Below are 56,281 nucleotides of genomic sequence, written 5' to 3'. Positions count from 1 at the left end.
TTGCTGAGCGGCTGGCGATCGCCGGCTTTGGGCGCGGCCAGCACGGAGACGGACGGAAGCTCGAACTTGTCGGAGGATTTCTTGGCAGCAGCCTTCGGGGCAGCCTTCTTGCGCGGGGCGCGCGCGGCGGGCTCCTCCTCTTCCTCCTCGTCTTCTTCCTCTTCCTCGTGCTGATCCTCGTAGTCCTCGTCCTCGGACTGCGGCGAGATCGAGGGCGCGGCGCGGCCGCCGCCGAGATTCGGCTCCTGGCGGCTGAACGCCACGGCCTTGGTCTTCGGGCCGCTCGACACCAGCGAGCGGTAAGCGGCACCGCACAGCCAGATCAGCCGCGCCTTCGTGCTCATCAGCGCATGGAACAGCCAGCCCAGCGACACCGAGCCCCGATCGTTCTCCTCGTCCTCGTCGAGCGGCTTGTCGTCGTCCTCGATCTCCGCCAGGTCGTCATCGTGCTCGCGGGCGCCAAGGCCGCAGGCGATCAGGAAGGTCGCGGCCATCGCGGCGAACAGGATCGTGCCCAGCACCACGCGATAGATCGTGCCGGCCGGGCCGAAAATCACTGCGGGCGCGCGCACCAGCGCATCGCCGACCACGCCGCCGAGGCCGGTCGGCAGCGGCCATGCGCCGCCATGCGGCCAGCAGCTGACGAAGCCTGCCGCGATCACGGTGCAGAGAATCCAGGAGCCGAGTCGCAGCGCCTCGCGGTCGAACGGGCGGTGGGTCATCATGCGCCAGCCCCAGACCGCGACGGTCAGGACCAGCATGATGGCGCCGAGCCCGAGGATCTGCATCGCAAGGTCGGCGCCGATCGCGCCGGCATAACCGAGAATGTTGCGGATTGGCCTCGAGGTCGCATGGCTCAGGCTGGGGTCCTGCACCGACCAGGTCATCAGCGCTGCCGAGGCAACGCCCGACAACGCGATCAGGCCGAAGCCGGTGAGCTCGCGCACGCGCCGCGCCAGTCCCTCGCGGATCGAGGGCGGCAGATGGCCGACCAGTGGAATGACACGTTCGATTGCCGACATGCTCATGGGCCCCGCCTAACCCAGAGTCTCGACCAGCCGGTGCAACGCCTGCGCCGTGGTCTCGCCATCCTGCACCAGCGCCAGGCGAATATAGCCTGCACCGGGATTGAAGCCGTCGGGCTGTTGCCGCGCCAAAAAGCTGCCGGGCACGACGCGCACGCCTGCTTCCTTGAAGAGTCTCAGCGTCACCGACACGTCGTCGCCGATCTCGGACGTGTTGAGCCAGACGCAGAAGCCGGCGTCGGGCCGGCGATAGCCGTAACGATTGCCGATGATCTGGTCGGCGAGATCGAACTTGATCCGGTAGAGCCGGCGGTTCTCCTCGACATGCGCCTCGTCGCCATAGGCAAAGGTCGCGACATGCTGGAGCGGCACCGGCACCTGCGGCGCCGCGATGTTGCGCAGCTCCAGGAACATGCCGATGAATTTCTTGTCGCCGGCGGCGAAGCCGACGCGCAGGCCCGGCAGGTTCGAGCGCTTCGACAATGACTGGAACGCAGCCACGCGGGTGAAATCGGGGCCGGCGCATTCGAGCGCACTGCCCGGTGCGTCGCGGGTATAGATCTCCGAATAGCATTCGTCGCTGAGGATCATGAAGCCGTAGCGATCGGCGAGGCTCTTCAGGCGGGTGAAATAGTCGCGCGAGGCGACCGAGCCCTGCGGATTGGCCGGCGAGGCCAGATAGAACGCCACGGTGCGCGCCAGCGTCGCCTCGTCGATGGCATCGAGGTCAGGCAGGAAGCCGTTCTCGACCGTGGTCGGCAGGTAGACCGGCTCGCAAGCTGCGGCACCCGCGCCGGCGCCGTAGACCGGATAGAACGGATTCGGCATCAGGATCGCCGGTTTGCCGGGGCGTGGCCCGACATAGCGAACCGCCGCGATCGCGGCGAGGAACAGCCCCTCTCGGCTGCCATTGAGGACGAGCATCTCGCTCTTGGGGTCGAGCGGTCGCGGCAGCTTGAAGCGCGACGACAGCCAGGCGCTGGCGGCCTGGCGGAACGGGTCGGTGCCCTGATTCATCGGGTAGCGGCCGAAATCGGCGATGTGCTTGGCCAGCACCGGGCCGACGAAATCAGGCACCGGATGCTGGGGCTCGCCGACTGCGAGCGAAATCAAGGGCTTGCCGGGTTGATGCGGCGCCAGCAACTCGTTCAGCCGGACGAAGGGCGAGCGTCCGGCATCGGAGTTTCCACTGGCCTGTGGCGCACGGGATGAAGCGGTCATGACCATTCTGGGCGCCAGCACTCTCGGAACAGCCGGTCGCGCGAAGGCCCCGGCGGGAAGCGGTTCAGTTCACCATAGATAGGGCGAGGTTAAGACGCGATTAACCATCGGCCGCCGCCTCCGTCCAGAGCAGGAATAATGAGGCCGGATAACAACGGGATGCATGGCGGGTGAGGGCTCGCTCCTCTCGGGGAACCCCGCTGTGGAGACACCCTTTCCCGAGCCCTCCCCCGCATGCTCGGGAGGGAGCGCACCGTCATCGTGGCCTCAGCGCCCCGGCAGCTTCTCGAATGTCTTCATCCCCGCGGGGATCGCATGAAACTCCTGCATGTCGCAGGTGTAGATCGCCATCTGCGGCTGGAATTGCTTTGGCTCGTCCAGCGTGCCGACCTTCACGACCACCGCCGGCAGTCCCGGAACCTTGGTCACTAGATGGGTGCCGCATTCGGCGCAGAATTCGCGTGTGACGGCACGTTCGAGATCCTTGCGCGTGAACTGCTTGGGCTGCCCCGAGGTGTAGCTGAAGCCGGCCACCGGCATCGCGATGAAGGTGTTGGGCGCGCCGCCCGAGATGTATTGGCACTCGCGGCAGTGACACTGGGCCTGCATCATCGGATCACCTTCGGCTTTGTAACGCACTTCGCCGCAATAGCATCCGCCTTCCAAACGCATGACGACCTCCCGATTATTGTTTCTTGTGGTCGATATTTCTGCGCCGCCGGTGCGGAATGGCAATTCTTTTCTTCGCGGTGAGATCAAAAAGAACCCTGCCAAAAAGAAAGGGGCTCCAACTTGCGCTGGAGCCCCTCAACGGTCAGGGCATTGCCGGGTATGTGCCCGAACCGTAGTTCTGGGCGTGGTCTCCAAGGAGACCACGCCCGGGAGGAGACTTACATGTTGTAGGCGCGCTCGGTGTGCTCGGTGATGTCGAGGCCTTCACGCTCGCTCTCGACATTGGTCCGCAGGCCAACGATCACGTCGACGACCTTGTAGAGGATCGCCGAACCGATGCCCGACCACACCAGCGTGGTGCCGACGCCCCAGATCTGGGACATCATCTGCGCCGCGAAGTCGTAGTCGCCGACCTTCGGCGGGATCGCGGTGTAGTCCATGACGCCAGCGCCACCGAGGGCGGGGTTGACGAGGATGCCGGTGCCGATGGCGCCGACGATGCCGCCGACGCAGTGCACGCCGAACACGTCGAGGCTGTCATCGTAGCCGAGCGCGTTCTTCACGACGGTGCAGAAGAACAGGCAGACGACGCCGACGATGAGGCCGAGGACGATCGCGCCCATGACGCCGGAGTAGCCGGCTGCAGGGGTGACCGCCACGAGGCCCGCGACAGCGCCGGAGATGACGCCGAGCACCGACGGATGACCCTTGATGATCCACTCCGCGAACATCCACGACAGCGCGGCGGCTGCGGTGGCGACGAAGGAGTTGGTCATGGCCAGCGCAGCGCCGCCGTTGGCTTCCAGGTTGGAGCCGGCGTTGAAGCCGAACCAGCCGACCCAGAGCAGCGAGGCGCCGATCATCGACATGGTCAGCGAGTGCGGGGCCATCAGCTCCTTGCCGTAGCCGACGCGCTTGCCGATCAGGAGAGCGCCGACGAGGCCTGCGATGCCGGCGTTGATGTGCACCACGGTGCCGCCCGCGAAGTCGATCGCGCCCTTCTTGAAGATCCAGCCGGCGTCGGCATTAATCTCGTCGAGCTTGGCCTGCGCCGCGGTCTTCGCGGCCGCATCAGTGGCAGCAGCGAGCGCCTTGGCCGCATCCTGGATCAGGTCCGGACCCTGCCAGTACCAGACCATGTGCGCGATCGGGAAGTAGATCAGCGTGACCCAGAGCGGGATGAACAGGGCGATCGCCGAGAACTTCATGCGCTCGGCGAAGGCGCCGACGATGAGGGCGGGCGTGATCGCCGCGAAGGTCATCTGGAAGCACACATAGATGAGCTCCGAGATGTTGGCGTCGACCGAGAAGGTCGCGGCCTTCGTATCGGTGGTGACGCCCATCATGAAGGCCTTGGAGAAGCCGCCGATGAAGTCGGAACCGCCGGTGAAGGTGAGGCTGTAGCCGTACACGGCCCAGATCACGGTGACGACGCAGACGGTGTAGAACACCTGCATCAGGACGGAGAGCATGTTCTTGGAGCGGACGAGACCGCCGTAGAACAGCGCGAGGCCGGGGATCGTCATCAACAGCACCAGCACTGTCGATGTCAGCATCCAGGCGTTGTCTCCCTTGTTGACCGTTGGCTCGGCGTAGGCTGCGGTCGCAGCGAACAGGCCGACTGCGAGAGCCGCCAATCCCGCGCCATAGGGACGCTTGAACGTCATATTATTCACTCCTGATTGGATAAAGGTTGAGCGCGAAATCAAAGGGCCGCGGCATCGGCCTCGCCGGTGCGGATGCGCACCGCGTGGTCGAGGTTGATGACGAAGATCTTGCCGTCGCCGATCTGTCCGGTTTTCGCGGCGGACGTGATGGCGTCGATGGTCTTGTCGACCTGGTCGGAGGCGACAGCGACCTCGATCTTGATCTTGGGCAGGAAGCTCACGGCATATTCGGCGCCGCGATAGATTTCCGTATGGCCCTTCTGGCGGCCATATCCCTTGACTTCCGTCACCGTGAGACCGTGAACGCCGATGGCGGTCAGGGCGTCACGGACTTCTTCCAGCTTGAATGGCTTGATAATCGCCATAACAATTTTCATGGGTCCTATCCCCGCTTGGGCCCGGTCCGGACGTGGCCGGGCGTTCTCGACTGGTTCGCCACGAGGGAGAAAGTTCACTACGCGGGCACAGCCTGGACCCGTAGAATCAAATGCCGTGCCAGATCGGGCATGTCCCCTAACGGACTATGAAAACGGGGGTTTTCGCAGTGGACCTGTACTGCGGTGCAGTGCGCTATTCCGTCGCGCCCAAAACATGGTCATGCCTGCTCAAAATGAGAGCATGACAGGCTGCCGACACAATATTGCTCATGCGTCGGGCAGCTTAGAGGTAATTACGTAGCGTCGTCGCTTATTGCAGGGCCTCGCCGTGCTGCGAAATATCCAGCCCCTCAAGCTCGTGCTCACGGGATACGCGCAAGGGCACGAACAGGCCGACCAGCTTGAGCAGGATGAAGCTCACGCCGGCCGACCAGACGAACGTGACGGCGACGCCATAAAACTGGATCAGGAGCTGCTGCGGGTGGCCCTCCAGCAGGCCGGCGGTGCCGCCGATGGCGCTGGTCGCGAACACGCCGGCGAGCAGGGTCCCGGTGAGGCCGCCGATGCCGTGGACGCCGAACACGTCGAGCGAATCGTCATAGTTGAAGCGGTGCTTCAGCCAGGTGCAGGCCCAGTAGCAAACCGCACCCGCAATGATGCCGATGACGATGCCGTGCCAGGGTGCGACGAATCCGGAGGCCGGCGTGATGGTGCCGAGGCCGGCCACCGCGCCGGAGATCATGCCGAGCACCGAAGGCTTGCGCCGCGTCGACCATTCGATCGCGCCCCAGGTCAGCGCGCCGGAGCAGGCCGCAAGATGGGTCGCGATGATCGCCATCACCGCGCGTGAATTGGCCGCGCCCGCCGAGCCGCCGTTGAAGCCGAACCAGCCGACCCACAACAAACCGGTGCCCATCACTGCAAGCGAAAGATCGAACGGCGAGAGATTTTCGCTGCCGTAGCCGTGACGGCGCCCCATCACCTTGGCGGCGACGAGGCCGGCGGTGCCGGCCGACAGATGCACGACAAGGCCGCCGGCGAAATCCAGCACGCCCATGCTGTTGAGGAAGCCGCCGCCCCACACCCAATGCGCCAGCGGAATGTAGACGAAGATGAACCAGGCGACGGAGAACAACAGATAGGCCGAGAACCGCATCCGGTCGGCGACCGAGCCGGCGACCAGTGCCACCGTGATGATGGCAAACGTCATCTGGTACAGCATGAACAGCGATTCCGGGATCGTCTTCGCGGCCGGGTTGACGCTGTCCATGGTCATGCCGGCGAGAAACCAGCGGTCGAGCGTGCCGATCCACGGGCCATCGCCGACGAAGCACAGCGAATAGCCGAACGCGACCCAGAGAATGGAGATCAAAGTCACCGCGGCGAGGCTCTGCGCCATGGTGGCGAGCACGTTCTTCTTGCGCACCATGCCGGAATAGAACAGCGCGAGCCCCGGGATCGTCATCATCAGCACCAGCGCGGTGGCGACGATCATCCAGGCGGTATCGGCGGTGTTGATCTCGGAGGCCGCGGCGCGTGCCGGCGAAGCCATGATCGACACAAGTCCGATCGGCGCAGCCATGGCAGCTGCGCGGCGCAAATATCCCGCCATGTCGTTCCCCCCGGCATCAATTGGCGTCGCACATTGTGGCGTCGTTGCCCGGTGCGATCGAAGAAGATCAAAGCGTTTTCGAGCGAAGCGGATACCCGGCTCGCGTGCAGAAAACGCGTCGAAACAAAAATCTAGAGCGCGTCGCTGTCGGTTTCGCCGGTGCGGATGCGCAGCGCGTGGTCGATCGGTGTGACGAAGATCTTGCCGTCGCCGATCTGTCCGGTGCGCGCGGTCGAGGTGATCACGGCGACCGCCTTGTCGGCGACGTCGGAGGCGACCGCGATCTCGATGCGCAGCTTCGGCAGGAAGTTCACGACATATTCGGCGCCGCGATAGATCTCGGTGTGGCCCTTCTGCCGGCCATAACCCTTCACCTCGGTCACGGTCATGCCGTGGACGCCGATCGCTGTCAGGGCCTGGCGGACCTCATCGAGCTTGAAGGGTTTGATGATCGCGACGACGAGTTTCATGGTCAGGCCTATTCTTCGGGATGCGCCGCGCCGTATGTCCCCGGCGCAGCGTCAATCTGGCATCTTTCCGGGCAAATGGCATAAAAAAGTTGCAGACTGAAGCGGAAAAACGTTTGAGCTTATGAACGGCCGCCTCTGTACAGGGCATCCGTTCATCCTTCACAATGCATTTTTGGCATGGATGCGGTGAACCCGCGCCTGCCAAGCGGTACATAAGTATTTTGAGGGGACGCTTCATGGCGAGTTGGTTCTACGCATCCGAGGGCAAGCAGCAGGGGCCCTTTCCGGAAGGGCAATTCCGCGATCTCGTCGCCCAGGGCGTCGTGCGCCCGGATACGCTGGTGTGGACCGAGGGCATGGCCAGCTGGCAAAAGGCCGCCGAAATCCCCGGCCTGGTCGGGGGCGGCGGCGCGCCGCCGATGGTCCCGGCAGGCGGCCCGCCGATGATGGGCTCCGGTGGCTATGCCGGCGGCGGAGGCGGAAGCGGAGGTGCCGGATCGCTGGCGGTCGATTTCGGCGTCCTCGAGTTCACCTGGCGCACGCTCCTGCTCGCGATCGGCTCGTGCTTCATCATCCCGGTGCCGTGGCTGTTCGTCTGGTACACGAAATGGATCGTGCCCTGCATCAAGGTCCCCGGGCGCCCCAATCTCAGCTTTACCGGCAGCGCGATGACGCTGGTGCCCTGGTTTTTCGGCTTCATCGTTCTGGCGATCGTGCTCGGCTTCGTCGGCAGCCAGTTGCTGAGCAATCTGCTCTTCATCGTCCAGATCGTGCTCTACTGGCTCCTGATCAAATGGCTGATCGCGAACCTTGCCTCCAACGAGCAGCCTTTGGGCTTGAGCTTCACCGGTTCGGTCTGGGCCTATATCGGCTGGAATCTGCTGTTTGCGATTTCCATCATCACCATCATCGGCTGGGCCTGGGTCGCTGCAGCCCAGATGCGCTGGTTCTGCCGCAGCATCGAGGGCACGCGGCGCGAGATCGTGTTCAAGGGCTCTGGTCTCGATATCCTCTGGCGTGGCATCGTCGCTGCGATCCTGTGCAGCCTGATCATCCCGATCCCGTGGGTCTATCGTTGGATCATGAACTGGTTCGCGTCGCAGACCGTGCTCGCACCGCGCGGATCGCAGGCGGCATGATCTGGAAAGCTATGAGCGCGATATCTCGCGCTCATAGCTAGGACTTCCGTTCGCGCACGGAGCCTTCCTGCGCGACGGAGGCGACCAGCGTTCCGTCCGGCTTGAAGATCGAGCCGCGGGTCAGGCCGCGGCCGCCGCGCGCGCTCGGCGAATCCTGTGCGTAGAGCAGCCATTCGTCGGCGCGGAACGGGCGGTGAAACCACATCGCATGGTCGAGGCTGGCCGGCATCATGCGCTTGTCGAACAGCGTGCGGCCATAGCGTGCCATGATCGCGTCCAACAGCGAGAAGTCCGAGGCGTAGGCGAGTGCGCACATGTGCAGCGCTGGATCGTCGGGCAGCTTCGCGGCGGTCTTGATCCAGACGTGAATGCGGCCGTCGTCGATCTTCTGGCCGAAATAACGGCCGAGCTCGACCGGACGCAGCTCGATCGGACGGTCGGATTCATAGTAGCGGCGGATGAACTCCGGCATCTCCTTGAACATCGGCTGCTTCGCCACCTCCTCCGCCGTGAGCTTCTCCGGCGGTGGCACGTCGGGCATCTTGTCCTGATGGTCGAACGCACTCTCCTCTTCGGCGTGGAACGACACCATGATCGAGAAGATCGCGTTGCCGTGCTGGATCGCGGTGACGCGGCGGGTCGAATAGCTCTTGCCGTCGCGCAGGCGTTCGACCTGGTAGATGATCGGGATCTGCGGATCGCCCGGGAGGACGAAATAGCAGTGCAGCGAATGCGGCAGCCGGCCCTCGACCGTGCGGCAGGCCGCGACCATCGCCTGCCCGATCACCTGGCCGCCGAACACCCGCTGCCAGCTGGTCTTCGGGCTGTTGCCGCGGAACAGATTCACCTCGAGCTGCTCGAGGTCGAGGATCGAAATGAGGTCGATCAGGCTTTTGGACATGGAGTGAGCTTTCTCGCCGTCGTTCCGGGGCGGATGGTCCGGAATGACACAATGGGGCCGTTCCGCCCTTGTTTCACCGCACTGTTTCGCCCACCTCAAGTCTGCTAGCAAGACCAGGATTTGACCGGGAATTTGGGTATGTCGGTACAGGGTAGCATTGTCATTGGTGGCGGCGCGTTTGCAGGGCTTGCGCTGGCCCTGGCGCTGCGACAGGGGCTCGGGCCCGAGATTCCCGTCATCGTCGCCGATCCCGCGCTCGCCACGCGGCCGAGCCGCGACCCGCGCGCCACCGCGATCGTCGCCGCCTGCCGCCGCCTGTTCGAGGCGATCGGCGCCTGGGACGACGTCAGGAGCGAGGCGCAGCCGATCCTCGACATGGTCGTCACCGACTCGAAACTGGAAGACGCCACCCGTCCGGTCTTCCTCAATTTTGCCGGCGATGTCGCGCCGGGCGAGCCCTTCGCGCATATGGTCGAGAACCGCCGCCTGATCGATGCGCTGGTGGTGCGTGCCGAGGCCGAGGGCATCGATCTGCGCGCCACCACGGTCGCATCCTACGATGCGCGCGCCGAGGGCATCGACGTGGCGCTCGGGGACGGCAGCGTCATCGCAGCCAGCCTGCTGGTTGCCGCCGATGGTGCAAGGTCAAAGCTGCGCGAGCGCGCCGGCATCGCCACCCATGGCTGGGAGTACGACCAATCCGGCATCGTCGTCACCGTCGGCCATGAGCGCGATCACGAGGGCCGCGCCGAAGAGCATTTTCTGCCGGCGGGCCCGTTCGCGATCCTGCCGCTCTCGGGAAAACGCTCGTCGCTGGTATGGACCGAGCGCCGAGCTGAGGCCGCGCGCATCATTGCTCTCAGCGACGAAGAGTTTCACGCCGAGCTCGAGCAGCGTTTTGGCCTGCATCTCGGCGAGGTGAAGGCGCTCGACAAGCCGCGCGCGTTTCCGCTGTCCTATTTCGTCGCGCGCTCGTTCATCGCCACCCGCCTCGCGCTGGTCGGCGATGCCGCCCATGTCATCCACCCCATCGCGGGCCAGGGCCTCAACATGGGCCTGAAGGATGTCGCCGCGCTGGCCGAAGTCGTGGTCGATGCCGCGCGGCTCGGCATGGATCTCGGCGCCGCCGACGTGCTCGAGCGCTACCAGCGCTGGCGCCGTTTCGACACCATGGCGATGGGCGTTGCCACCAACTCGCTGAACTTCCTGTTCTCCAACCAGTCGACGCTGCTGCGCACCGTCCGCGACATCGGCCTCGGCCTCGTCGACCGTGCTCCGCCGCTGAAGAACCTCTTCATCCGCCAAGCCGCGGGATTGACGGGCGAGGTGCCGCGGCTGCTGAAGGGCGAGGCGTTGTAAGGGCGAAGGGTGAGCTGCGAATGGCGAGTGGATCCATTCGCTACTCGCCATTCCCTATTCGCCGCCTCAATCGATCTTGCGCGCCTCTTCCGGCAGCATGATCGGGATGCCGTCACGGATCGGATAAGCCAGCTTGGCGCTGCGCGAGATCAGCTCCTGCTTTGCAGAATCGAACTCCAGCGGGCCCTTGGTCAGCGGGCAGACGAGAATCTCCAGCAATTTGGGATCGACACTGGCTTCGGGACGTTCGGTGGACGCGTTCATTGGAGTCTCCGGCAATCGGTTGCCTCTAGCACAGAAATCCGCGCCCGCCCATCGCGGCTGCCAAAGCGTTTTCCAGCGCAGTAGGTTACCGGTTCGCGCAAAGAAAACGCGTCAAAATAAGAAATCTACGCGGAGACCATCGTCAAGACCTCGTCGAGCAGGGCCCGCAGCCGTGCTGCCGGCACCGGCGCGCCTGACAGGGCGAAGCCGAGGAATGTCCAATACAGGATCTGCGCCCGGGCCTGCGCGGTTGCCGGGGTGAGCCCGCGTTTTTCCAGCAACCCCTCGATATAGTCGAGCCGGCGGCGGTCGATTGCGCGCACGGCCCCTTGCGCGGCCGCATCGAAGGCCGCCCAATTGCGCACCGCGCGTTCGAGCTCGAGCCGCGCGCCGAACGACCTCCGCAGCAGCGCCTTGAGCGGTTCGTCGCTGGCGGCCTCGACATCGGCGATGATCCGCTCGGCCGCGATCTCGCGCCAGCGCTTCAGCACCGCGGCCTGGAACGCGCGGAGATCGGCGAAATGCCAATAGAAACTGCCGCGCGACACGCCCATGGATTTTGCCAACGGATCGGCCTTGAGCGCGGTGAAGCCGCTTTTGGCGAGCGCCTTGAGACCTTCCTTGATCCAGTCGTCGGCGGAGAGCTGTTCGGTCATGTCAGTTTCCGGGATCAGACCATACACTAGTGTATTGACAGGCCGCGGACCAGCGCTTATTTCACCATACACAGATGTATGGACGACTCTTCGGGAGCCATGACGATGCGTGATCTCTTGCTCCAGTGCGCCGGCGTCCTGACCATTGCCGTGGCCCTCATCCACGGTTACCTCGGCGAGGCCAAGGTGTTCGTCCGGGCCCGCATCGAGCCGGAACGGCTGCGCACCCTGATCCGCCTGGTCTGGCAAGCCTCGACCGTCGCCTGGATTGGCGCTGGCGTCCTCCTGATCGCGGCGCCCTGGATGGGCTCGGAGCCGGCGCGGCACTGGATCGTTGCCACCATGGCCTGCGTGTTCGGCTTCTCCGCTCTCGCCAACGCATGGGCTACGCGCGGCCGGCACTTCGGCTGGATGATGCTCAGCGCGGTCGTCGTACTGGCGGTTGCGGGCTACTAGCTGCGCGTGAGGCGTAAGGCCGCAGAGGCGCGCCAAATCTGCACTGCGCACGGAGAGCACTCAACTTTTTTCGGATGTTAGAACTTATCTAAAGCGATCCATGCGCGAACCCGATTGACTTCACCTCCTCCTTTGCTTCCTTCGGTCCCGCTCGCGGCTCGCGTAGCGCGCACGACAGAGGAGGAGACGTTCGTGAAGGTCATTCGTGTTGTTGCCATTGCACTGACGGTTGGAATGGGCATGGGGTCGGCGGCCATGGCCGACGGATTCAAGGATTGCACCAAGCTCGACAAGGCGTCATGGAAGCCGGCCAGCGAGGCCGAAGCCAAGGCCAAGGCGCTCGGCTACGAAGTGCGTCGCTCCAAGATCGAAGGCTCCTGCTATGAGGTCTACGGCGTCAAGGAAGGCAAGCTTTACGAGCTGTTCTACAGCCCCGAAGATCTCAGCCTGAAGCACACGATCGCCAAGTAAGGGTCATCCTGACTTGATCGAAGAAGCGGTGCCAGAAGCGCGCGGGGTGTCCGACGGGACCCCCGCGGATCGAGCCGCGCCGCGGACGATTGCAGTCTGGGATCTCCCGCTGCGCCTCTGGCACTGGGCGTTTGCAGCGAGCATTCTCGCCGCGTGGTTCACGCCCACCGTCTATGATCGGCTTCATCGCATCGTCGGCTACACGGTGCTTGGGCTACTCGCTTTCCGCCTCGTCTGGGGCTTTTGGGGAAGCCGCTATTCGCGCTTCCGCATGATCAGAGTGAGGCTTCGGGCGGCGCCAAGCTATCTCTGGAACCTGCGCCGCGGCATCACCGGCCGCTACATCGGGCTCAATCCCGCCGGCACGTTGATGCTGGTGGCGCTGCTGGCTTCGCTCGCCGTCTCGACGATCACGGGCGCGATGTCGGTCACCACCACCTTCTTCGGCATCTGGTGGGTCGAAGACACCCACCATTATTCATCGGATGCGGTCATCGTCCTGGTCGTGCTCCACGTCGTGGGCGTGGTGCTGATGGGACTTCTCCAGCGCGAGAACCTGATCCGCGCGATGATCACCGGGCGCAAGCGCATCCGCGGCCATCATTAGTCAGGGCCGGTTCAGTTCCAACGGATGCAATCACGGGCTCGCTCAACCGCGTAGTTTCACGGGACTAGAACCGTCCGAACCCGCATAATTACGCGAACTGGCGCCATTTGTCGCGAAGCATTTACCTCCCGATAGGCATACAACTGGGCATTGTAGAAAATTAACGCGGACAAAGCCCGATCGGATCAATTCTCGGTAGTATTGACGAGGGAGCGATATTGAATGTTCCGCGTTTTTACCTGCCTCACGGCGGAGCACGACTGGCGGCTTGTCATGCTCGCTGGCCTCGTGTGCTTCGTTGCGAGCATTGTGGCCGTCAGCATTTTTCATCGGGCGATCGCCTCGCGAGCCTGGGCGCGGCTGATCTGGATTGCGATTGCCGGCGCGGCCATCGGCTACGGAATCTGGGCAACGCATTTTGTCGCAATGCTCGCCTACGAGCCCGGCGTCCCGACCGGTTACGGCCTCGTGCTGACAGCGCTGTCGCTCGCTGCGGCGATGATCCTGACCTCAGGCGGGTTTGGCGTTGCCGTCAACAATTCCGGCCGTTGGCGCGCAGCTGCCGGTGGCGGCATCATCGGCGCCGGCATTGCAAGCATGCACTACATCGGCATGTGGGCCCTCGAGGTGCCGGGTCGTGTCACCTGGTCGCCGGGGCTGGTGTTCATCTCGATCGTCCTCGGCATGGTCCTGGGCTACGTCGCGCTCGCGGTTGCCTTGGGCCACAAGAGCAAGTCGGGGACCTTCGCCGCGGCGCTGCTGCTGACGCTCGCCATCGTGTCGCATCATTTCACGGCCATGGGGGCCGTGCAGATCGTCCCAGACCCGACGCTGGCAAACGACACATTGTCGCTTTCGCCGAGCTTCCTTGCCGTGGCAATCGCGGGTGTGGCCCTATCGGTGCTCGGGATGAGCTTCGTCGGCGTGCTGGCGGATCGCCGCCTTGCGACCAGAACCAGCAGATTTGAGGAAATCATCAGTGAACTTTCGCGCGCCAGGCAGCAGGTGGAAGATTCGCAACAGGAGATCCAGGACCAGAAGCTCAGGCTGGATACGGCCATCAACAACATGGTCGAGGCTCTCTGCATGTTCGATGCGGAGAGGCGACTTGTGGTCTGCAACGAGCGCTATGCCCTGCTCTATCAGCTGCCGCCGGAACTGCTGAGAACGGGGACCCCGCACGCCGACATCATCAGGCATCGCGTCGTGACCGGCATTCTCAAGAGCGACACCAGCGAGGGCGCAGCCGAGCAGTTCCTGTCGAAATTGGCCGCGTTGCCGTTCGATGCGGTCTCTAGCAGAATCGACGAGTTCGCGGATGGTCGGTTGATCTGCGTGACGCGACAGCCTATGGCCGGCGGCGGGTGGGTGGCCACGCATCTTGATGTCACCGAGCAACGCCGGTCCGAGGCCAGGATCGCGCATATGGCGCAACACGATGCGTTGACCGATCTGCCAAATCGCGTGCTGCTCAGAGAGCGGATGGAGCACGCCATTGCGGTTACGCGCAGCGGCGGCGTCGATCTGGCCGTGCTCATGCTCGACCTCGATCGCTTCAAGGAAGTCAACGACACGCTCGGACACCCGGCAGGCGATTCCCTGCTGCGCGCCGTTTCTGCGCGTCTGCGCGAGTGCACCACGGAAACCGCGCTGATCGCTCGACTGGGCGGCGACGAGTTCGCCGTGATCGACTACGTGACCAACCCGGCCGTCGAGGCCGCCACCCTCGCCGAGAACATCAGGAAGGCGCTTTGCGAACCCTTTGATCTCGGCGATCACCGGGTCACGGTGGGCACCAGCATCGGCATTGCCATCGCGCCGCGCGATGGCAATGATTCCGACGTGCTGATGAAGAGCGCGGATCTCGCCCTCTACTCGGCCAAGAGTGGTGGACGTGGCGCATTCCGCTTCTTCGAGCCTGAACTCGACCAGCTCATGCATGCGCGACGCAACCTGGAGCGCGACATGCGGGAGGCGCTTGCTGGCCGCGAATTCGAGCTGCACTACCAGCCATTCGTCAATACCGCGACCGGCGAGATCCGCGGCTTCGAAGCCTTGCTGCGCTGGCATCACCCGCGGCGTGGCCTGGTCTTGCCCGGCGAATTCATACCGCTCGCGGAGGAGGCCGGCTTGATCGTGCCGCTGGGAGAATGGATCTTGAGGACGGCCTGTGCGGAAGCCGCCAAATGGCCTGCCCACCTCAAGATCGCGATCAACCTGTCTCCCGCTCAATTCAGGAGCAAGGAGCTTGTCCCGGTCATTGTCGATGCACTGGCGAGTTCGGGAGTTTTGCCACACCGGCTCGAGCTCGAGGTCACCGAGACGGTGATCATGCATGACAGCGAAGCTGTATTCGCAGCACTTGGTCAATTGCGCGAGCTCGGCGTGCGAATCGCCCTGGACGACTTCGGCACCGGCTATTCATCGCTGAGCTTTCTGCAAAGATTCCCGTTCGACAAGATCAAGGTCGACCGCAGCTTCGTCAACGAACTGTCCAGCGCAAGGGCAGACGCGCACCATCTCGCGCGAGCAGTCGTTCGCTTCGCAGTCAGCCTCGGCAAGACGACGACCGCCGAAGGCGTCGAAACGAAGGAGCAACTGGACGTCCTCCGTGAAGAGGGGTGCGTCGAAACGCAAGGCTACTATTTCGGTCGGCCGATGCCCGCATCCGCCATTGCGAAAATGCTGAGGCGAGGTGACAAGCGAGGTGACAAGACAGCCGTCTGCGCTGCGTGAGCGCCCGCATCCTCACTGCAGCGGAGGATCCCCGCTGGTGCGCTTCTTGGCGAGGTCCATCTCCGTCACCGCGATCAGAATCTCGGCGCGAGTCTTCAAGTCGGGCGCTTCCAGCATGGCCTGCTTCTCTGCGGGGCCATAGGGCGACATCATCGCCAGCGCGTTGACGAGCGCTTCGTTGGGCGCGCTTTCGACGCCTTCCCAGTCGACCTTGAGATTGTTGGCCTTGAGGAAGTCCGCCAGCACCGTCAGCAGCGCCTCGCGGTCGACCTCGTCCTCGCCCATGCGCGCGGTGAAGTCGTCGACGAAGGCGAAGAAATCCACCTTGCACTGCCGGTAGGCGGTGAGCACCTCGAGCTCCTCGACCACCTTGAAGCGCGAGACGCCGGTGAGCTCGAGGATGTAGCGGCCGTCGCCAGATTCGGCGAGCTGGGTGATGCGGCCGACGCAGCCGACGCGGAACAGGGTCGGCTTGTCGGAATTCTTCGGCGAGTGCGCGACATCAGGCTGGATCATGCCGATCAGGCGATGGCCGTCGCGGAAGGAATCGTCGACCATCGACAGGTAGCGCGGCTCGAAGATGTTGAGCGGCATCTGGCCGCGGGGCAGCAGCAGCGCGCCCGGCAGCGGAAACACCGGAATGATCTCCGGGAGGTCGGCGGGTCCGCGATATTCGATGTTGATCGGCATCTGGTCCCGGTCCCCGCTGACTTGGTCAACCGCCCCTACGAAAACAGGATCGTCGACAAGCGCTTGCGTCCCTCGACGGTTGCATCATCCGTGCCGCCCCAGGCTTCGAAGAACTGCACCAGCTGCTTGCGGGCGCCGTCGTCGTTCCATTTGCGGTCGCGCTTGACGATCGCGAGCAGCTGCTCGGTAGCGGCCGCACGGTTGCCTTGCGCGTTGAGCGCGGTCGCGAGGTCGAATCGGGCCTGATGATCGAGCGGGTTTGCGGCGACTTTCTGTTCCAGCTCGGCCACCGGTCCGAGCGATTGCGCCTGCTCGGTGAGATCGATCGCGGTCTGCACGGCCTTCACCGCGGGGTCGTTGCGCTTGGATTCCGGCACCATGGCGAGCGTCTGCTTGGCCTGCTCCATCGCGCCGGAGACGGCATAGCATTTTGCGAGGCCCGCGAGCGCCGCGATGTTGGTGGCATCATGCTGGAGCACCTCGGCGTAGATCTGCGCTGCCGCAGCCGCATCGCCCTCGGCGAGCACGGCTTCAGCCTCCTGCAGGATCTCGGCGATATTGGGCTCGCCCGGCGCGGTCACGCCCTTGGTCAGCTTTTCGATGAAGGCGTTGAGCTGGCTCTCGGGTACCGCGCCCATGAAGCCGTCGGCGGGCTGGCCGTTGACGAAGGCGATCACGGCCGGGATCGACTGGATGCCCATCTGGCCCGGGATCGCCGGGTGCTGGTCGATGTTCATCTTGACCAGCTTGACCTTGCCCTTGGCCGCCTTGACGGCCTTTTCGAGCAGAGGGGTGAGTTGCTTGCAGGGGCCGCACCACTCCGCCCAGAAATCGATCAGCACCGGCTGGCGCTTCGATTCCTCAATGACGTCCTTCACGAAGGTCTGGGTGGTGGTGTCCTTGATCAGATCGGCCGCAGCCGGGCCCGCCGCTCCGTTACCCTGGTCGATGATCGTCACGGGGATCCCCTCGTCTATGTCCGGAATGGCGGGTCTTTAGCACGCCGCCACACCTTATGCTCGCTGTCGGCTCCTAAATTGGGCCGCGACGGCCGAATTTCAATCCACCGAGGCCGATTCGCCAGTTCCGGGACACTTTCGGGCCATTTCGTCGCATTCAGGCTCCATATGGGGCCCCAAGAACCGAATCTAGATCGCCGGTAGCTGTTGCATTCCCCTCCCGGTTTTGGCATACGACAGCCGTTGCCGGCGCGTCACGCGACCGACACAGGATGCGGGTGTAGCTCAGTGGTAGAGCACGACCTTGCCAAGGTCGGGGTCGAGGGTTCGAGCCCCTTCGCCCGCTCCAGTTTTTCCCAAAGCATCCAGCGGATCCGGACGGAAACGTGGTTCGCCACGCCGCTCGCGGCTGTCCTGGGTTCGCAATGACAATTCTGGTCACCGGCAGCGCAGGCCACCTAGGGGAAGCCATCCTCCGGACTCTCCGGGCGCGCGGTTCCCCAGCGCGCGGGCTCGATCTGAAGCCATCGCCCTTCACCGACGCGGTCGGCTCGATCGTCGATCCCGGCTTCGTCCGGGCGCAGATGGACGGCGTCTCCACCGTCATCCACACCGCGACGCTGCACAAGCCGCATGTGGCGACCCACGGCAAGCAGGACTTCGTCGACACCAACGTCACCGGCACGCTCAACCTGCTCGAGGCGGCGGCGAGCGCCGGCGTGCGCAGTTTCGTCTTCACCAGCACCACCAGCGCGTTCGGCTCGCAGCTCCGCTCCGGGGCGGGACAGGCGGCGGTCTGGGTCACCGAGGATCTGCCGTCGGTGCCGAAGAACATCTACGGCACCACAAAGCTGATGGCCGAGACCCTGTGCGAGCTGTTCTATCGCGAGCGCGCCCTGCCGGTCGTCGTCTTGCGGACCTCGCGCTTCTTTCCGGAGGACGATGACGATCCGGTGACGCGCTCGGCTTACGCGCTGGAGAACGCGCAGGCCAACGAGCTGCTCTATCGCCGGCTGGACATCGCGGACGCCGTGAGCGCGCATCTGCTCGCCGCCGAACGTGCCCCGAAGATCGGTTTCGCCCGCTACATCGTCTCAGCCACCAGCCCGTTCGAGCTGCGCCATCTCACTGCGCTCGCGCGCGATGCAGCCGGTGTCGTGCGCGAGCTCTATCCGGATTGCGCGCAGCTGTATGCGGCGCGAGGCTGGAGCCTCCTCCCAGAGATCGACCGCGTCTATGTCAACGAACGCGCGCGGCGCGAGCTGGGCTGGCGGCCGGAATTCGACTTCGCGCATGTGTTGGACAGCCTGCGCACTGAGCGCGATTTCCGTAGCCCGCTGGCGCGTGAGATCGGCTCGAAGGGTTATCATGACACGGCGTTCGACGACGGGCCTTACCCGGTCGCATAGTAGGCGCCGGATTTGCTATTTTGCTCGACGCGTCAGATGTCTGTCCGATCTCGCCGGGAGCGAGCCGCTTGAGGGTTGTTTTCGCGTTTTTGTATAACCACCCCCCTCCTGCCGCCTGCTAAACGATCCGCGCGCCAATTGATTCCGCGCTGCAGCGAGAGCGGCGTTCGTTCGTTGACATTCCGTCTCAATTTTTCCGGAGCGTAACGGCGGCGCACGCGGCCGGCTTCTCACCGTTCGCAGATGTGCTAACCTTTTTGCGTCTGTCGTCCCGACGGACCCAAACTTCGCCTCTCGACTAGCAAAATAAAATAATGCGCAGCCCTGACGGCTGCCTTAGGGGAGTGACGCGATGAAGTTCCATCGATCCGTCTTTCAATCCGTTCTGGCGCTTGCAGCGGTTGCCTTTCTCGCGGGGACCGGCGCTGGCAATGCGCAGCAGCAGGACAAGAACCGGGCGCTGAAGAAATACGAATCCGGCACCAAGGAGTTCTGGACCCATCCGCCCGATGACTGGTTCCTCGGCGACGAGACCGAGGCGCAGAAGGGCCTCGCGCCGCCCTCGGGTCCGCCGACCGGCGCGTCCGATGCCGAGCTCGCCAACATCGTCAAGAAGATCAAGCTGCCGGCGGGATTCAAGATCGAGGTCTACGCCTCGGGCGTGCTGGCCGCGCGGCAGATGGCCTGGGGTGACAAGGGCACGCTGTTCGTCGGCTCGTTCGGCCTCGGCAACGTCTATGCCATCAAGGACAACAACGGGAAGAAGGAGGTCAAGACCGTCCTCAAGGGCCTCAACATGCCCACCGGTCTCGCCTTCAAGGACGGCGCGCTCTACGTCATCGCCGTCGACAAGCTGATCCGCTACGACAACGCGGAGGCCAATCTCGACAAGCTCGGCGACGGCAAGGTCGTCTATGACGACATGCCGTCCTATGCCGCGCATGGCTGGAAGTACATCGCGGTCGACAAGGAAGGCTGGTTCTACATTCCGTTCGGACCGCCCTTCAACGTCGGCATCCCACCGACCAGCGTCTCGCAGATCCGGCGCGTCGATCCCAAGACCGGCAACGCCGAGATCTACGCGCTCGGTGTGCGCAACTCGGTCGGCGGCGACGTCGATCCGCGCACCGGCAAATTCTGGTTCACCGAGAATGCCCGCGACTGGATCAGCGACGATCTGCCCTCAGACAAGCTGAACATGATCAACAAAATGGGCGAGCATTTCGGCTATCCCTACTGCCACCAGGGCAATCTGCCGGACGACAAGTTCGCGATGGGCCACAAGTGCTCCGAGTTCACGCCGCCCGTGCTGAACCTCGGCGCGCATGTCGCTCCGCTCGGCATGAAGTTCTATACCGGCGACCAGTTCCCCGCCGAGTACAAGAACAACATCCTGATTGCCGAGCACGGCTCCTGGAATCGCCACAAGTACCAGGGCGGCCGCATCATGCGCGTGATCGTCGGGCCTGATGGCAAGAATCCCAAGCAGGAGGTGTTCGCCTCCGGCTGGATCGAGGGCGACCAAGGCTATCTCGGCCGCCCCGACGACATCATCCTCGCCAAGGACGGATCGATCCTTGTCGCCGACGACTGGGCCGGCGCGATCTACCGCATCAGCTACAGCAAGAAGTAACGCGCACACGATACGAGGCTGCGGTGGCCGGACGGTGCCGCAGCCTCTTTCATTTCAAAGCCACGTTGTCGTTCCTGATTGCGCGCCAGCGCAAGTGCGGAACTCATAACCACGAACCGGGGTTATGGATTCTCCGATGCGCAATTGCGCATCTTAGCTCGTGCTCCGCACGCCCCGGAATGATCCAGATAGATCGGAATTCCCACGATGCGCTGCCAGTTTTCTTCGTACGCCATCGGCGCGCTTTCGCTTGCAGCGCTCGCATTCGTCCCGGCTCAGGCTGCGGACAATGCCGCGATCAAGGAGAAGGCTGCCGTCTGCTCCGGCTGTCACGGCGAGAACGGCATCTCGCAGACGGAGAATATCCCCTCGCTGGCTGGCCAGCCTGATCAGTTCATCCAGTGGCAGCTCGTGTTTTTCCGCGCGGGCTCGCGCAAGAACGAGCAGATGCAGCCGATCGTCGAGGAGATCACCAACGAGGACATCCGCAATCTCGGCGCTTATTTCTCGCAGCTGACGCCGCCGAAGGGACCGGAGGACGGGGATCCCGACCTGTCGAAGAAAGGTGCGCAAGTTGCCGCAGGCCGCCGCTGCGCCTCATGCCATACGGACAGCTTCGCCGGCACCAAGGGAGTGGCGCGACTGGCTGGCCAGCGCGAGGAATATCTGGTCAAGTCGTTGCACGACTACAAAGCCGGCCAGCGCGTCGGCGGCGGCGTCGCCGCGATGGCCGATGTCGCCTATCACATGAGCGACGAGGAAATCACCGCGATCTCGCACTATCTCGCGCATTTGAAATAGTGCGGAGCTGCCGCCACAAGCTCCGCTGTCGTCCCGGATCTGCGCTGCGCTTGTCCGGGACGACAGTGGAACGGCGAGGCTGCCTACCCCGCCCGCTGCTTCTCATACGCCTTCAAATGCGTGTAGGCGATGCGCAGCTTGGGCACCGGGACCTTGGCGGCATCGGCGCGTGCGATGAGATCACCGATGACATGATCGGCTTCGACCGGCAGGCCGGCCTTGATGTCGCGGAACATCGAGGCCGTCATCGGCGAGCCCTCGGCGGTGAGGTTGCCCTTCACTCGCTCGAAGAACGGCCCGCCCGGCGTATAGCCCGACGCGGTGGCGATCGCGCTGGTCTCGTCCAGCATGCCGAGCAGGAAGTCGCGGCCGCCGGGCGCGGCGAGGATGTTGCCGACAGAGGTGCGCATCAGGCTGGTGGAGGCCGCGAGCGAGGACAGGAACACCCACTTCTCCCACATGTCCTGCATGATGTTCTGGCTGGCGGCGGCGCCGGTGATGCCGCTCTTGAAGGCCTCGTCGATCGCCTTGACGCGATCTGACAGCTTGCCGTCGCGCTCGCCGTAGTTCAGCGACTGCATCGGTTGGAGCTGCACCACCTCGCGCTTCTCGTTCAGGGTCGCCGCGATGGCGCAGAGGCCGCCGAGCACGCGCTCCTTGCCGAATTTGGCATCGAGGATATCGAGATGCTTCATGCCGTTCAGCATCGGGATGATCGCCGTGTCAGGTCCGACCGCCGGCGCAAACGATTTGATGGCGTCGTCGAGATCGAACGCCTTGCAGCTCAAGAGCACGACGTCGAACTTGTCCTTGAGAGCGTCGGCTTGCACGGTCGGCGGATTCTTCAAGGTCACATCGCCATTCGGGCTCTTGATGATGAGGCCGGCGCTTGCGAGCTCGCCGGCGCGGCGCGGCCGGACCAGGAAGGTGACGTCGCGGCCGGCTTGCAACAGCCTGCCACCAAAATAGCCGCCGATGGCGCCGGCGCCGACCACGAGGATACGCATGGGATGCTCCATTGTTGCTCTTGATTATTGCTGTTGGCGGCTACTTATAATCGTCATTGCGAGCGAAGCGAAGCAATCCAGAATGTTGCCGCGATCACATTCTGTCGCCGGAGAATGAGCGGCTAGGTCCCGAGCACCATCTCCTCGACCTCGCGTAGCTGCTCCTTGCCGAAGAACATCTCGTTGCCGACGAAGAAGGTCGGCGAGCCGAACGCGCCGCGGGCGACCGCTTCCTCGGTGTTCTTGATCAGCCTGCCCTTCACCTCGGGTTCCTGGCTGCGGGCGAACAGCTTCTGGGCGTCGAGCCCGGAGGAGGCCAGCGCCTTCGCCGCGATCTCGGGATCGTCCATCTTCTTCGGCTCGCGCCACATGTGGTGAAAGGCCGCCTCGACGTATTTTTCGAATACGCCCTCGAGCTGTGCGGCAATCGCCGTGCGCATCAGGTTCAGCGTGTTGATGGGGAAGTGCGGATTCCAGACATAGGGCTGGACATGGAAGCGCTTGATGAAGCGCTCGGTCTCGACCTGATGGAATTCACGCTTGTTCTTGATGCCCGCGAGCGTCTCGGCGGGCGACTTGTTGTTGGTCGACTTGAAGATGCCACCAAGCAGGATCGGCACATATTCGAACTTGACGCCGATGCGCTGCTCGATCGCGGGGATCGCGAGGTGGCTGAGATAGGCATTAGGGCTGCCGAAATCGAACAGGAATTGCGGGGCTGTGCGGGTCAAATCGTTCTCCGTGACCTACTTTTTTAATCTGGCTTTTCCCGTATTGTGACGCAGCGTGCCCTGCGGGTCCACCGTTTAATGATGAGCATAATACTCTGGAAATCAGACCAGCCGCCGGATCGCCCGCTTGCGCCAGACCATGAGGTAATAGCCCATCTGCAAGGCGAACATGGCGCAGAAAACGATGGGATAGGCGGCCCACACGCCCGCAAGGCCGATCGTGTGGCTCAGGATCACTGCGGCCGGCAGCTCGATCGCGAGGATCGCGAAGATGGAGAGCAGCATTGGCATCAACGCGACGCCGGCCGCCCGCATGGCACCTGAGAACACTGTGGCGAGGCCAAACGGCACCGAGCTCCACAGGGCGATATTGAGCAGGCCTTTCGCCAGATCGAGCACGGCGGCATCGGTGATGAAGATGCCGAGGATTGCGCGCGGCGCGAGATAGATCAGCGCCACGAGCCCGCCGGTCAAAACGAGGTTGAAAGCGAGCCCGGTCCGCACGATGCCGTCGAGCCGGGCTCTGTCGCCGCTGCCGACAGCCTGTGCACCGAGGATCGAGACCGCGATCGAAATCGACATCGCCGTGAACTGGGTGTAGCCCATCACCTGGTTGACGGCGCCATAGGCCGCAGTGGCCTCCGATCCAAAGCGGTTGACGAGGCCGAGCAGAACCAGCTCTGCGATCGCCATCACCACCATGCCGATAGCGCTCGGCAATCCGATGCCGAGGATCTTTCCGAGCATGGCGCCGTTGAGCCGCAGGTGACGCAGCAGCGCCGCGTCCGGCGCGAGCGCGTGTTTCTTTCGCAGCAGATAGAACGCCAGCACGATCAGCGTGAGCGCGTTCGAGATCGCGGCCGCCCATGCCGGGCTGGTGATGCCGGCCGCCGGCAGTCCGAACGACCCACGGATCAACATCGGCGTCAGGATCAGCCCGATCGTAGTTGACAGAGCCAGCGCCAGCAGCGGCGTCAGCGCGTCGCCGACGCCGCGGATCATCGCCGTCATCAGCAGGAAGATGAAGCCGAGCGGCATCGTCAGCAGCATGATGCGCGCATAGGCGCTGGCCTGGTCGAGAATGTCCGCGGGCGTGGCGAGCGCCATCATCAGCTGACGGCTGAAGAGCCCGCCGGTCAGCGCCACTGAGATTGAAAGCAGAAGGCCGACCGCGAGCGTCGTGCCTACGACGCTCCTGATCCGGCCGTGCTCGCCCGCGCCAAAGGCCTGGCCGATCAGCACGGTCGCGCCGGTGCTCAGCCCCATGACGAAGGCGAACAGGAAGAACATCACCGGGAAGAACACTGAGGCCGCCGCGAGCGCGTCAATGCCGATCATCTGGCCGAGATAGACGTTGCTGACGGTGCCGAACAGCGATTGCAGCGCGTTGCTCAGCATCAGGGGTGCGAGGAAGCGGAGGAATGTTGTCCAGAGCGGCTTGGGGGCAGACATGGATTGGCCTTTCATCAGGGCGTGCGAAGCCGTTGCCGCGCAATGCGCGGCTCGGCCGTCGATGGGAACGTGAGAGAGCGCGCGCGGTTTACGCGCGGTCGCTGTAGGCGAGCTTGACGATGTGGTCGCGGATATCGGTCGGCCAGTCCGCGATCAGCCCGGTGAAGCGTCGCCGGTCATCGGCAAACAGCGCGCGCGAGGCTTCCTCGAACTGCGGCAGGTTGCCCGCCATGGTCGACATGAAGTGATAGGCCGCCTCGCGCGCCTGCCGCTCGCGGTCCTTGTCGCCGCTGGCGCGCCTGGCCTCATCGACGAGCTTGCGCAGCGCGACCGAGGCGCCGCCAGCTTGCGCGTTGAGCCACTCCCAATGCCGCGGCAGCAGCGTCACCTCGCGCGCGACCACGCCGAGCTTCGGCCGGCCGCGGCCGCGCGGCTCGCTCGGTGGCATGCTCTCCTCGACCGGCGGCGGCACAAGCTTCGCCAACCGCGCCAGCACCTCGCGATCCCCGCCGCGCAGATCGAAGTCGATCGATCGGCCCGTGCCGTCCTCGAAGATGATGATGGGCTCGTCCGGCCGTTGCGCCACCCGCTTGACGACCAGCGCGACCTCGCCTGCCGGCCCCGACACCAGTCGGCGCTGCCCCTGGAAGGCGGTGAAAATCTTCTGCATTGGAATCATTGCCATTTTGACGACGGTGGGTCATTTAATACCCGGGTAAATTGTCGGCGTCAATATACCCGGATGAAAATATCCGCACCGATGGCTCGACATTGTGATCCCGGGCTGGCACGAACGGCGCCGCGACTGAGCACGCCTAGCCACTAAGCCTTGCCCTGGGGACCTTGCCGATGCTGACCGTTCACCACCTCAACAATTCCCGCTCGCAGCGCGTGCTGTGGCTGCTCGAAGAGTTGGGCGTGCCTTACGAGATCGTGCGCTATCAGCGCCAGCCGGACATGCGGGCGCCGAAGGAGCTGCGCGCCATTCATCCGCTCGGCAAGTCGCCCGTCATCACCGACAACGGCAACACGATCGCCGAGTCCGGCGCGATCATCGAATATCTCATCGCGACCTACGGCAACGGCCGGCTGATTCCACCGCCGAACACGCCGGAGCGGCTGCGCTTCACCTATTGGCTGCATTATGCCGAAGGGTCCGCGATGCAGCCGCTGTTGCTGAAGCTCCTGTTCACGCTGATGCCGAAGCGCGCGCCGGCGCTGCTTCGTCCGCTGGTGCGCAAGGTCTCGAACCAGGCGCTCACCACGCTGGTCAATCCGCAGCTCAAGCAGCACATGGATTACTGGGAAGGCGAGCTCGGCAACAGCGAGTGGTTCGCCGGCAACGAGTTCACCGCAGCCGACATCCAGATGAGCTTTCCGCTGGAAGCGGCGCAAGCGCGCGGCGGGCTCGAGCAGGGCCATCCCAAGGCGATGGCGTTTCTCGAGCGCATCCACGCGCGGCCGGCATATGCCCGGGCGCTGGAAAAGGGCGGGCCGTACCAGGTGGGACGGTAGTTAGTCATGTCGTCGAGCGCCTAGCCCGCCGCGTAGGCCCAGTACGTCCGGCGCTCCGGCGTGTACATGCCGCGATAGCGCGTGACAGCGACCGCTAGCGGATCCGCGCTCCCGTGCCATGCAGACGACGTTGTTACTGCCCCGCAGCTTCTGCGCCGCGCGTGCGCGGATCGGGCGCGCCGAGCGGTCCGTTGGGTGTCACGACAATCGAATTGACCGACGTCTGCCCCATCGGCTCGACGATGACGTGGCCCATCGCCTTCAGCTTACCCAGAACATCGCTGGGAAAGCCGCTCTCGACACGCACTTCATCCGGCAACCATTGATGATGCAGCCGTGGCGCTGCGACGGCGGCCGCAACATCCATCTTGTAGTCGAGCACGTTGACGATGACCTGCAGCACGCTCGAAATGATGCGGCTGCCGCCGGGCGAGCCCGTTACCAGCACCGGTTTGCCGTCCTTAAGCACGATGGTCGGTGACATCGAGGACAGCGGCCGCTTGCCGGGGCCGGGCAGATTGGCCTCGAAGCCGACGAGACCGTAGGCATTGGAGGCGCCGATTGCGGCGGTGAAATCGTCGAGCTCGTTGTTGAGCAGCACGCCGGTGCCGTCGGCAACGAGGCCGACGCCGTAACTGAAGTTCAGCGTATAGGTGTTGCTGACGGCGTTGCCGCTGGAATCGACGACGGAGAAATGCGTGGTGTTGCTGCCCTCGCGCGGCGAGGGAGCCGCGGAAACGAGCTCCTTCGACGGCGTGGCGTGTTCGGCGGAGATGCCGGCGCGCAGCTTGGCGGCGTAGTCCTTCGCGACGAGCGTCTCGATCGGCGCGTTGACGAAGGCGGGATCGCCGAGATAGCGCGCGCGATCCGCGTAGGCGCGCTTCATCGCCTCGATCAAAAGATGCAGCGATGCCGACGATCCCTGCTTCAGATCGGCGAGCTGAAAGCCCTCGAGGATGTTGAGCGTCTCCACCAGCACGACACCGCCCGACGAAGGCAGCGGCATCGACACGATGTCATAGCCGCGATAGGTGCCGCGCACCGGCGCGCGGATCACGGCCTGATAGGCCTTCAAATCGGCGGGCGTCATGATGCCGCCGGCGTCCGTCACGGACTTGGCGAGCTTTTCCGCGACCGGCCCCTCATAGAAGCCACGTGGCCCCTGTGCGGCGACCGCCGACAGCGTTTCAGCGAGATCGCCCTGCACCAGCCTGTCGCCTTCGCCCAGCGGCGTGCCATCGGGCCGCGAGAAGATTTTCGCCGAGGAGGGCCAGCGTGCCAGCCGCCGGTGCCAGGTAGGCAGCGTGTCGGCCATATCGTCGCCGACGGCGAAGCCGTCGCGGGCGAGCGCGATCGCAGGCGCAAGCAATTGCGCTAGCGTGAATTGCCCCGAGCCGTATTTCTCCAATGCCAAAGCGAGGCCCGCGACCGTGCCGGGCACGCCGACGCCGAGCGCGGAATCCCGTGACTTCGCAACATCGGGCTTGCCGTCGGCGCCGAGGAAGATTTGCGGCGTGGTCGCCGCCGGCGCCGTCTCGCGGTAATCGATCGTGATGTCTTCGTTGCGGTCCGCGGAATGGATCACCATGAAGCCGCCGCCACCGATATTGCCGGCACGCGGATAGGTCACGGCCATTGCAAAGCCGGTCGCGACCGCGGCATCGACCGCATTGCCGCCGCTCCGCAGGATATCGGCACCGATCTGCGCAGATATCTTCTCCTGCGCGACGACCATGCCGTGCTCGGCGGCGACGGCGCGTACCGTGTCAGACGCGGCTGGGACATAGGCCCGTCGCGCATCCTGGGCGGCTGCCGGTGACAGACCAAACGCCAGGGCGGCTATGAAGGCGAAAAATGTCCGCCTTGTCGAATATGACGACATCATCAAGCTTCCGCCGTGGCTTCGAACCAGTTCACATGCCTCGCTGCAATGCTATACGGTTTGCCCCAAGAGAGGCAAAACTGTTCGTGATGAGGACTGCGTGATGACGACGATTGCCCCGGATGTGCGCATGGCCGGCGTGGCGCGGACCTATCCGCCGCGTGCCGCCGTCGTCAGCTGGATTTTCTTCGACTGGGCCGCGCAGCCATATTTCACACTGATCACGACCTTCGTGTTCGCGCCCTATTTCGCCACCAGCATTGCGCCGAACGCCGCCACCGGCCAATCGCTGTGGGGATTTGCGATGGCGGCCGCGGGCCTTGCGATCGCGTTGATGTCGCCGGTGCTGGGGGCCATCGCGGACGCCTCGGGCCGCCGGAAGCCGTGGATCGCCGGGTTCGGTGCGCTGCTGGTGGCGGCATCCTGCACGCTGTGGATCGGCAAGCCCGGCGATCCCTCCATCATTCCGCCCCTGCTCACCGCAGTCGCGCTCGCCAGCGTCGGCGCGGAATTCGCCACCCTCTTCAACAATGCAATGATGCCGACGCTGGTGCCGCCGGAACGGATCGGGCGGCTCTCCGGCACTGGCTGGGCCACCGGCTATGTCGGCGGGATCGTCAGCCTGATCATCGTGCTCGGCTTCCTCGCGGCCAATCCGCAGACCGGCCGCACATTGCTGGGCTTCACGCCGCTGTTCGGGCTCGATCCGGTCAGCCATCAGGGCGATCGCATCGTGGGCCCGCTGACCGGGCTGTGGTTCATCGTGTTCGTGACACCGCTGTTCCTGTTCACGCCGGATTATCCGGCGAAGCGCCCGGTGCGCGAGGCGTTGCGTGAGGGGCTGTGGGAGCTGAGGCAATCGATCAGAGGCTTGCCGCAGCAGAGATCGCTGGCGGCGTTTCTGCTCGCCAATATGATCTACACGGATGGTCTGGTGTCGCTGTTCGCCTTTGGCGGCATCTATGCCGCGGGCACCTTCGGCTGGCACACCATCCAGATCGGCACCTTCGGCATCATGCTCGCGATTGCCGGCGCATTTGGCGCATGGTTCGGCGGCAAGCTGGATGATCGTCTCGGGCCGAAGCGCGTCATCGCCGGCAGCTTGCTCGTGCTGCTGCTGTCCGTGGCGGCAATTCTCCTGGTCGACAAGGACAGTGTGTTGTTCATCAAGGTCGCGCCGCCGCAAGCAGACGCTCCCTTGTTCTCGAGCGCGGCCGAGCGCGCCTATCTCGTGCTGGGCTGCCTCATTGGCGCGGCCGGTGGTCCACTCCAGGCGGCCTCACGCACGCTGCTGATCCACCTCGCACCGAAAGACCGCATCGCGCAGTATTTCGGCCTGTTCGCGCTGACCGGGAAGGTGACGTCCTTCATCGGACCGTTGCTGATCGGCATGATCACCGCGGTAACCGCAAGCCAGAAGGCCGGCATGGCCGTGCTGGTGGTGTTCTTCGTCGCGGGGCTCGGGCTGTTGATGCGGGTGAAAGACTAGCTAACTCTCGCCGTCGTCCCTGCGAACGCGGGGACCCATGCCGCGTGATCTCTCGTTGGCGCGACGCGGCCAATACCGCGGACCAAACTTCTCCCTGTGGTAATCGCGACGAGCGCAAGCGCTCGCGCGGAGGTCCCGGATCGGCGCGCGCTTAGGGCGCGCTTGTCCGGGACGACGTGTGGTTAGATTAGTGCCGGAAATGCCGCGTGCCCGTGAACACCATGGCGATGCCGTGCTCGTCGGCGGCCTTGATCACCTCGTCGTCGCGCATCGAGCCGCCGGGCTGCACCACCGCGGTGGCGCCGGCCTCGATGCAGGCGAGCATGCCGTCGGCGAACGGGAAGAACGCATCCGACGCCACAACCGAGCCCTTGGTGAGCGGCTCGGCGAGCTTCAGCTCGTTCGCCGCATCCTGGGCCTTGCGCGCCGCGATCCGCGCTGAATCCACCCGGCTCATCTGGCCGGCTCCGATGCCGACGGTGGCGAGATCCTTGGCATAGATGATCGTGTTGGACTTGACGTGTTTTGCGACCCGGAAGGCAAACTTGAGGTCGCGCATCTCCGCGTCCGTGGGTGCGCGCTTGGTCACGATCTTGAAGGTCATGTCGTCGACCACCGCGTTGTCGCGGCTCTGCACCAGCAGGCCGCCCGCCACCGTCTTGGCAGTGAGGCCGGGCGCGCGCGGATCGGGCAGGCTGCCGGCGAGCAGCAGCCGCAGGTTCTTCTTGCCGCCGATGATGGCGATCGCCTCCTCGGTGGCGTCGGGCGCGATGATCACCTCGGTGAAGATCTTTGTGATCTCGCGGGCCGTATCTGCGTCCAGCGGACGATTCATCGCGATGATGCCGCCGAAGGCCGAGGTGGAATCGCAGGCCAGCGCCTTGCGATAGGCGTCGACGAGGTTTGATCCCTCCGCGACGCCGCAGGGGTTGGCGTGCTTGACGATGACGCAGGCAGCGGTGCGCTTGGCGTCGAACTCGCCGATGCACTCATAGGCCGCATCGGTGTCGTTGATGTTGTTGTAGGAGAGCTCCTTGCCCTGGAGCTGCCGGGCGGTGGAGACGCCCGGGCGCTTGTCGGGCGTCGCGTAGAACGCCGCGGTCTGGTGCGGGTTCTCGCCGTAGCGCAGCGACTGGATCAACTTGCCGCCGAAGGCGCGGAAGTCGGGCGCGTCGATCTCGAGCTGGCGATTGAACCAGTTCGAGATCGCGGCATCGTAAGCGCCGGTGCGCGCGTAGGCCTTCGCAGCAAGCCGCCGGCGCAGTTTCAGCGTGGTCGCGCCCTTGTTGGCGGCGAGCTCGTCGAGCACGGCCTTGTAGTCATCCGCCTCGACGACAACGGCGACGTCGTCATGGTTCTTGGCGGCGGCGCGGATCATCGCGGGGCCGCCAATGTCGATGTTCTCGATGCAATCCTCGAAGCCGGCGCCTTTGTCGACGGTCGCCTCGAACGGATAGAGATTGACGACGAGAAGATCGATCGGCGCGATGCCGTGCGTCTTCATCGCATCCGCATGCTCCTTATTGTCGCGGATCGCGAGCAGGCCGCCATGCACCTTCGGATGCAGCGTCTTGACGCGGCCGTCCATCATCTCGGGGAAGCCGGTGAGGTCGGAGACATCCTTCACCTTGAGGCCGGCCGCGGCGATTGCTTTCGCCGTGCCGCCGGTCGAGACCAGCTCGACATCATGGGCGGCGAGCGCCTTTGCGAATTCGATCAGGCCGGTTTTGTCGGAGACGGAAAGCAGCGCGCGGGTGACGCGGCGGGGATGGTCAGTCATGAGCAAGATTCTCTGTCTTAAGGAGTGTCTATGCCCAGGCGCGCGGCAGATATGTGTCGCGCTTCCCGATGGTGCTCCATCCAAGGTCGCCAGTCGCGCGAGCGAGGGCTCGATAGCAGTTTTCGGCGTGCTTCACAACGATCAGATGGGGCCGAATCCGCGCGTTTACAGCGGAAGTTCCGGTTCGCGCCGGGCGTTGCGGCGGGCATTGGTAACGGTCGGCGATGCCGTGGAGCGGATAAAGCTCCAGCGGATCGAGGGCGCCTGCCGCGCGTCCTGCCGGATCACGATCTGGGCGGTGCGGCGCGGCCCGTCATTGCCGGCCAGGAACACGCTGTCCTCGAGGTCGACCTTGTCGTCGAGCGCCTCGAAGGTCCAGACGTCGCGGTTCGGCAGCACCAGCATGACGCCGCGCGCATCCGACAGCCGGCTCGCCTTCACTGCCGGATGCAGATGGAAGCGCAGCGCAAAGTCAGCGTCGGCGCCCTTGAAGCGTCCGCCCTGCGGCGGCGACAGCGTGTCCTCGCCGTCGATGCGCGCGCCGTCATTGGCGATCATCAGCACGCGGCGGTGGATCGCGCCGAATTTGGAAAGATAGCCGTCATGCGAGGTCGTGAGCAGCGTGCCGTTCTGCACGATCTCGCGATAGCTCTCGACCTCGACGGGCCCGCTGGTAACAGGCGAGCCGTGCAGGAGCCGCTTCATCGCCGACATCTCGACGAACTGGCACGAGGAGGTGTCGTGATAGGTCAGTGTCGAATGCGCCGCCGTGCCACGTGCGAACGGCCGCCAATTGTCGCGGCCCGTGGTCGGCATGCCGCAATTGGTGACGATACGGCTGATGCCGGAAGACAGTTCGAACGACAGGCAGCCGGCATGGGCATCGTGGCTGACGCCGGCTGGCGGCGGCGGGCCGGTGTCGATGATCACAGTGGTCTGGCCGGCATCGAGGCGCTGAAAGCCGGTATGCGGCATGTTCGCCATCGGCGCGCCGTGGGTGTCGTCATAGGCGAGCAGCGTTGCGAGCAGGTCGGACGATGTCGCGCTCATGCCGTTGAACAGCGCGAAATTTCCGTCGCCGTGCCGGAAGAAGCGCAGCATCGGCATCATGCGGTCGATCGCGTTGAGCAGCGCCGGCGGCGGTGCGATGTTGCGCGCAGCAAACGTCTGCCGCAGCGGCAGCAGATCGATCAGGAGGTCGATCAGCGCGCCCGGATTGCGCGAGATGTGTCCGCCGTCGGGCAGGATCTGCCGCTGCAATTCGTCCGACAGTTTTTTCGATGCGCTGCGGATTTGGCCGGCCTGGTTGGCGAGGCACAAGGCCGCATAGCACAGCGCGATCAGCACCTGGAGCTTCGGCACCCCGTCGGGAATGTTGACCATGGTGTAGCGCAGGAAGCGGATCTCGCGCGTGAGGGCGCGCAGGTAACGGCGGTAGAACTTGTTGTCGGTCTCGTTGAGCACCAGCGGCGCCTGCGACAGCAGCGAGATCACGCGCCGGGCCAGCACGTCGGCGCGTCGCGCGACCAGGCGACGCTTGTTGGCGGGGTTGGCGATCCAGTCCTCGATCAGCGCGCGCGCATTCGCCCGTGTCAGCGCAGTGTCGGCGGCGCGCAAATGGCGCAGCCAGCCGAAGCCGAGCAGCGCGACTTCCCAATCCTCCGACGGCGGCTCGAGATCGAAGATCGAACGGCCGTGGCAATTGACGATCTTGCCGGCGAAGACGAAGCGGCCGGCATAGATTTCAGCGGCGCGAGTCGCATCCGCGGTGCGCAGATCATGCGGCGCGATGATCAGCCGATCGGTGCGACCGGGCCAGACCCGCGACAGCGCAACGGAACCGCCGCTCGCGCGCGCGAGCATGTTCCGCGCGAAGCGGTTCATGACCAGCGTCGAGATACGTCTGCGTTGAGCGACCGACACGCTTTGCCTTGAAGGGGGAGAGGATTCCGACGAATCCCTATTAATCCCAAAATCGGACGTCTGACACCACCTTGAACGTGTGCGAATCAGCGTCGCGGTCGCAAAATCCGGTGCAAAATCAGGATTTAACGAGCCGGGTCGCGAAAAATCCGTCGAGCCCGCCGAGCTTGGGATCGACGTTCGGCAGATGGCTGGGCAGGGTGCGCAGATCGCCGTCCCCTGTGATGATTTCGTCCAGGCCCGCGACCTCCGCGGCCTCGATCGGGACGCGGCGAAGCGCAGGCTCGCTCGCCAGCAGCGTCGCCACGGCCTGCTCGCCCTCTTCGGGTTCCAGCGAGCAGGTACAGTAGACCAGCGTGCCGCCCGGCTTGAGCAACGATACCGATTTTCGCAGCAGCCGCTGCTGAAGCACCGTCATGGCGGTGACATCGGATTCCTGCCGCAGCCACGCCACATCGGGATGACGGCGGATCGTGCCGGTCGAGGTGCAGGGCGCATCGATCAAAATACCGTCGAAGCCATCGGCGGGGCCGGCCCATTCCACGGCGTCAGCGACGACGGTCTCGGCCTGGAGCGACAGCCGCGCCAAATTTTCACGCAGCCGCGTCACCCGGGCCGGCGAGCGGTCGATCGCCGTGACGTGCGCGCCGGCATGCGCCAGTTGCGCGGTCTTGCCGCCGGGGGCGGCGCAGAGATCGGCAATGGACTTGCCCTTGACGTCGCCGAACAGCAGGGCCGGCAGCGCGGCGGCGGCGTCCTGCACCCACCATTGTCCCTCGGCGAAGCCGGGCAGCATGGTCACCGAGCCGTGCAGCAGCATCCGCACCGTTCCGGTCGGAAGCGTCTCGCCGTGCAGGCGGCTCGCCCATTGCGCGGCATCCGACTTCACGGTGAGATCGAGCGAGGGCTCGTGGCCGAGTGCCAGCGCCATCTCCCTTGCGGTTGCTTCGCCATAATGCGCGCTCCAGCGCGCGAGCAGCCATGGCGGCAGATCCAGCGATTGCGCGGCGACCTCCTCGACCAGCGCCGTGCCCTCGCGCGCGCAGCGGCGCAGCACGGCATTGACGAGGCCGGCATAGCGCGCGGCGCGCCGGTCGGATTGCACGAGGCGAACGGAGAGGTCGACGGCCGCGTGATCCGGCACGTCCATCCAGAGGATCTGCGCCGCGCCGATCAGGAGCGCGCTTTGCGCGCGCGGCGCATCGGAGGGGATGCCCTTGTCGAGCAGGCGGGACAGCACATGGCCGAGCGTGCCGAGTCGACGCAGCACCGTGGCGACCAGGCGCCGCATCAGTGCGCGGTCGCGGTCGGCCAGCGTCTTCAGTCCGGGATGGGCGCCGCTGCCGTCGAGTTGGTCATCGAGCGTACGGTGCTTGTGCAGCACGCCGTCGACGATGTCGGCGGCAATCCGTCGCGCCGCGAGACCGGGCACTTCGGACGGAGGGGCGAAACGTTGAGATGGCATGCGGAAGCAAGGTTCTGAGCGAGCGGCAGTTCCGCCGCAATGGGCGCATGCCTTGAGAACCCAACCTCTGGCACGCGAATATGCCAAATGTAAGAATCGCTTCCGGCTTTTTCAGCCCTTCCGGGCCGATTTCAGGAATGCGTTATTGGACATCGCGTTGCGGCTCGTCCTGCGCTAGAAAGCCTGGCGATGAATGACCAGCCTCCCGTTTCCGACCGCAAGCAGCTCACGCCGGCAGCCCAGCGCGCGCTGGCCGAAGCCGAGGCGCGCCGGCAGGCCGCAGCCGTGCAGGCCCTAGAGGCCGGCAAGGCGGCGCCGAAGGAGTTGCAGGGGCCGAAGGGACCCGAGCCGACCCGCTACGGCGACTGGGAGCGCAAGGGCATCGCCTCCGACTTCTGAGCGATCGCCGGTCCGGAGGCTGTCCGAGCTTGCTGCTAGAGGTAATGATTCTCCCTGAGATAGCGGATGATGCGCTCGCAGGCCTCGTCGGTCGACATTTCTGACGTGTCGATGGTGATCTCCGGCGCCTGCGGCGTCTCGTAGGGATGATCGATGCCGGTGAACGCCGGCAGCTCTCCCGCCCGTGCCTTGCGATAGAGCCCCTTGGGATCGCGATGCTCACATTCGGCGAGCGGGGTCGCGACATGGATCTCGATGAACTCGCCTGCCTCGACGCGCTTGCGCGCCAACTCGCGCTCGCTGCGGAACGGTGAGATCAGCGCGACCAGCGCGATCATGCCGGCGTCGACGAACAGCGCCGCGATTTCCGCAGTGCGCCGGACGTTCTCCGCCCTGTCCGCGGTGGAGAAGCCGAGGTCGCGGTTGATGCCGTGGCGGAGATTGTCGCCGTCGAGCAGCGCCGCGTGACGTCCGAGCTCGGCAAGCCTGCGGTCGACGAGATCCGCGATCGTCGATTTGCCGGCGCCGCTTAGTCCCGTGAACCAGAGCACGCAGGGCCGCTGCTGCTTCAGCTGCGCCCGCACCGATTTATCGACGGCAAGCCGCTGCCAATGAATGTTGGTGGCGCGGCGGAGCGAAGCGTCGATCATTCCCGCTGCGGCCGTGCGGTGGCTGATCGGATCGACGAGAATGAAGCTGCCCATGTCGCGGTCGTCGCGATAGGCCTCGAACACCAATGGACGGTCGAGGTTGAGATGGGCGTAGCCGATCTGGTTGGCGCCGAGCGTGGCGGCGTCTTCATGCGCCATGGTGTCGATGGCGATGCGGTGCTTGAGCGTCGTGATCACCGCGCCGGTCGAGGCCGCGCCGCATTTGAGCACATAGCGCCGGCCGGCGACCATGGCCTCGTCGTCGAACCAGACGAGATGGGCGGCCAGCTGATCCGAGACCTGTGGCGCCGGCCCCGCCGTCAGCACGTCGCCGCGACTGACGTCGATCTCGTCGGCCAATGTGAGCGTCACCGATTCGCCCGCCGCAGCCCGATCGCGCTCGCCGCCGGGCGTGAGAATGCGCGCGATGCGCGTCTGACGGCCCGAGGGCTGCACGGCGATGGTCTCGCCGATCGCGATCGTTCCGCTGGCAATACGCCCGCAGAAGCCGCGAAACTCCGCATGCGGCCGGTTGACCCATTGCACCGGCAGCCGGAACGGCCGCTGCGAGACGTCGCCGGAAACGTCGACCGATTCCAGATAGGCGGTGACGGTCGGCCCAGCGTACCAGGGCATCCGCGCGCTGGCGGCGACGATGTTGTCGCCGTCGGGCGCGACGACCGGAATGCACTGGACCTGCGAGATTCCGAGCTGTCCGGCCATGGTCAGATATACGGCAGTGATGGCCGCAAAGCGATCCCCGTCGAATCCGATCAGGTCCATCTTGTTGACGGCGAGCACGACGTGACGGATACCCAGCAGCGACAGGATGTGGCTGTGGCGCCGCGTCTGCGTGATCACGCCCTTGCGGGCATCAACCAGCACCACGGCGAGATCGGCGTTGGAGGCGCCGGTCGCCATGTTGCGCGTATACTGCGCATGTCCCGGCGTGTCGGCGACGATGAAGCGGCGCAGCTTGGTGGCGAAGAAGCGGTAGGCGACGTCGATCGTGATGCCCTGCTCACGTTCGGCCTGCAAGCCGTCGACCAGCAGCGCGAAATCGAAATCGCCACCGGTGGTGCCGACGGTCCGGCTTTCGGACGCCAGCGCGTCGATCTGGTCGTCGAGCAGCGTCTTGGAATCGTAGAGCAGCCGGCCAACCAGCGTGCTCTTGCCGTCGTCGACGCTGCCGCAAGTGACGAAACGCAGCGTCGGACGATCATCCTGTTCGAGCCGCGGCGCATCGGAGGCGGCGATCGTGGGGGCCTCGTGATACGACATCAGAAGTAGCCTTCCGCTTTCTTGCGCTCCATCGATGCCGGACTGTCCCGGTCGATCATGCGTCCCTGCCGCTCGGAAGTGCGCGAGGCCATCATCTCGCGCACGATGTCGGGGAGCGTTGCCGCGGTCGAGACCGTGGCGCCGCTGAGCGGATAGCAGCCGAGGGTGCGAAACCTGACGGAGCGCCATCGCGGCTCTTCGCCTGCAAGCAGCGGCATCCGCTCGTCGTCCACCATGATCAGCGCGCCGTCGCGCTCGACCACCGGACGCGAAGCCGCCAGATAGAGCGGAACGATCGGGATGTCCTCGGCGAGGATGTAGTCCCAGACGTCGAGCTCGGTCCAATTCGACAGCGGAAAAACCCGCATGCTCTCGCCGGGCGCGAGCATCGTGTTGTACAGGCTCCACAGCTCGGGCCGCTGGTTCTTCGGATCCCAGCGATGCGCCGTGCTCCGGTGCGAGAACACGCGCTCCTTGGCGCGCGATTTCTCCTCGTCGCGCCGCGCACCTCCGATCGCGGCGTCGAAGCCGTGGAGGTCCAGCGCCTGCCGCAACGCCTGGGTCTTCATGACATCGGTGTAGCGGGCCGAGCCGTGAGTGAAGGGGTCGATGCCCTGGCTCAAGCCGTCAGTGTTGGTATGGACGATCAGGTCGATGCCGAGTTCGCGCGCGCGGCGGTCGCGAAACGCGATCATCTCGCGGAACTTCCATGTCGTGTCGACGTGAAGCAGCGGAAACGGCGGCTTGCCGGGATGAAAGGCCTTCATCGCCAGGTGCAACAGCACCGAGGAGTCTTTGCCAATGGAATACAGCATCACCGGCTTGCGGAATTCGGCCGCCGTCTCCCGCAGGATGTGGATGCTCTCCGCCTCCAGGCGGCGAAGATGGCCGGCGGGGTGAAGCTGCTCGCGGCCGGTACTTTCAAGGAGCGCGGGCTCGGTGCTCGTGGGAATGTCCAGCATGCTGATCACGCGGCCTCGGCGAACCATTCGCCGAACAGATGCGCCGAAATTGCCGCATTCAGGCCGAGATCGCGAACGCACGCCGCGACCGAAGCTCGGTAGCCGTCATTGACCCCGCAGCGCTCCAGAATCTCCAGCTGAGCTTCGCTCACCGAGGCCGTCGCGCGGCGCTGGTAGCGATAGGCGCTATCGGAGGTGTGCAGATTGGGCACCTTGTAGATCGTCGCTTCGCTCGGGAAGATGACGCGCGCGTTGTTTGCTTGCACGTCTCCCGGTTCCCGCCATGACGTCACGGCATTCTCGGTGAAGCTGCTCGAAAGGCCGAGGCGGTCGAACAAGATGCGCACCGACGACAGGGCCTCCTTGCTTACCTCGTAGACGTAGTGGGTGACGGGAACGCCGTGTTGTTGCGCGTAACTTGCGACGCGGGCCGCGCTGATTGCGGCAACGACATAGTGCCGCAGCAATGTGTCTTCGGGCGCGCGCGAAATCAGTTTCTCGAGCCATGATGCCAGCGAACTCGCCGGCTCGCGATCGAGCATGATGAGATGCAGACGGTGGCGCGGATAGCCTGCTTCGACCAGGAGCTGCAGCGGATTGAACAAGCTCTCGGCAAGGACGTAGGGCCCGATCGTTTCCTTGCTGAAGATGTGCGGCTCGTCGCTTGCCGAGGGGATGATCCAGGGCGCCAGCGGGCGGCCGACGAGCGCGTCGCGCAGGATCGCCTTCAGCGGTTGATAATATGAAGGCATGCCGGTCATGCCGAACAGATTGCTGAGGGCAGTCGATCCGACTCTGGCCTTGCCGCATGCAAAATAGAGCATCGGAAAGTCCTGCGCCGGACGATGCAGGAAATCCTCGGCGAGGCAGTCCGTCACTTCACGCATCAACGTCGCGAGCGTGACGGCTCTGGTCTGGAATTCGCCCACTGGGGACAGCAGCATGGTGTCGAGGGAACTATGCTGCTGCCGAACGAGATCGGCCATTCGTTCGAGCGAATCGGCGGAAATTGCGTCGATGTTCATGTCGGGGGCCCACTGCAGGGAGTTCCACGAGCGGTTGCTCATGAGATATTTTCCAACCTACAGTTGTCAGTGGTGCCGGACAATTCCGGGGAATCCCGGAGGCGCTATCCATAAGCGACGAGCATTGAAGATGTGCTCGTCGCCGCCATGCAGTTTCATGCCGCGCGCACGGTGTTGAGGAACTTCTCGACTTCCGTCTTCAAGAGGCTGCTTTCACTCGACAGCGAGCGCGCCGATGCCAACACCTGCCCCGACGCCGCGCCGGTCGCACTCGCGCCATGACTGACCTGGGCGATCTTGTCTGCGACTTCGACGGTTCCCTTGGCGGCTTCGCTGACGTTGCGCGCAATCTCGGCCGTCGCTGCACCCTGTTCTTCGATCGTCGCTGCAATGGTGGACGAAATGTCTGAAATGCAGGCGATGGTCGCGCCGATTTCCTTGATCGCTCCGACGGAGTCCTCGGTTGCCGATTGCATGCCGGCGATCTGCGCGCTGATTTCCTCGGTCGCTCGTGCGGTTTGCGCCGCGAGCGCCTTCACCTCACTCGCCACGACTGCAAAGCCGCGGCCGGATTCCCCGGCGCGCGCCGCCTCGATCGTTGCGTTCAGCGCCAGGAGGTTGGTCTGTTCGGCAATCGCGGTGATCAATTTGACGACGTCGCCAATTCGGCCCGCCGCCTTGAGCAGTTCATTGATCCGGACGTCGGTGCGCTCGGCCTGCCTGACCGCTTCGCTGGCGATGCGGCTGGAATCGTGGACCTGGCGACCGATCTCGACGACCGAGGTGCTCATTTCCTCGGCTGCGGACGCGACCGCTCCGACATTGGTGGACGCTTCCTCCGAGGCCGCCGCGACCATTCCGGAGAGTTCCTGGGTCTCTTCCGCGGTTCCCGACAGCGTACCGGCGGCTGCCTCGAGCTGCTGGGAGGCTGCTGACACCGAATCGATGATGCCGCCGACCGCGGCTTCGAACACGCCGGCGAGCTGGGCCATCTCTTCCTTGCGCTGAGCGGCCGCAGCGGCTTCCTGATTCTTCTGCTCCGCCTCCATCTGCTCGATACGGATCAGGTTTTCCTTGAAGGTCTGAGCCGCGCGAGCGTTGTCGCCGACTTCATCGCCGCGGCGCGTGTAGGGAATCTCGACCGCCTTGTTGCCGCCGGCGAGCTGGAGAAGCACATCGCCGATGCGCCGGATCGGCCGGGCGATGTTCGACACGGAAAAGACGGCGGACCCGATCAACGTCAGGACAACGAAGACGCCGACGATCAATGCGAAGGTGGCGACGCGGTCCAGTTCGGCCAGCATCTCGCCCTTGCGGCGCGCGGCGAATTCGTTGGCAACGCCGACCAGATCGTCGATCCGTTTGCTGACTTCCAGGGCTGCCGGACGCATACGCTCTGCGAGAATGGTGGCCTTCGTCGATTCTGCCGCAGTCCTGGCGCCGCCGGAGGGGACGCCAATGACGGACTTTTGCGCCCCCGCCAGTTCAATGCCGCTGGCCAGATACGCATCGACGAATTTCTTGGTCTCACGATAGGCGTCCTGGGTGACCCTGCGGGTCGCCCGGTCGGTCGCCGCATCGATTTCCGCGCCGGCTTCGCCTGCTCGCGCGCGGAGATTCTCGAGGAGCTTGTCAACCTCTCCGGCTGACGAGGCGGAGCTGATCTCGAGAGCTGCGAGCTGCGCCCGCGCCATCGCCGTCTGCGCCGCTTGTGCATTGCCTTTGTTGAGATAGTTGATCGTGACCAAGCGATTGGATTCGGCAATCGACCGGTTGCCGAGCATCTGGTTGGTCAGCATGCCGCAGACCAGCACAACGCTCACGCCGGTGACGATGCCGAGCTTCGTTCCAATGCGAAACCTGAATGACCCCACCGCTCTCTCCTCGCGTTGCTGTATAACAGGTATTCGCAACCAATGATTGAGATTTGGGTAATATTCGCGGATCTCCAGTAGAACTACGGCCGACGTATTCGACAATGGAATTTTCCTGCATGGTTCCGCTATGTGCGCGCTCGTGCTTTGAGTTCCCCCGACTCTGTCCTAGCGTGAGTTGATGCCTTTCCAGGATCGACCCAATTCCTATCGGCCGCAATTCGGCGGCTCGCCGTTCGGTCGGCGCTTCTCCGGATTATTGCCGTGGATGTTCGTGGTGGGCATCGCGCTGGCCGTCGTGCTCACCTTTCGCCATGGAATGGGCTGGCTTGTTCCTGATGCCGATGGCGACCGCACGCGGAACGCCGAGATCGTTCTCGAGCAGGCGGGCCATCCCGATGTTCGCGAGCCGGTCGACGTCATTCGCACCATCGACGGCGACACCTTTCTCGCGCGCGTTCGTCAGCGCGGCGGCCGCGATCTCGTCGTGCGGGTTCGGTTGCGCGGCATCGACGCGCCCGAGATGAAAGCGTCTTGCCGGGACGAGCAGGACAAGGCCGAAGCCGCGGCCCGCGCATTGCGCGATCTGCTCGGTCAGGGCGACGTGACGATCGCCAATCTCGGCCCCGACAAATACGGCCGCGTTCTCGCCGACGTTGCGACCCGGCGGACTGCGAACGTTTCGGCGGCATTGCTCGCCGGCGGTTTTGTGCGAAGCTACAATGGCGGCCATCGCGACGGCTGGTGCGCGCCCAGCTGGCGCTTCTGGTAACAAAAAAGCCGCGTCCCGGGACGCGGCCTTTTCTTGTCTTGCCTTGATCCCGGCAATCAGCGCGTCACGACCACCGTCGTGCCGACCGAGACGCGGCTGTAGAGATCGGTGATGTCGTCGTTGAGCATGCGGATGCAGCCATAGGAGACGAAGCCGCCGATCGAGCCCGGCACGTTGGTGCCGTGGATGGCGTATTCGCCGCCGGCCAGCGTCATCGCCGCAACGCCCATCGGGTTGCGCGGCGAGCCGCCGGGAATGACGTCCGGGATGCTCGGCTTGTCGCGCTTCACCTCGGCGGGCGGCGACCAGGCCGGATTGCGGTACTTGCCGTCGATGCGGGTGGTGCCGGCCCACTGCTTGCCGGACTTGCCGACGCCGACCGGATAGCGCACGGCGTGACCGTTATCGAGAATGAGATAAAGCCGGCGCTCGTTGGTCTTGACCACGATGGTGCCCGGCGAATAGTCGGCCAGGTGGGTTCCCACCATTTCCGGCCGCGCCTGCGCTGCCGTCGACATCAAGACCCCTGCCCCGATGGTGGCGGCCAGCGCCACCGCGATCTTCATCGACATCAATATTCCCCTTGCCCGGACGAATGGTCCAAAATCTACGCAAAACCGGCAATCGCCGGCGACCCAGACATTCTTAACCGCGCCTGTTAACCGGTTGGTTTCCACGCACGGCCGCCAAGGGCCAGCCAGCCGGGGGAACAAAGGAAATGTTCGAAATAAAGTAAATGACCTGAAAACAACACTCGGCCGGAAAGATGCGGCCGCACCAGCACGCGCCCTGACATGTCCGTGAGGCTGTGAACGGCTGTTATTTCGCGGCCTCGGTGCGAAAGACAGTCTCGTGTCCCGGACAAGGCGCAGCGCGGAGCGGTGCGGCGCAGAGCCGGGACCCAGTTCTTCTCTTCGTGCGCGGCTCAAGGCCCCGGCTCAGCAGCGCACCGCGAAGTGCGCGCTGCGCTGCGTCCGGGGCACGAGAGCTCGTTTACGCCGACTTCTTGTTCTGCCGGTTCTTGACGAGATCATCGACCACGGCGGGATCGGCCAGGGTCGAGGTATCGCCCAGGCTGCCCGGTTCGTCCTCGGCGATCTTGCGCAGGATGCGGCGCATGATCTTGCCCGAGCGGGTCTTAGGCAGGCCCGGCGCGAACTGGATCTGATCCGGGGATGCGATCGGGCCGATCTCCTTGCGCACCCAGGTGACGAGCTCCTTGCGCAGGTCCTCGGTCGGCTGCACGCCGGCCATCAAGGTGACATAGGCGTAGATGCCCTGGCCCTTGATGTCGTGCGGGAAGCCGACGACCGCGGCCTCCGACACCTTCTCATGTGCGACCAGCGCGCTCTCGACTTCCGCGGTGCCCATGCGATGGCCGGAGACGTTGATGACGTCGTCGACACGGCCGGTGATCCAGTAATAGCCGTCGGCATCGCGGCGGCAGCCGTCGCCGGTGAAGTACTTGCCTTTGTAGGTCGAGAAATAGGTCTGCTCGAAGCGGGCGTGATCGCCGTAGACCGTGCGCATCTGGCCGGGCCAGGATCGCGTCAGGCAGAGATTGCCCGAGGTCTCGCCGTCCAGCACCTTGCCGTCCGCGTCGACGATCTCAGGCACCACGCCGAAGAACGGCTGCGTCGCCGAGCCCGGCTTCAGCTTGGTCGCGCCCGGCAGTGGGGTAATCAGGATGCCGCCGGTCTCGGTCTGCCACCACGTATCGACGATCGGGCAGCGATCGTCGCCGACGACGCGGTGATACCACTCCCACGCTTCCGGATTGATGGGCTCGCCGACCGAGCCGAGCAGGCGGAGCGAGGCGCGCGATGTCTTCTTCACGGGCTCGTCGCCCGACTGCATCAGGGCGCGGATCGCGGTCGGTGCGGTGTAGAAGATGTTGACCTTGTGCTTGTCGATGACGTTCCAGAATCTGGAATTATCCGGGTAATTCGGCACGCCTTCGAACATCAGCGTGGTCGCGCCATTGGCGAGCGGCCCATAGAGAATGTAGCTGTGGCCGGTGACCCAGCCGACGTCGGCGGTGCACCAGTAGATGTCGCCGTCGTGATAATCGAAGACGTATTGATGCGTCATCGAGGCGAACACGAGATAGCCGGCGGAGGTGTGCAGCACGCCCTTGGGCTGGCCGGTCGAGCCTGAGGTGTAGAGGATGAACAGCGGGTCCTCGGCGTGCATGTGCTCGACCGGGCATTCCGTCGTCACCATCTTTGCAGCGTCGTGGTACCAGAGATCGCGCGAGGGGTTCATGTCGATCTGGCCGCCGGTGCGCTTGACCACGACGACCCAGTCGACGCCGTCGGCCTTGGCGAGCGCGGCGTCGACGTTGGCCTTCAGCGGCACCTTCTTGCCGCCGCGCAGGCCTTCGTCCGCGGTGATGATCACCTTGGACTGGCAGTCATTGATGCGCTGGGCGAGGCTGTCCGGCGAGAAGCCCGCGAACACCACGGAGTGGATCGCGCCGATGCGCGCGCAGGCGAGCATCGCATAGGCCGCTTCCGGAATCATCGGCAGGTAGATGGTGACGCGGTCGCCCTTCTTGACGTTGCGGGTGCGCAGGATGTTGGCCATCCGGCAGACTTCGTCATGCAGCTCCTTGTAGGTGATGTGCTTGGACTGCGAGGGATCGTCGCCTTCCCAGATGATCGCGGTCTGGTTGCCGCGCTTGGCGAGATGGCGGTCAATGCAATTATGGGCGACGTTGAGGATGCCGTCCTCGAACCATTTGATCGAGATGTTGCCGGGCGCGAACGAGACGTTCTCGATTTTGGTCGGCGCGTGCATCCAGTCGATGCGCTTGGCCTGCTCCGCCCAGAAGGCGTTCGGGTCCGAGATCGAGCGAGCGTACAATTCCTTGTACTTGGCCTGGTCGACCCAGGCTCGCTTCGCCCACTCCGCCGGGACGTCGTAGATCTTCTCGGACATGCTTCCCTCCACATACGGCAGGCCGAACGTGGCGACCGGCGAGCCGACTTGATCATTGACTGATTATGCGTCGGGCTAACCGGGCCCGACAAGGAGCACAAGCTGGACCTTCGGCGGGCGGCCGGCCATGCGAAGGATCAAGGCCACCTGCTGCGACTGTCGCAGATCTGAAACAAGCCGGCGGGCGGCTTTCGGGACCTTGACCCAGCTCCGCGGAATAGGCCGGCGCAGGGGCCCGATGCAGTAATAGAGGTATTTAGAAACCACCTCTCACTGATTCGGGACTCGCAATAATGTTCGGAACACCCTAAATGGCCAACCCGGGTCCAAAGAGACCCTTCGGAACAAAAATCAGAACAGCGGCATTGACCGGTAACAGACAGGGCTAAGGCATAAGGCTATGATGGATCAGCAGAATCTCGGGACGATACGGCCCGCTTCAGCCGATCCTGCGGCCATTGCGCTGGCCAAAGCCCTCGGACAATGGCCGAAACCGGGCCCTTTCAGGCGTCCGAACCCGAAAAAGGCGTTCGACACGGCGCCCGCGGCGACGGTCGAGGCGCTCGCCAGGGAGCTCGGCCTGCGGCTCGGTGACCAGAACGAGCTGACCATCCGCCGCATCCGGCGCGGCAAGGGCTATTCCTTCGTCCGTCCCAACGGCGCGCATATCCGCGACGCCCGCACCATCCGCCGGCTGCACGCCATGGCGGTGCCGCCCGCCTATCGCGAGGTGCGCTATTCGTCCGATCCGAGCTCGCATCTCCAGGCCGTGGGACGCGATGCCGCGGGCCGGCTGCAATATCGCTACCACGCCGATTGGGAGAAGGTCCGCGAGCACCGCAAGGCGCATCGCCTGGAAAAGCTCGTCGGCGCGCTGCCAAAGATCCGGCGCAAGGTCTCGGCGTTCCTGTCGGGCGACGAGCCGACGCGTGAATTCGCGCTGTCGGCCGTGATCGAGCTGATCGCGCGCACCGCGATCCGCCCCGGCAATGAATCCTATGCCCGTCTCAACGGCACCCGCGGCGCGACCACGCTGCTGAAGTCCAACGTCACGCTGGAGGATGATTGCTTCGTGCTGACCTTCAAGGCGAAGGGCGGCAAGGCGGTGCGCAAGGAGTGCGACGCGGCCAAGCTGGTGCGCGCCATCGGCATTTTGCAGGGCGTCCCCGGCAAGCGCATGTTCCAGTATCGCGATGCCTACGGCATCGTGCGCGCGGTCAACACCACGCAGGTGAACGCGTTCTTGCGCGAGATCGCCGGCATCAAGATCTCACTGAAGGATTTCCGCACGCTGATGGCGTCCGCCGTCGTGGTGGAATCGCTGTCGCGGATCACACCGGCGACCAGCCAGCGCGGCCGCAAGAAGCAGGTGCTGGACGCAATCCGCGCCGCTGCCGACAAGCTCTCCAACACGCCGGCGATCTGCCGCAAGAGCTACGTCCACGACACCATCGTTACCGCGTTCGAGGACGGCATTCTCGAGCGCTTCGCCGCGACCATGAAGGGCCAGCGCTCGCAGGCGCGGCGCGAGCAGCTTCTGGCGCAGGTGGTGGCGACCGCCGCGGTGTAGCGCCGCGTCGCGCTGCCGTAGGGTGGGCAAAGTGCAAGCGTGCCCACCATTTGCTCGTGGTGAAAGGTGGTGGGCGGCGCGAAGAGCGCGCCTTTGCGCACCCTACGAGAGCTACTTCTTATCTGACACACCCATGTCCGGACCGGGATCACCGCCTGCGGCTGCGGTCGTGAGCCGTTCCATATAATGCGCCCACCCCGTGGCGTGCGCGGCGGCCTGCGCTTCGCTCGGCAGGCCGCTATGGGTCATGCGCAGCAGCGTGCCGCCGTCGCGCTCGATCAGGTCGATCTCGATCAGGCTCGAGCCGGGCGGCACTTCCTGGCCGCCTTCCCATCCGAACGTGTAGGCCAAACGATGCACCGGCACGACCTCGCGGAAGGCGCCGCGGGCGACGCCGCTGCGGGGGCCGATGCCCTTGAGCAGATAAAGCCCGCCGGGATGCGGCTCCGTGGTGGCATCGGAGCCCATCCAGCTCAGGATTTTCTCGGGGTCGGTCAGATAGGCGAAAACGGTGGCGCGCGGTGCGGCGATCTGGGTCTCGCGTCGCACTATGAACGGTTCGGTCATCGGCGATCATCCCTTCGCTGCCATTGGCACATGGCGGCGCCGAAGCGGCGCGTCAAGGATTGCCCGTGACAAAGACGGCCTGCCTTGGCCATGATCGAGCCATGCAGCTCTCCTCGACCCTCGCCTGGCTTGTCGATGCCGCCTCGGATAGCACCGGAGCGGACCGCCTGCTTGCGGAACTCGGCGCGCATCTCGTCGCCGACGGCGTGCCGCTTGCGGCGGGGGCCCTGACGCTGGAGGTGCCGCATCCTCTGATCGCGAAGCGGACCTGGTTGTGGCGTGCCGACAGCGGCCAGGTGATTGAAGCACTCGGTTTCGCGCCGGGCGGGTTGGCGCCCGATCCGCCCAACGATGCCGGCCGCCGCTGGCTGCGCGACACCGCGCGCGGCGAGGTCCACGAAAACACCATCGGACGTCCAGATGGGCCGCAGCTCGGCTGGATAGGACCGCGTCCCTTCACCGCGGACGACATCGGGCAATTGCGCCAGGCCGCGCGTTTTGCCGCGACGCCCCTCGCCGCGCTCGCCGCGCGCGCCACGTTGCGGGCGACGTTAGATGCCTATCTCGGCAAGCGCAGCGCGGAGCGGGTGCTGGCAGCGCCTCTGCGGCGCGATCTCGGCGAGACCATTCAGGCCGCGCTGCTCTATGCCGATCTGCGCAACTTCACGACGTTGTCGGAAACCTCTCCGCCTGCACAGGTCATCGCCGCGCTCGATGCCTGGTTCGACCGCATCGCCGGCGCTGTCCACGCCTTTGGCGGCGAGGTGCTGAAATTCATCGGCGACGGCGTGCTCGCGATCTTTCCGGTGGTCGAGGCATCGCCGCGCCGCGCCTGCGATGCCGCCCTGCGTGCCGCAGGTGCGGCCGAGGCCGGCATGGTCTATCTCAACAAGGAGCGCGGCGCTCAAGGGGTGCCGCCGCTGGCATTCGGTGCTGCGATCCATCTGGGCGAGATTCTGTGGGGCAATATCGGCGCCGCCAACCGGCTCGACTTCACGGCGATCGGTCCCGCCGTCAATCTCGCCAGCCGGCTCGAAGGCTTGTGCAAGCCGCTGGGGCGGACCGTGCTGGTGTCGGGCGCGCTCGCCGCGGAAACGGACATGCCGCTGATCGCGCTCGGATCGCATTCGCTGCGCGGCATTGCTGCGCCATGCGAGGTGTTTGCGCTGCCGGAGATGCCGGGCCGGATGCCGTAGCCCTAAACCCCGCCCATCTTGCAGACGAGTTTCCACTCCTCCGCCGTCACCGGCTGCACCGACAGGCGCGAATATTTCACCAGCGCCATGTCGGCGAGCTTCTTCTCGGCCTTGATCGTGGCCATCGTCACCGGCGTCTTCAGCGGCTTGTCGGCCTTGATGTCGACGCAGACGAATTTCCCGGTCTTGTCGGTCGGATCGGGATAGGCCTCCTTGCTGATCTCGGCGATGCCGACGATCTCCTTGCCCTCATTGGAATGATAGAAGAACGCCTTGTCGCCCTTCTTCATGGCGACGAGATTCTGGCGCGCGGTGTAATTGCGCACGCCGGTCCAGGCCTCGCCCTTGGCGCCCTTCGCCACCTGCTGGTCCCAGGACCACACCGACGGTTCGGATTTCACCAGCCAGTACGCCATGTTTATTCCTCTGCCTTGAAGGGGCGCGTCATCAGTGCCGAGATTGCGGCGTCGATCGTGCTCCGGCCGCTCAGGATCGACGCGACAGCTTCTGATACCGGCATCTCGACGTTTTGCGAAGCTGCGAGTTCGATCAGCACCGGCGCGGTGAACTCGCCCTCGGCAAGCTTGCCCGCAGGCGGCTGTTCGCCGCGGCCCAAAGCAAGGCCAAGAACGAAATTGCGCGATTGCAGGCTCGAGCAGGTCAGGATCAAATCGCCGAGGCCAGACAGGCCGGTGATCGTTTCGCTGCGTGCGCCGAGCGCGCGGCCGAGGCGCGTCAGCTCGGCAAAGCCGCGGGTCGTCAGCGCAGCCTGGGCGGAGGCGCCGAGCTTGCGCCCGACCGCGATGCCGACTGCGATCGCAAGCACGTTCTTGGCCGCGCCGCCGATCTCGACGCCGCGAATGTCCGTGGAGTGATAGGGACGGAACGTCGGTGAGCCCAGCGCCTGCACCAGGCTGCTCGCCAGCGCCTCGTCCTTTGCGGCCAGCGTCACCGCCGTGGGCAAGCCGCGCGCGACATCGTCGGCAAAGCTCGGACCCGACAGGATCGCCGGCTGGGCGTGCGGCGCGGCCTCCGCGATCACGTCGGTCATGAATTTATGGGTGCCGTGCTCGATGCCCTTGGCGCAGGCGACGATCGGCATCGGCCTTGTCAGATGCGAGGCCAGCATGTTGACGGCGCCGCGCAAGTGCTGCGCCGGTGTTGCGATCAGCAACATGTCGGCGTGCACAGTGAGCGCCAGATCGCTGGTCACGACGATCTCTGGCGCGATCCGCACGCCGGGCAATCGCGGATTATCGCGTGTCGAGGCGATCCGCGCGGCATGCTCGGCATTGCGTGCCCAGAGCGTTACGCTCCGTCCCGCCCGCGCCGCCACGGTCGCCAGCGCCGTGCCCCAGGCGCCCGCCCCGATCACCGCGACGGATTGGAATGCGGTCATGGCTAGTATCCCGCCCGGGTCTTGCCGTAGCCCGCCGGCGCCATTGCGTTGGCGTCGAGCAGCCAGCGCGCGCGGGGCTGCGCTTCCATCGTGTCGGTCAGGCCGAGCGCGAGGCGTTCGGCGCCGGCCCAGGCGATCATCGCGCCGTTGTCGGTGCAGAGCGCGGGCGGCGGCATGATAAGTTGCGTCCCGGCTTGCTGTGCGACGTCATCGAGGGCGCCGCGAATCGCCTGATTGGCGGCGACGCCGCCGGCCGCGACCAGCGCGCGCGGTGCGCCGAATTTTTCGCGGAACAGCCTGAGGCCGACGCTCAGCCGGTCGGCGGTCGAATCCAGCACGGCGGCCTGAAAGCTCGCGCAGAGATCGCTGATGTCCTGCGCCGTGATCTCGGCCAGCCGGCTCGCTTCGGTGCGCACTGCCGTCTTCAATCCCGACAGCGAGAAATTGGCATCGGGGCGTCCCTGCATCGGCCGCGGAAACGCAAAGCGCGTGGCATCGCCGCTTGCCGCCGCGCGCTCGACCTGCGGGCCGCCGGGATAGGGCAGGCCCAGCATCTTCGCGACCTTGTCGAAGGCCTCGCCGATCGCATCGTCGACGGTGGTGCCGAGCCGTACATACTGGCCGACGCCGGTGACCGCGACGATCTGGGTATGACCGCCCGAGGCGAGGAACAGGCAATAGGGAAATTCGATTCCGTCAGTGAGGCGCGGCGTCAGCGCGTGCGCCTCCAGATGGTTCACCGCGACAAGTGGCGTGTCGTGCACCATCGCGATCGCCTTCGCGGTGGTGAGCCCGACGATGACGCCGCCGATCAGGCCCGGCCCCGCCGCGGCCGCGACGCCGCCCAGCTGGGCGAAGCCGACGCCGGCCTCCTGCATCGCGCGCGCGATGATGCCGTCGAGCAGGTCGACATGGGCGCGGGCGGCGATCTCCGGCACCACGCCGCCGAAGCGGGCGTGCTCCTCGATTTGCGACCGCACGATGTTGGACAGGATCCTGCCGCTGCCGTCGCCCGCGCGCTCGATCACCGCCGCGGCGGTCTCGTCGCAGGTGGTTTCGATGCCCAGTACCAGCATTGGCGAATTGTTATCCAATTTGCGCCCTTGCGCTCATCCGGAAAGCAGAGTTCTGGTACGTCCGGTAGCATTCCGGGGCCAGATTGCGCAATCGCCACGCGCGGCTTCCTCACGAATGCGTCGCCGCCAATTGGTTCGGGAACACCAGCGATGTCCATTCTTGTCACACGGCCGCATCCCGACAATGAGGCGACGGCGGAAAGCCTGCGTGCGCGGGGGCTTGCGGTGCTGCTTGCGCCGGTGCTCAAGTTCGAGCCGGTCGCCTTCCATGATGAGAGTGAAGCTCCCTACGGCGCCATCCTCGTCACATCGGCGAACGCGATCCGTGCCGTCGCGCCACAATTGCGGGATCTTGGTCTGTTGGAGCTGCCGTTGTTTGCGGTCGGCGAGCATACGGCTGCTGCGGCGCGCGACGCCGGCTTTGCCGAGGTGATCGTCGCCGGCGGCGATGCCGCGTCCTTGCGCGACAAGGTGATGCAGAGCGCGCGCGACAAGGTGCTGAAAAAAAAGAGCACGCTGCTGTATCTCGCAGGCGGGGATCTGTCGCGAGACCTCGGCGGCGAGCTCGGTGCGGAGGGGTTTAGCGTGGTCACGCAGACGACCTATCGCATGGCGCCGGTCAAGCATCTGCCGCGCGAGGTCTGCGATGGCTTTGCCGCTCACGGCGTCGAGGCGGTGCTGCACTATTCCCGGCGTAGCGCCCGGGCGTTCCTGGATGCGGCCAGGGACGAGGGCGTCGAAATCTCGGCGCTGGCTATACCGCAATGCTGCCTGTCCGAGACCGTTGCCAGCGTGCTGCGCGATGCCGGCGCGTCGCAGGTTCTGGTGGCTGCGACACCGGACGAAAATGCCTTATTTACCACCTTGGAGCGTGCGTTGCGCACCCGTTTGGCGTAAGAGGTCGAGCCGAATCCGACGTAATCGGGTCCGTCCCGCGTATGGAAGTGTGAGGAACCGTCACGATGGCCGACGACAAGCCTGAAGACGCAGGATTGGCTCCTGAGTCCGGCCGTGCCAAGCGCACTCCGCCCACCATCGACCTCGAAGCCACCGAAGTCTCGACCCAGCCGCAGGAGCCGGCGGTTGAGCCCGAGGCCCCCCCGGCGCCGGAGTACGCCGAGCCTGAGCAGGCAAAATCCGACCAGGTTGACGCAGAGCCGGAGCGGACCGAACCGCAGGCCGCGGTTGCGCCGGCTCCCGCGTCCGCGCCGATGTCGCCCTGGGTCATCGCGCCGTTCTCCGGCGCTGTCGCAGCGGCAGTCGTGATCGCGGTCGGCTGGATGCTGGGCTGGCCCGCCGTACAGGCGCCGCCGGCGGCCCCGCAAGTCACGAGCGCGACGGTCGATGCGCTGAGCGGTCGCGTTGCGGCAGTCGAAGCCAAGGCCGGCAAGCCCGCCGCCGATCCCGCCATGGCGGCGCGGATCGACGCGCTGGAGAAATCCGCGAGCAGCTTGCGCAGCGACGTCGCCAATCTGCGTGCGCAGTCCGACAAGACCGCGAGCACATTGAACGATGCGAAATCGGCGGCGCAAACTGCCGCGCCCGACCTCGCCGCTCTGAGCGACCGCATCGCCCAGCTCGAGCGCGCCAGCAAGACCGAGCGTGCTGAGCTCGCGCAGCAGGGCGAGAAGATCGCCGATGCGAAGAAGGTGGACGACAAGCCGCTGCGCCATGTGGTGGCGGCGGCGCTGCTCGATGTCGCCGTTCGTCACGGCGATGCTTACGAGTCGCAATTGGCCGCAGCGCGGGCGATGGCGGCAAAGCCCGATATGCTGAAGCCGCTCGACACCTTTGCCGCGTCAGGCATCCCGACGCCGGTGGCGCTGAGCCGCGAGCTGCTCAACATCGTGCCGAAGCTGTCGCCGCCGGCGGAAACCCAGACCAGCGGCACGGGCATCGTCGAGCGGCTCCAGGCAGGAGCGTCAAAGCTCGTCCGCATCGAGCGCACCGACGGGGTCGGCAACGATCGGGGCGCCATCGTCGCACGGGTGACTGCCGCGGCGCTTCGCAATGATTTCTTGGAAGCGCGGCGCGAGCTCAAGACGCTGGCTGAGGCCGATCGTGCGCCGGCGCAGGCCTGGCTCGACAAGGCCGATGCCCGCGACGCTGCGCTCGCCGCTTCCCGCAAGTTCGCCGACGATGCCATGGCGGATCTCGTCAAGCCTGCTCAATAAAGCTTCGCGCAATACTAAGCGCGTATAGGGATCGCCATGCTTCGCATCGTCCTCTTCCTTGTCCTGATCGCGCTGGCGGCGGCCGGCGCGGCCTGGGTTGCCGACCAGCCCGGTGATCTCGTCCTGACTGCGGGCAGTTTCCGCGCCTCGACCACGCTTCCCAAATTCGTGTTCCTGCTTGGCCTGTTTGCCGCGGCCGTCGTGTTGGTCTGGAGCATCCTGACGACGATCTGGCGCACGCCGGGGCGTCTGCGCCGCCGCCGCCACGACAAGCGCCACGCGAGAGGCCGCCACGCCATCACCCACGGCCTGCTCGCGATCGGTCATGGTGACACCGCGCTCGCCCGCCGGCACGCGGAAACGGCGCGGCGGCATGCCCCGAATGATCCGCTCGCGCTGCTCCTGCATGCGCAGTCGGCGCAGCTTGAAGGCAATCGCGACGAGGCGCAGCGGGTCTTCCGCGCCATGGCCGAGCGTGAGGACACGCGTCTGCTCGGCCTGCGCGGGCTGTTCATCGAGGCGCAGCGCGCCGACGATGCGGTCGGCGCCGTGATGATCGCGGAGGAAGCGATCAAGCTGTCGCCTTCCTCGACCTGGGCCTCGCAAGCGGTGCTCGGCTTCCGCTGCGCGCGCGGCGACTGGAGCGGCGCGCTCGCGATCCTCGATTCGAATTTGTCCGCAGGCCTGATCGACAAGCAGGCCTATCGCCGCCAGCGCGGCGTGCTGCTCACCGCACGCGCGCTGGAATTGGCAACCATGGACCGCGACGTCGCGCGCGAGAGCGTGCTGGAAGCGGTCAAGCTTGCGCCGACCCTGGTGCCCGCGGCCGTGCTCGCGGCAAAATTCGACAGCGAGGCACATCAGGTGCGCCGCGCAATGAAGCGGGTGGAAGCCGCCTGGCTCGCCAATCCGCATCCGGATCTCGCGGATGCCTATGCCCACGTGAAGCTCGGCGATACCGCCTGGCACCGCTTGCAGCGGGTCGAGACGCTCGCGGCGAAGACGCCCGCCGACAAGTCCGGCCATATCGAGGGCCAGCTCGCGATCGCGCGTGCCGCGATCGACGCCTCCGAGTTCGCCCGCGCGCGCGAAGTGCTCGCGCCTTATCTCAGCGATCCGACCCAGCGCGTCGCGCTGCTGATGGCCGAGATCGAGCGTGCCGAGCATGGCGATAGCGGCCGTGCCCGCGCCTGGACCTTGCGTGCGGTGCGCGCCCGCCACGACCCGGCGTGGACTGCCGACGGCTATGTCAGCGACCGTTGGCGCCCGGTCTCGCCGGTCACCGGCCGGCTCGATGCGTTCCAGTGGCAGACCCCGGTCGCGAGCCTGCCTTCGGACAAGGGGACCACGATCGAATCCTCGGCCTTCGAGGAGGCCATGCTGGCGGCCCCGCCGCCGAAGCGGGTGACGGCGGCTCCCAGCGACAGCACGGCGGAACCGGCCGTGGCGGCCCCAGCCCCAGTACCGGCCGCTCAGGACAATTCGCCCCCTGAGACCAAGGAAGCCGCCAAAGAAAACGCCAAGGAAACCGCCAAGGAAACCCTCAAGGACGAGCCGGCGGTTACGCCTGCCGAGACGGTCCAACCGGCCCCCGAGCCCGCCGAATCAGCGCCGCCGGCGCCGACACCGGTGTTCCGGAGCCGCGCCGAGCTCGGCAAACCCGCGCCAGCGCCGATTCCCGCGGTTATTCCGATCGTCCGGGCCCCCGACGATCCCGGGATCGATGACGAGGGTCCGAGCGATGAATTTACGGAACAAATCGGTACCCCCAAGGCCCAGGCCGGCGGCTGGCGCGGATTCTGGTCGCGCTGGGGCGCGTGAGCCGCATTTCGAACCCGGCTTGTCCTTGCCAATTCGGGCCATGCCCGATATCAGGAGCGCGCGTATCGGGGCCGGCATCGCCTTGGCCCCGGCAGGGTTCGCCGCAATAGCTCAGTTGGTAGAGCACGTCATTCGTAATGACGGGGTCGGGGGTTCGAATCCCTCTTGCGGCACCAGCGCCTCAACTCATCCGATCCAAGAAGCGCGAGCCCAGTCCCGGCCATTGCATCCGGCGCATTGCGCGCGATGCTGGCGTCTCTACGATGCGCGCTGGCGGGGTGTGGGCAATGGGGCAGGCAGGGGCATCGCGAACGGAGCCGGGCTCCGCGGATCCGAGCGACTGGGTGGTCCGGCTGCCCGGCCTCGTCATCCTTGCGGCGCTGATCACCGCCATCGTCGCTTCCAAATCGCTCGACGCGTCGCGGCTGCACAGCCGGCTGTCCGTTCCCCCGCTTTATGACGACGTCGCCTATTTCGGCGACGCAGTCAGATGGGTGAATGCCTTCGGAAGCCGCGGCGTCGCCGGCAGCGTCTGGGACTTGCTGCATCACCATGCGCCGTTTTCGACGCTGGTGGCGGCCACCGGTTTTTGGTCGTTTCCCGGAAGCTATGTCGGTCCTTATCTCGTTCATGCCGTGATCGTCTTCGGCTTCCTGCTCGGGATCATCTGGCTGGTTCGGCGACGGCCGGTCCTCGAGATCGCATCGTGTCTGGTCGCAGCGGTGTGCGTGCCGGTGCTGGGGCACACGATCACGGAAGCGCGTCCCGATCTGCCCTCGGGACTTGCCATTGGTCTTGCCGCCGGTGCCATTGTCTACCGCGGCGTGCTCGGGCGTAGCGCCCGGTCGCTGGCTGGCCTCGGCGTTGCCTGCGCACTCGCCGCCTGCATCAAGCCGACATCGTTCCCGGCTGCGCTTGCTCTGCTCGGCAGCGCGTTCGCGATCCGGCTGGTCGTCGATTGCATCCAGGCGGGCGGATTGCGCCTGTCGATCAGGACTGCGCTCGGCGCGCTCGCGTGGTTCGTGCTGCCGTTGATCGCGACCACGGCCGCGCTGATCGGACCCGCCTTGGTCGAGACCATCACCTACATTCTCAACGTGTTCGTCGGCCAGCGCGACCTCTGGACGACGGGCGAAGGCTTCTGGCCCGGGCTGCTACGATTCTCCATCGGTGGAGAGGGACAGTTCGGCCTGCACTATTGGCTCGCCATCGGGTTGGCCTTGATGCTGCTGCGCTTCGTGCTCGCTGCGATCCGGGGCCGGGCTGCGGTGCTGGATGCCGTCGTTCTGCTCACGACTGTGCTGATTGCCTACGCCATTCCGTCCGTTGCCGAGATCAAGACCTATTTTTTCGGCGCAATGTTCTACGTTCATCGTCGCGATGGTCCTCAATGGCTGCGCCAGCATGGCGTCCATTGAATCGCTGCTTGCGCGCACGGCCCGTGCGACAGCCATCCGTCGCCATCTGCTGACGGCGGGCCGGGTGCTTGCGCTCGCAATCGCCTTCGCGCTGTTCGTCAAGCACGTGGTGATCGGTCAGCTCAGCGTGGCGACGCCGCTGAGCGCGCAGCAGCAGGACAGCATCCGCGCATCGACCGAGCGCCTCTGGTCGCTTATGCGCGACGTCAAGCCACCGCCGTCGGGCCCGCTCTACGTCGGCTTTTCGAGTCCCTACCCGGTCACGCCCGCGACCATTCAGTTGTATGCGGCGCAGGCGCGGATGAATCTCGTTGTCCGCGGCGAGATGCTGCATCGAACGGCAGCGGCCACCGCAGACGCGCTTCTGCAGTCGAACATCCTCGTCGTTTCGAGCTCGATCCAGCATACGCTGGTCGGATCGCGGGTCGGCGATGAGCTCATCGCCCGCATGGATGCGGAAAAGGGCGTCTGCCTGCTCGACAGCATGAGCTTTCCGGATGTGACGCTGCGGGTGTACCGGCGGGGGTGTTGATCGCAGCCGGCCGGTTCGAAATTGCTCCGCGATTGTGTGAGGCCAATCACTTAACCCAGGACACCCTCCCCGTAATGTCCCGGGTACGCCAACACGGGGAGATTCACATGCGCAAGATCATTCTGGTTGCCGCCATGGTCCTGGCTTCTGCCTCGGCCCAGGCAGACGGCTCCCGCAGCCTGTCGCTGTCCGCGGCCGGCGCTCAGGCCCCTGCGCCACAAACGACGCCGACCGCCGCCACGGCGCAGGTGACCGA

51 protein-coding genes, 2 tRNA genes and 1 riboswitch (2 of these 54 only partly in view) are annotated in these 56,281 nt (G+C 65.2%); of the genes, 23 read left to right on the top strand and 30 right to left on the bottom strand.

Translation table 11 applies throughout. From position 1 onward, the window contains the following. The 7 genes from RAD04_RS13840 to RAD04_RS13810 form a co-directional block, all read right to left on the bottom strand. On the bottom strand, positions 1–1,028 hold the 5' end (the start) of the coding sequence (locus RAD04_RS13840) for a DNA translocase FtsK (protein ID WP_461624228.1). It extends 1,450 nt beyond the left edge of the window; 1,028 of the gene's 2,478 nt are visible here — the first part of the coding sequence; the start codon lies at positions 1,026–1,028; its stop codon lies beyond the left edge, outside the window. 9 nt (positions 1,029–1,037) lie between these two features. Beyond that, the gene (locus tag RAD04_RS13835; protein WP_461624227.1) at positions 1,038–2,252 is read right to left on the bottom strand and encodes an aminotransferase class I/II-fold pyridoxal phosphate-dependent enzyme; all 1,215 of its coding nucleotides are present in this window, start codon (positions 2,250–2,252) and stop codon (positions 1,038–1,040) included. Positions 2,253–2,513: 261 nt separating this feature from the next. After that, on the bottom strand, positions 2,514–2,918 hold the full coding sequence (locus RAD04_RS13830) for a GFA family protein (RefSeq protein ID WP_461624226.1): 405 nt from the start codon (positions 2,916–2,918) through the stop codon (positions 2,514–2,516). A 218-nt stretch (positions 2,919–3,136) separates the two neighbouring features. After that, positions 3,137–4,585 carry an ammonium transporter gene (locus RAD04_RS13825; RefSeq protein ID WP_018323562.1) on the bottom strand — a complete coding sequence of 483 codons (1,449 nt, stop codon included), beginning with the start codon at positions 4,583–4,585 and terminating at the stop codon, positions 3,137–3,139. A 38-nt stretch (positions 4,586–4,623) separates the two neighbouring features. Further along, entirely contained in the window at positions 4,624–4,962 is a 339-nt protein-coding gene (locus RAD04_RS13820) for a P-II family nitrogen regulator (RefSeq protein WP_008142813.1), read from the bottom strand. Between the two features lie 310 nt (positions 4,963–5,272). Continuing rightward, entirely contained in the window at positions 5,273–6,574 is a 1,302-nt protein-coding gene (locus RAD04_RS13815) for an ammonium transporter (RefSeq protein WP_461616484.1), read from the bottom strand. A 131-nt stretch (positions 6,575–6,705) separates the two neighbouring features. Then, positions 6,706–7,044 carry a P-II family nitrogen regulator gene (locus RAD04_RS13810; RefSeq protein WP_018323564.1) on the bottom strand — a complete coding sequence of 113 codons (339 nt, stop codon included), beginning with the start codon at positions 7,042–7,044 and terminating at the stop codon, positions 6,706–6,708. Between the two features lie 236 nt (positions 7,045–7,280). Between RAD04_RS13810 and RAD04_RS13805 the strand changes: the two genes are divergently transcribed. Continuing rightward, positions 7,281–8,183: a DUF4339 domain-containing protein gene (locus RAD04_RS13805; protein ID WP_461624225.1), complete on the top strand. Its 903-nt coding sequence runs from the start codon at positions 7,281–7,283 to the stop codon at positions 8,181–8,183. 37 nt (positions 8,184–8,220) lie between these two features. Here the strand turns inward: RAD04_RS13805 and tesB are convergent, their stop codons facing one another. Further along, positions 8,221–9,084, bottom strand: a complete 864-nt coding sequence (gene tesB, locus RAD04_RS13800; RefSeq protein WP_018323567.1) for an acyl-CoA thioesterase II — start codon at positions 9,082–9,084, stop codon at positions 8,221–8,223. A gap of 138 nt (positions 9,085–9,222) precedes the next feature. Between tesB and RAD04_RS13795 the strand changes: the two genes are divergently transcribed. Then, positions 9,223–10,443, top strand: a complete 1,221-nt coding sequence (locus RAD04_RS13795; protein WP_461624224.1) for a ubiquinone biosynthesis hydroxylase — start codon at positions 9,223–9,225, stop codon at positions 10,441–10,443. A 66-nt stretch (positions 10,444–10,509) separates the two neighbouring features. Here the strand turns inward: RAD04_RS13795 and RAD04_RS13790 are convergent, their stop codons facing one another. Further along, the gene (locus RAD04_RS13790; protein ID WP_028139353.1) at positions 10,510–10,707 is read right to left on the bottom strand and encodes a Trm112 family protein; all 198 of its coding nucleotides are present in this window, start codon (positions 10,705–10,707) and stop codon (positions 10,510–10,512) included. Positions 10,708–10,832: 125 nt separating this feature from the next. Then, the gene (locus RAD04_RS13785) at positions 10,833–11,363 is read right to left on the bottom strand and encodes a TetR/AcrR family transcriptional regulator (RefSeq protein ID WP_461624223.1); all 531 of its coding nucleotides are present in this window, start codon (positions 11,361–11,363) and stop codon (positions 10,833–10,835) included. 105 nt (positions 11,364–11,468) lie between these two features. On the opposite strand from RAD04_RS13785, the gene RAD04_RS13780 reads away from it, so the two are divergent. The 4 genes from RAD04_RS13780 to RAD04_RS13765 all read left to right on the top strand — a co-directional run bounded on the left by RAD04_RS13780 (position 11,469) and on the right by RAD04_RS13765 (position 15,633). Continuing rightward, a complete protein-coding gene (locus tag RAD04_RS13780) occupies positions 11,469–11,819 on the top strand; it encodes a hypothetical protein (RefSeq protein WP_461624222.1) in 351 nt (116 codons plus the stop codon). 192 nt (positions 11,820–12,011) lie between these two features. After that, complete coding sequence (locus RAD04_RS13775) at positions 12,012–12,290, top strand: PepSY domain-containing protein (protein ID WP_018323571.1); 279 nt, start codon at positions 12,012–12,014, stop codon at positions 12,288–12,290. A gap of 13 nt (positions 12,291–12,303) precedes the next feature. Further along, positions 12,304–12,897, top strand: coding sequence for a cytochrome b/b6 domain-containing protein (locus RAD04_RS13770; protein WP_461624221.1), 594 nt, complete (start codon positions 12,304–12,306; stop codon positions 12,895–12,897). Positions 12,898–13,119: 222 nt separating this feature from the next. Continuing rightward, positions 13,120–15,633: an EAL domain-containing protein gene (locus RAD04_RS13765; RefSeq protein ID WP_461624220.1), complete on the top strand. Its 2,514-nt coding sequence runs from the start codon at positions 13,120–13,122 to the stop codon at positions 15,631–15,633. Positions 15,634–15,645: 12 nt separating this feature from the next. Here the strand turns inward: RAD04_RS13765 and RAD04_RS13760 are convergent, their stop codons facing one another. Continuing rightward, positions 15,646–16,323 carry an LON peptidase substrate-binding domain-containing protein gene (locus RAD04_RS13760; protein ID WP_461624219.1) on the bottom strand — a complete coding sequence of 226 codons (678 nt, stop codon included), beginning with the start codon at positions 16,321–16,323 and terminating at the stop codon, positions 15,646–15,648. 35 nt (positions 16,324–16,358) lie between these two features. Next, positions 16,359–17,282 carry a thioredoxin gene (gene trxA, locus RAD04_RS13755; protein ID WP_461624218.1) on the bottom strand — a complete coding sequence of 308 codons (924 nt, stop codon included), beginning with the start codon at positions 17,280–17,282 and terminating at the stop codon, positions 16,359–16,361. A gap of 274 nt (positions 17,283–17,556) precedes the next feature. Here trxA and RAD04_RS13750 point away from each other — a divergent pair. From RAD04_RS13750 to RAD04_RS13735, 4 genes are all read left to right on the top strand, one after another. Further along, positions 17,557–17,631, top strand: a tRNA-Gly gene (locus RAD04_RS13750). Positions 17,632–17,707: 76 nt separating this feature from the next. Continuing rightward, complete coding sequence (locus tag RAD04_RS13745) at positions 17,708–18,691, top strand: NAD-dependent epimerase/dehydratase family protein (RefSeq protein ID WP_461624217.1); 984 nt, start codon at positions 17,708–17,710, stop codon at positions 18,689–18,691. 352 nt (positions 18,692–19,043) lie between these two features. Then, positions 19,044–20,324 (top strand): PQQ-dependent sugar dehydrogenase, encoded by a 1,281-nt coding sequence (locus tag RAD04_RS13740; protein ID WP_461624216.1) that lies wholly within the window; start codon positions 19,044–19,046, stop codon positions 20,322–20,324. 207 nt (positions 20,325–20,531) lie between these two features. Next, positions 20,532–21,125, top strand: coding sequence for a c-type cytochrome (locus RAD04_RS13735; protein ID WP_461624215.1), 594 nt, complete (start codon positions 20,532–20,534; stop codon positions 21,123–21,125). 83 nt (positions 21,126–21,208) lie between these two features. Here RAD04_RS13735 and panE read toward each other — a convergent pair whose 3' ends face one another. From panE to RAD04_RS13715, 4 genes are all read right to left on the bottom strand, one after another. Next, a complete protein-coding gene (gene panE / locus RAD04_RS13730; RefSeq protein WP_461624214.1) occupies positions 21,209–22,132 on the bottom strand; it encodes a 2-dehydropantoate 2-reductase in 924 nt (307 codons plus the stop codon). A 122-nt stretch (positions 22,133–22,254) separates the two neighbouring features. Next, a complete protein-coding gene (locus RAD04_RS13725) occupies positions 22,255–22,863 on the bottom strand; it encodes a 2-hydroxychromene-2-carboxylate isomerase (protein ID WP_461624213.1) in 609 nt (202 codons plus the stop codon). A 102-nt stretch (positions 22,864–22,965) separates the two neighbouring features. Then, positions 22,966–24,315, bottom strand: a complete 1,350-nt coding sequence (locus tag RAD04_RS13720) for an MATE family efflux transporter (protein ID WP_461624212.1) — start codon at positions 24,313–24,315, stop codon at positions 22,966–22,968. An 88-nt stretch (positions 24,316–24,403) separates the two neighbouring features. Then, positions 24,404–25,000: a DUF2239 family protein gene (locus tag RAD04_RS13715; protein ID WP_461624211.1), complete on the bottom strand. Its 597-nt coding sequence runs from the start codon at positions 24,998–25,000 to the stop codon at positions 24,404–24,406. Positions 25,001–25,164: 164 nt separating this feature from the next. Here RAD04_RS13715 and RAD04_RS13710 point away from each other — a divergent pair, with 164 nt between their 5' ends. After that, positions 25,165–25,830 (top strand): glutathione S-transferase family protein, encoded by a 666-nt coding sequence (locus tag RAD04_RS13710; protein WP_461624210.1) that lies wholly within the window; start codon positions 25,165–25,167, stop codon positions 25,828–25,830. Between the two features lie 133 nt (positions 25,831–25,963). Here RAD04_RS13710 and ggt read toward each other — a convergent pair whose 3' ends face one another. Beyond that, positions 25,964–27,715, bottom strand: a complete 1,752-nt coding sequence (ggt, locus tag RAD04_RS13705) for a gamma-glutamyltransferase (RefSeq protein WP_461624209.1) — start codon at positions 27,713–27,715, stop codon at positions 25,964–25,966. 100 nt (positions 27,716–27,815) lie between these two features. Here ggt and RAD04_RS13700 point away from each other — a divergent pair, with 100 nt between their 5' ends. Then, complete coding sequence (locus tag RAD04_RS13700; protein WP_461624208.1) at positions 27,816–29,201, top strand: MFS transporter; 1,386 nt, start codon at positions 27,816–27,818, stop codon at positions 29,199–29,201. Positions 29,202–29,388: 187 nt separating this feature from the next. Here RAD04_RS13700 and purH read toward each other — a convergent pair whose 3' ends face one another. From purH to RAD04_RS13685, 3 genes are all read right to left on the bottom strand, one after another. Further along, positions 29,389–30,981, bottom strand: coding sequence for a bifunctional phosphoribosylaminoimidazolecarboxamide formyltransferase/IMP cyclohydrolase (purH, locus tag RAD04_RS13695; protein ID WP_461624207.1), 1,593 nt, complete (start codon positions 30,979–30,981; stop codon positions 29,389–29,391). Between the two features lie 25 nt (positions 30,982–31,006). Then, positions 31,007–31,088, bottom strand: a riboswitch (ZMP/ZTP riboswitch). Between the two features lie 58 nt (positions 31,089–31,146). Next, positions 31,147–32,865, bottom strand: coding sequence for a heparinase II/III family protein (locus tag RAD04_RS13690; RefSeq protein ID WP_461624206.1), 1,719 nt, complete (start codon positions 32,863–32,865; stop codon positions 31,147–31,149). A gap of 157 nt (positions 32,866–33,022) precedes the next feature. Then, on the bottom strand, positions 33,023–34,369 hold the full coding sequence (locus tag RAD04_RS13685) for an RsmB/NOP family class I SAM-dependent RNA methyltransferase (protein WP_461624205.1): 1,347 nt from the start codon (positions 34,367–34,369) through the stop codon (positions 33,023–33,025). 189 nt (positions 34,370–34,558) lie between these two features. Between RAD04_RS13685 and RAD04_RS13680 the strand changes: the two genes are divergently transcribed. Further along, entirely contained in the window at positions 34,559–34,768 is a 210-nt protein-coding gene (locus RAD04_RS13680) for a DUF1674 domain-containing protein (RefSeq protein WP_461624204.1), read from the top strand. A 35-nt stretch (positions 34,769–34,803) separates the two neighbouring features. On the opposite strand, the gene cysC is transcribed toward RAD04_RS13680, so the two are convergent. From cysC to RAD04_RS13660, 4 genes are all read right to left on the bottom strand, one after another. Then, positions 34,804–36,699 carry an adenylyl-sulfate kinase gene (gene cysC, locus RAD04_RS13675; RefSeq protein WP_461624203.1) on the bottom strand — a complete coding sequence of 632 codons (1,896 nt, stop codon included), beginning with the start codon at positions 36,697–36,699 and terminating at the stop codon, positions 34,804–34,806. Continuing rightward, on the bottom strand, positions 36,699–37,661 hold the full coding sequence (gene cysD, locus RAD04_RS13670) for a sulfate adenylyltransferase subunit CysD (RefSeq protein WP_461624202.1): 963 nt from the start codon (positions 37,659–37,661) through the stop codon (positions 36,699–36,701). The genes cysC and cysD overlap by 1 nt, the downstream gene beginning before the upstream one ends. A gap of 5 nt (positions 37,662–37,666) precedes the next feature. Further along, positions 37,667–38,686: a sulfotransferase family protein gene (locus RAD04_RS13665; protein WP_461624397.1), complete on the bottom strand. Its 1,020-nt coding sequence runs from the start codon at positions 38,684–38,686 to the stop codon at positions 37,667–37,669. A gap of 155 nt (positions 38,687–38,841) precedes the next feature. Then, entirely contained in the window at positions 38,842–40,560 is a 1,719-nt protein-coding gene (locus RAD04_RS13660; RefSeq protein ID WP_461624201.1) for a methyl-accepting chemotaxis protein, read from the bottom strand. Between the two features lie 181 nt (positions 40,561–40,741). Between RAD04_RS13660 and RAD04_RS13655 the strand changes: the two genes are divergently transcribed. Beyond that, entirely contained in the window at positions 40,742–41,332 is a 591-nt protein-coding gene (locus tag RAD04_RS13655) for a thermonuclease family protein (RefSeq protein WP_461624200.1), read from the top strand. A 56-nt stretch (positions 41,333–41,388) separates the two neighbouring features. Here RAD04_RS13655 and RAD04_RS13650 read toward each other — a convergent pair whose 3' ends face one another. Continuing rightward, positions 41,389–41,904, bottom strand: a complete 516-nt coding sequence (locus RAD04_RS13650) for a L,D-transpeptidase (RefSeq protein ID WP_461624199.1) — start codon at positions 41,902–41,904, stop codon at positions 41,389–41,391. A 421-nt stretch (positions 41,905–42,325) separates the two neighbouring features. Continuing rightward, positions 42,326–44,272, bottom strand: coding sequence for an acetate--CoA ligase (gene acs / locus RAD04_RS13645; protein ID WP_461624198.1), 1,947 nt, complete (start codon positions 44,270–44,272; stop codon positions 42,326–42,328). Positions 44,273–44,672: 400 nt separating this feature from the next. On the opposite strand from acs, the gene RAD04_RS13640 reads away from it, so the two are divergent. Then, positions 44,673–45,842, top strand: coding sequence for a DNA topoisomerase IB (locus tag RAD04_RS13640; protein WP_461624197.1), 1,170 nt, complete (start codon positions 44,673–44,675; stop codon positions 45,840–45,842). Positions 45,843–45,953: 111 nt separating this feature from the next. Here RAD04_RS13640 and RAD04_RS13635 read toward each other — a convergent pair whose 3' ends face one another. Then, positions 45,954–46,409 carry an SRPBCC family protein gene (locus tag RAD04_RS13635; RefSeq protein ID WP_092261507.1) on the bottom strand — a complete coding sequence of 152 codons (456 nt, stop codon included), beginning with the start codon at positions 46,407–46,409 and terminating at the stop codon, positions 45,954–45,956. A 101-nt stretch (positions 46,410–46,510) separates the two neighbouring features. Between RAD04_RS13635 and RAD04_RS13630 the strand changes: the two genes are divergently transcribed. Then, positions 46,511–47,605, top strand: a complete 1,095-nt coding sequence (locus RAD04_RS13630; protein WP_461624396.1) for an adenylate/guanylate cyclase domain-containing protein — start codon at positions 46,511–46,513, stop codon at positions 47,603–47,605. 2 nt (positions 47,606–47,607) lie between these two features. Here the strand turns inward: RAD04_RS13630 and RAD04_RS13625 are convergent, their stop codons facing one another. Genes RAD04_RS13625 through tsaD form a run of 3 tightly spaced genes read right to left on the bottom strand, consistent with a single transcriptional unit; the run spans position 47,608 to position 50,080 of the window. Further along, positions 47,608–48,021, bottom strand: a complete 414-nt coding sequence (locus tag RAD04_RS13625) for an EVE domain-containing protein (protein ID WP_461624196.1) — start codon at positions 48,019–48,021, stop codon at positions 47,608–47,610. Between the two features lie 2 nt (positions 48,022–48,023). Further along, positions 48,024–49,004 carry an NAD(P)H-dependent glycerol-3-phosphate dehydrogenase gene (locus tag RAD04_RS13620; RefSeq protein ID WP_461624195.1) on the bottom strand — a complete coding sequence of 327 codons (981 nt, stop codon included), beginning with the start codon at positions 49,002–49,004 and terminating at the stop codon, positions 48,024–48,026. Positions 49,005–49,006: 2 nt separating this feature from the next. Next, complete coding sequence (tsaD, locus tag RAD04_RS13615; protein WP_461624194.1) at positions 49,007–50,080, bottom strand: tRNA (adenosine(37)-N6)-threonylcarbamoyltransferase complex transferase subunit TsaD; 1,074 nt, start codon at positions 50,078–50,080, stop codon at positions 49,007–49,009. A gap of 150 nt (positions 50,081–50,230) precedes the next feature. On the opposite strand from tsaD, the gene RAD04_RS13610 reads away from it, so the two are divergent. The 7 genes from RAD04_RS13610 to RAD04_RS13580 form a co-directional block, all read left to right on the top strand. Then, the gene (locus RAD04_RS13610) at positions 50,231–50,977 is read left to right on the top strand and encodes a uroporphyrinogen-III synthase (protein ID WP_461624193.1); all 747 of its coding nucleotides are present in this window, start codon (positions 50,231–50,233) and stop codon (positions 50,975–50,977) included. 65 nt (positions 50,978–51,042) lie between these two features. Beyond that, on the top strand, positions 51,043–52,254 hold the full coding sequence (locus tag RAD04_RS13605; protein ID WP_461624192.1) for a COG4223 family protein: 1,212 nt from the start codon (positions 51,043–51,045) through the stop codon (positions 52,252–52,254). A 36-nt stretch (positions 52,255–52,290) separates the two neighbouring features. Continuing rightward, positions 52,291–54,075, top strand: coding sequence for a heme biosynthesis HemY N-terminal domain-containing protein (locus tag RAD04_RS13600; RefSeq protein WP_461624191.1), 1,785 nt, complete (start codon positions 52,291–52,293; stop codon positions 54,073–54,075). Between the two features lie 100 nt (positions 54,076–54,175). Then, positions 54,176–54,251, top strand: a tRNA-Thr gene (locus RAD04_RS13595). 168 nt (positions 54,252–54,419) lie between these two features. Next, positions 54,420–55,493, top strand: coding sequence for a hypothetical protein (locus RAD04_RS13590; protein ID WP_461624190.1), 1,074 nt, complete (start codon positions 54,420–54,422; stop codon positions 55,491–55,493). Continuing rightward, entirely contained in the window at positions 55,456–56,025 is a 570-nt protein-coding gene (locus tag RAD04_RS13585) for a hypothetical protein (protein WP_461624189.1), read from the top strand. The genes RAD04_RS13590 and RAD04_RS13585 overlap by 38 nt, the downstream gene beginning before the upstream one ends. Before the next feature lie 107 nt (positions 56,026–56,132). Then, positions 56,133–56,281, top strand: the start of a protein-coding gene (locus RAD04_RS13580) for a hypothetical protein (protein WP_461624188.1). 244 nt of this gene lie beyond the right edge of the window; only the first 149 of its 393 coding nucleotides appear in the window; the start codon lies at positions 56,133–56,135; the stop codon falls past the right edge of the window.

This window comes from Bradyrhizobium sp. 25ACV (assembly GCF_054863005.1).
This window is presented reverse-complemented; position numbering and strand designations above follow the sequence as displayed.

Excerpts from the sequence above, each read along its gene's own strand:
- RAD04_RS13835 (WP_461624227.1), bottom strand. The coding sequence starts at position 2,252 with ATGGTCATGACCGCTTCATCCCGTGCGCCACAGGCCAGTGGAAACTCC.
- RAD04_RS13830 (WP_461624226.1), bottom strand. The coding sequence starts at position 2,918 with ATGCGTTTGGAAGGCGGATGCTATTGCGGCGAAGTGCGTTACAAAGCC.
- RAD04_RS13825 (WP_018323562.1), bottom strand. The coding sequence starts at position 4,585 with ATGACGTTCAAGCGTCCCTATGGCGCGGGATTGGCGGCTCTCGCAGTC.
- RAD04_RS13820 (WP_008142813.1), bottom strand. The coding sequence starts at position 4,962 with ATGAAAATTGTTATGGCGATTATCAAGCCATTCAAGCTGGAAGAAGTC.
- RAD04_RS13815 (WP_461616484.1), bottom strand. The coding sequence starts at position 6,574 with ATGGCGGGATATTTGCGCCGCGCAGCTGCCATGGCTGCGCCGATCGGA.
- RAD04_RS13810 (WP_018323564.1), bottom strand. The coding sequence starts at position 7,044 with ATGAAACTCGTCGTCGCGATCATCAAACCCTTCAAGCTCGATGAGGTC.
- RAD04_RS13805 (WP_461624225.1), top strand. The coding sequence starts at position 7,281 with ATGGCGAGTTGGTTCTACGCATCCGAGGGCAAGCAGCAGGGGCCCTTT.
- tesB (WP_018323567.1), bottom strand. The coding sequence starts at position 9,084 with ATGTCCAAAAGCCTGATCGACCTCATTTCGATCCTCGACCTCGAGCAG.
- RAD04_RS13795 (WP_461624224.1), top strand. The coding sequence starts at position 9,223 with ATGTCGGTACAGGGTAGCATTGTCATTGGTGGCGGCGCGTTTGCAGGG.
- RAD04_RS13790 (WP_028139353.1), bottom strand. The coding sequence starts at position 10,707 with ATGAACGCGTCCACCGAACGTCCCGAAGCCAGTGTCGATCCCAAATTG.
- RAD04_RS13785 (WP_461624223.1), bottom strand. The coding sequence starts at position 11,363 with ATGACCGAACAGCTCTCCGCCGACGACTGGATCAAGGAAGGTCTCAAG.
- RAD04_RS13780 (WP_461624222.1), top strand. The coding sequence starts at position 11,469 with ATGCGTGATCTCTTGCTCCAGTGCGCCGGCGTCCTGACCATTGCCGTG.
- RAD04_RS13765 (WP_461624220.1), top strand. The coding sequence starts at position 13,120 with ATGTTCCGCGTTTTTACCTGCCTCACGGCGGAGCACGACTGGCGGCTT.
- RAD04_RS13760 (WP_461624219.1), bottom strand. The coding sequence starts at position 16,323 with ATGCCGATCAACATCGAATATCGCGGACCCGCCGACCTCCCGGAGATC.
- RAD04_RS13745 (WP_461624217.1), top strand. The coding sequence starts at position 17,708 with ATGACAATTCTGGTCACCGGCAGCGCAGGCCACCTAGGGGAAGCCATC.
- RAD04_RS13740 (WP_461624216.1), top strand. The coding sequence starts at position 19,044 with ATGAAGTTCCATCGATCCGTCTTTCAATCCGTTCTGGCGCTTGCAGCG.
- RAD04_RS13735 (WP_461624215.1), top strand. The coding sequence starts at position 20,532 with ATGCGCTGCCAGTTTTCTTCGTACGCCATCGGCGCGCTTTCGCTTGCA.
- panE (WP_461624214.1), bottom strand. The coding sequence starts at position 22,132 with ATGCGTATCCTCGTGGTCGGCGCCGGCGCCATCGGCGGCTATTTTGGT.
- RAD04_RS13720 (WP_461624212.1), bottom strand. The coding sequence starts at position 24,315 with ATGTCTGCCCCCAAGCCGCTCTGGACAACATTCCTCCGCTTCCTCGCA.
- RAD04_RS13715 (WP_461624211.1), bottom strand. The coding sequence starts at position 25,000 with ATGGCAATGATTCCAATGCAGAAGATTTTCACCGCCTTCCAGGGGCAG.
- RAD04_RS13710 (WP_461624210.1), top strand. The coding sequence starts at position 25,165 with ATGCTGACCGTTCACCACCTCAACAATTCCCGCTCGCAGCGCGTGCTG.
- ggt (WP_461624209.1), bottom strand. The coding sequence starts at position 27,715 with ATGATGTCGTCATATTCGACAAGGCGGACATTTTTCGCCTTCATAGCC.
- RAD04_RS13700 (WP_461624208.1), top strand. The coding sequence starts at position 27,816 with ATGACGACGATTGCCCCGGATGTGCGCATGGCCGGCGTGGCGCGGACC.
- purH (WP_461624207.1), bottom strand. The coding sequence starts at position 30,981 with ATGACTGACCATCCCCGCCGCGTCACCCGCGCGCTGCTTTCCGTCTCC.
- RAD04_RS13690 (WP_461624206.1), bottom strand. The coding sequence starts at position 32,865 with ATGAACCGCTTCGCGCGGAACATGCTCGCGCGCGCGAGCGGCGGTTCC.
- RAD04_RS13685 (WP_461624205.1), bottom strand. The coding sequence starts at position 34,369 with ATGCCATCTCAACGTTTCGCCCCTCCGTCCGAAGTGCCCGGTCTCGCG.
- RAD04_RS13680 (WP_461624204.1), top strand. The coding sequence starts at position 34,559 with ATGAATGACCAGCCTCCCGTTTCCGACCGCAAGCAGCTCACGCCGGCA.
- cysC (WP_461624203.1), bottom strand. The coding sequence starts at position 36,699 with ATGTCGTATCACGAGGCCCCCACGATCGCCGCCTCCGATGCGCCGCGG.
- cysD (WP_461624202.1), bottom strand. The coding sequence starts at position 37,661 with ATGCTGGACATTCCCACGAGCACCGAGCCCGCGCTCCTTGAAAGTACC.
- RAD04_RS13665 (WP_461624397.1), bottom strand. The coding sequence starts at position 38,686 with ATGAACATCGACGCAATTTCCGCCGATTCGCTCGAACGAATGGCCGAT.
- RAD04_RS13655 (WP_461624200.1), top strand. The coding sequence starts at position 40,742 with ATGCCTTTCCAGGATCGACCCAATTCCTATCGGCCGCAATTCGGCGGC.
- RAD04_RS13650 (WP_461624199.1), bottom strand. The coding sequence starts at position 41,904 with ATGTCGATGAAGATCGCGGTGGCGCTGGCCGCCACCATCGGGGCAGGG.
- acs (WP_461624198.1), bottom strand. The coding sequence starts at position 44,272 with ATGTCCGAGAAGATCTACGACGTCCCGGCGGAGTGGGCGAAGCGAGCC.
- RAD04_RS13640 (WP_461624197.1), top strand. The coding sequence starts at position 44,673 with ATGATGGATCAGCAGAATCTCGGGACGATACGGCCCGCTTCAGCCGAT.
- RAD04_RS13635 (WP_092261507.1), bottom strand. The coding sequence starts at position 46,409 with ATGACCGAACCGTTCATAGTGCGACGCGAGACCCAGATCGCCGCACCG.
- RAD04_RS13630 (WP_461624396.1), top strand. The coding sequence starts at position 46,511 with ATGCAGCTCTCCTCGACCCTCGCCTGGCTTGTCGATGCCGCCTCGGAT.
- RAD04_RS13625 (WP_461624196.1), bottom strand. The coding sequence starts at position 48,021 with ATGGCGTACTGGCTGGTGAAATCCGAACCGTCGGTGTGGTCCTGGGAC.
- RAD04_RS13620 (WP_461624195.1), bottom strand. The coding sequence starts at position 49,004 with ATGACCGCATTCCAATCCGTCGCGGTGATCGGGGCGGGCGCCTGGGGC.
- tsaD (WP_461624194.1), bottom strand. The coding sequence starts at position 50,080 with ATGCTGGTACTGGGCATCGAAACCACCTGCGACGAGACCGCCGCGGCG.
- RAD04_RS13610 (WP_461624193.1), top strand. The coding sequence starts at position 50,231 with ATGTCCATTCTTGTCACACGGCCGCATCCCGACAATGAGGCGACGGCG.
- RAD04_RS13605 (WP_461624192.1), top strand. The coding sequence starts at position 51,043 with ATGGCCGACGACAAGCCTGAAGACGCAGGATTGGCTCCTGAGTCCGGC.
- RAD04_RS13600 (WP_461624191.1), top strand. The coding sequence starts at position 52,291 with ATGCTTCGCATCGTCCTCTTCCTTGTCCTGATCGCGCTGGCGGCGGCC.
- RAD04_RS13585 (WP_461624189.1), top strand. The coding sequence starts at position 55,456 with ATGGTCCTCAATGGCTGCGCCAGCATGGCGTCCATTGAATCGCTGCTT.